Below are 49,479 nucleotides of genomic sequence, written 5' to 3'. Positions count from 1 at the left end.
AAGAATCTCCGAAGGAGGTTCGACAAAATCGTCTGGAACGATTTTGAACATGCGCAGCATGGCCCCGAAGGGGTGAAAGGCAGGATGCCTGGAATAATCCTTCCACACGCGCCATATTTAAAAACCGCTTTTAATAAAGCGGTTTTTTTATGTCTGAAGGTTAAAATAAATATTTATATATAATTACCAATTAGTAATATTAATCTAACCCTCACGATTGATATGATAACCTACCTTTGCATTAAAACTAGCCACATCAACCTCACTGACGTTTAATCATTTCTTTGTCGTCATTTTTATTGCTTGAGCAAATAAAATAATGACATTGATGGGTGGGTAAAAATTCATTATTTGTGAATAGTTACCCGAAAAGTGAGGGCCGTATTACGGTTTTTAGTTGAGTTTTCAATGCTTAAGTGATACTTATCTCTTTCATAACAATTAACAGTGTGAGCCATATGCAAACATCCATTTCTGAATTACTAGTTGAAGCTGCCAATTTGATGGTGGTGGGTATGGTCGTGGTATTTGTATTCCTTACGTTGCTGATTGGCGCGGTAAATTTAATTGCTGCAGTTAATCGAAGGTTTCCCGAAGAAGTGATTTCAGCACCAAGCGCTAGATCACCTAGAAACACGGTTAAAGAAAATACAAATTCATCTGTTCCAGTTGCTGCCATTACCGCGGCAGTTCATCAATATCGTAAGAATAGAAAATCATAATAAATCGATCTTTTAGGAGTTTCCATGAGTAATCCCCTCAAGATAACTGAATTGGTGTTGCGTGACGCCCACCAATCATTATTAGCTACCAGAATGCGTTTAGAAGATATGTTGCCTATCGCAGAAAAACTAGACAAAGTTGGTTACTGGTCAATGGAATCTTGGGGAGGGGCGACATTTGATTCTTGTATTCGTTACCTTGGTGAAGATCCTTGGGAGCGCATTCGTGAGTTGAAAAAAGCGATGCCAAATACGCCTCAGCAAATGTTACTTAGAGGCCAGAATTTACTTGGATATCGCCACTATGCTGACGACGTAGTTGAAAAGTTTATTGAACGCGCACATACCAATGGTGTTGATGTTTTCAGAATTTTTGACGCGATGAACGATACTCGCAATTTAGAGACTGCAATAAAATCAGTGGTTTCGGTCGGAGCGCACGCACAAGGCACAATTTCTTACACGGTAAGCCCAGTGCACACTCTGCAAGGTTGGCTTGATATGGCCAAAACGTTAGAAGATATGGGAATACATTCGTTATGTATTAAGGATATGGCTGGTTTGCTAAAACCTTATGAGTGTGAAGAGCTAATTACACGCTTAAAAGAAAGTATTAGTGTGCCCATTGGCATGCAATGTCATGCCACCACAGGGTTAAGCACAGCAACCTATCAAAAAGCTATTGATGCCGGTATCGATATGCTCGATTGTGCTGTTTCCTCTATGAGTATGACATATGGACATAGTGCTACTGAAACTATTATGTCGATAGTAGAAGGGACCGACAGAGATACCGGTTTAGATTTGCATTTACTCGCTGAAATCGCGAGTTACTTTAGAGAAGTCCGTAAAAAATACGCCAAGTTCGAAGGAAGCTTAAAAGGTGTTGATGCACGCATTCTCATCGCACAAGTTCCCGGCGGTATGTTGACCAATATGGAAAATCAACTACGAGAGCAAGGTGCTGAAGATAAAATGGATGAAGTTCTAAAAGAGATCCCCAAAGTGAGAGAGGATCTTGGCTTTATTCCGTTGGTTACGCCTACATCGCAAATTGTCGGCTCTCAATCGGTTTTGAATGTACTTACCGGTGAACGCTACAAAAGTATTACTAAAGAGACTGCAGGCGTACTTAAAGGCGAATATGGTGCTACTACTGCGCCTGTTAATACTCAGTTACAGGAACGTGTATTGGAAGGTAAAGAGCCCATTACCTGTCGTCCTGCGGATTTGATTGAACCTGAATTAAATACGCTGACCGCTGAGTTGACCGAAATTGCTACAGAGCAAAATATATCGTTGGCTGATGAGCAAGTCGATGATGTGCTTACCTACGCTCTATTTCCACAAATTGGTCTAAAGTTTCTGCAAAATAGAGGGAATCCTGACGCGTTTGAGCCTGCGCCTACGGCGAATTCCAGTGAAACCAAAGAAGCCTCAGCGACATCTGCACCGGCTTCAAAAGGTGGGGCAGAAAGTTATTCTGTGCGTGTTGATGGAAAGTCTTATGAAGTTGAAGTTGCACCCAGTGGGCAGCTCAGTTCAGTTAAGCGTGCTGAACAAGCTGATACACCTGCACCTAAGTCGTCGCAAGGTGATGCCGTTGATTTGAATGCTCCTTTAGCTGGTAACGTATTCAAAATACTCGTGCGTGAAGGTGATGAAGTCAACGAAGGTGATGTGGTCATTATTATGGAAGCTATGAAAATGGAAACCGAAATTCGCGCTACCGATAGTGGTGTTGTCACCGATGTCTTAGTGTCTGAAGGCGATTCGGTTCATTCAGGTCAAGCATTACTGAGTTTAGGATAATAAACCATGGAGAAGTTAGAGATCCTTTGGCAAAGCACCGCACTGGCACACTTTCAGATCGGTCAAATAATCATGATGTTTGTTGGTCTGTTGTTGCTGTATTTGGCCATCGTCAAAAAATTTGAGCCATTATTATTGTTGCCAATAGGGTTTGGTGCATTGTTAACTAACATCCCACTAGCTGGCTTCAGTGAATTGGGTGGATTGCTTCATTATATTTACGCAGTTGGCATTGATACAGGCGTATTCCCATTGCTTATTTTTATGGGCGTTGGTGCAATGACTGACTTTAGTGCGTTAATCGCTAATCCTCGCATGCTGCTTTTAGGAGCTGCTGCACAGTTTGGTATTTTCGCTACGCTTCTGGGGGCAATTTTACTTAACTATGTTCCTGGACTTGAGTTTACGCTGAAAGATGCCGCTGCCATCGCGATAATTGGTGGTGCGGATGGACCAACCGCGATTTTCTTAGCATCAAAATTAGCACCAGAATTATTGGGTACTATCGCAGTGGCGGCATATTCTTACATGGCATTGGTACCTATTATTCAACCGCCGATTATGAAGGCCTTAACAAATCCGCAAGAACGTAAGATTCAAATGGCGCAGCTACGTATCGTTTCAAAACGTGAAAAGATTATTTTTCCATTGGCAGTGCTGTTAATGACGATACTATTTCTACCAACTGCTACGCCGCTAGTAGGGATGTTTTGTTTAGGTAATTTAATGAAAGAGTGTGGTGTTGTAGATCGTTTAAGTAACACTGCTCAAAATGAATTAATTAACATAGTGACTATATTTTTAGGGTTAGCGGTTGGCTCGAAATTGTCGGCAGACAAATTTCTGAAAGCTGAAACCTTAGGAATTCTTGCCTTGGGCGCTGTTGCTTTTGCAATTGGTACGGCAACAGGTGTACTGATGGCAAAATTGATGAATAAATATAGCAAAGCCGACATCAATCCACTTATTGGAGCCGCAGGTGTATCTGCTGTACCAATGGCGGCAAGAGTCGTTAATAAAGTAGGGTTAGAAGCGAATCCACATAACTTTTTGCTGATGCATGCAATGGGACCTAATGTTGCGGGTGTACTCGGTTCAGCTGTCGCTGCTGGTATCTTGTTAGCGTTAGTCGGTTAGGGGCTAGTTCACATCAACCCCAGCGTACTATAGCTGGGGTTATCTTGGCGTGATGAGCGATTGATGTGACTTAATCAGTTTTTCAGTGTATTCACTTTTAGGCCAATTAAAAATCACATCTGTTTTACCCGTTTCTACTAAGTTTCCATCCTGCATGATCAATACCCTGTCACTGATATGTCTGATAATCCCCAAGTTGTGGGAAATGAAAATAAAACCTAGTCCTAAATCTTTTTGTAACTTCATTATCAGATTAATAGTTTGAGAACGGACAGATGGATCAAGCGCCGCAAAGGGCTCGTCAGCGACGATTACTTGAGGATCTAGGATAAGTGCTTTAGCTAACGCTAAACGCTGACGTTGACCGTCTGAGAGCATATGACGATAGAAGAACATATGGTCAGGCAGTAACCCTACTAATTTTAATGTATCCTCTATTTTCTTTTGTCGCTCAGACGCATTTAGTTTAGTGTTCAGAATTAACGGGTTTCCGAGTATTTTTGCCACATTGATACCAGGATTCAATGATTCGTTACTGTGTTGAAATACCATGCGAATATTGAGGCAGCGTTGTTTTAAATTGTATGGCGATAGCTTTTGACCATTTAAATAAATGTGGCCACCTGAGGGCACTTCTGCTCCCACTAACAGTTTGCCCAGTAATGATTTACCTGAACCATTTTCACCTAAAATTGCGAGCGTTTCACCTGCATTAAGTTCAAAACTTACTTTACTAAGGGTAAATTTAGACTGCTTTTTAAAAAAGCCTCTTTTGGGTTTCTGTTTAAACTCTAGGTCTTCAACCCGTAATAACGTTGTCATTCTTTTTCTCGTATTAAAGGGAAATGGCAACTGTAAAAGTGATCTTGCACGTGCCTTAGCTCAGGGACTTTAACACACTCTTTTTGCGCGCGTGGACAACGTGGCCCCAAACGACATCCAATTGGAAGATGTTGTAGTGTTGGAATTGTGCCATCTAAAGTTGTCAACGGAGATTTTGGTGGTAAATCTTTTCTAAAACTTGGCGCGCTATCTAATAGCGCTTTTGTGTAGGGATGCAATGGACGTTTACGTAATTGAACCATTTTCCCATCTTCAACTGTTTGACCACAATATAAAACGGTCATTTTATTTGCCATACTAGAAATGGCCAACAAATCATGGCTGACAAACAATATACTTAAATTACGTGTTTTATTAAGCTGAGAGAGAAGCTTTAGCACTTGAATCTTAGTGGTTATCTCCATGCCTCTGGTTGGGTCATCAGCTATCAATAGTTGCGGGGAAGATACTAAAGCACAAGCTATCAAAAATTTTTGCGCAATATCGTCCGCAATTTGATGTGGATAAGCATGTAAATATTTTTGATGATCTTTAATACCCACCTTGTGTAACAGCTTAATGGCTATCTGTAATCTTTTTTTACGTCTTTGCCAAAACCATGTGTCGGCTACTATTTGGCGGGGAATACTCTCCATTAATTGCTCGCCTAAAGTGGCAGACGGGTCTAATGAAGACACAGGGTTTTGAAAAATGACTGCGATCTCACTGCGCATTATTTTTCGTCGCTCGGAACGACTGATGGTTAGTAAGTCTCTTCCCCTCCAGGTTAACCTGTCGGCAGTTATCCGCCAGTTATCCGGAATAGCGCCAACGATGGCCCTTACGATTAGGCTCTTACCTGAACCTGACTCACCTACCAGTGCACGTATTTCACCTTCTTCAATTCGTAGGTTGACTTTATCCAGCGCTTTCATCCAGCCTGTTGAGCCGCTAATCTCTAAGGTTAGGTTTTTAATATCTAAAAGTGCCATTAGCGTTGTAACCTATTACGCAGCGCAGAACGTAGGCCATCACCTACAACATTGACTGAAAGTACCATCAAAAATATTGCACTTCCCGGTAACGCAATACTCCAAGGGGATTTATAGGCGACACGCAAACCTTCGGATAACATTGTGCCTAACTCGGGGGCAGGGGCCTGCGCACCTAATCCTAGAAAGCCTAGTGCACTGATATCAAGGATCGCAATTGACAATGCCATTGTGCCTTGAACGACCAGCATTTCGTACATATTCGGTAATATACTGTAAAAAAATAAATGCGTGTTTTTCGCACCGTCCAGTTTGGCGGCCAACACATATTCCTTGGCCATTTCAGTTCTAACTACTTCCCGAGTGTTGTGCACAAATTGTGGAATCAGCGCTAAACTAATCGCCCACATGCTGTTAACCAAACCAACACCAAGAATACCAACAATGACGATTGCAATCAGTAAGGTTGGTATGGCTAAAATGGAGTCTAACAAATGATTTAAAACACTCGAACGAACCCCTTGTGTAAGACCAGCAACAGCTCCTAAAGCTACGCCAACCAACATGGCTAAAACGACCAACAGTAGACTGATCCCCAAGGTTAGTCGACAACCGTAAATGAGTCGTGAAAGCAAATCTCGGCCAATACTATCCGTTCCAAATAAATGGCGTATGGAACCACTGACATCCCACGAAGGTTTTACCAAAAATGCATTGGGGTTTTGCAATAATGGATCGAAGGGCGCGATTAAAGGGCCAAAAATAACCAAAAATACAAAAAAGGCAAAAATCCATAAACCCAATACTGCAATGTGACTTTTGCGAAATTCCCACCAAGTATGCATCAGTGGCGAAGGGTGAATTTCTTCCTGATAGATATTAAATTTGGGCACGACGATCTCCCGACAAGGCTGGGTTTATTAAGTTCGCTAATAAGTCGGTGCACACGGTTAATATAATGACTAAGGTTGATACTGCCAACATGCCCGCTCGAATCGCAGGATAATCACGTTGGAATATGGCCTGGATTAACCAATTGCCAATTCCGGGCCAGGAAAATATGACCTCAACGATCATTGCATTTGTTAGCAACACTGCGAACTGCATCCCAAATAATGGAATTATTGGCAGCAACGCATTTCTTACCCCATGACGCATTACAACCTGCAATCCGCTTAAACCTCGAGTGTACGCCGTTTGGATATATTGGCTGGACATCACATCAATGACCGAGCGTCTAGTGAGTCGAAAAATAATAGAGGCAGTTACAATAGTCAGAGATAACGTAGGCAATATTAAGTGTTGCACAGCGCTTTTAGCCGCATCATTTTTAAATTCGACATCACTCAAAAAGATATCGATGAAAATAAAGCCTGTTTGATGCGGGATATCGTACAATAAGCTCAATCTGCCCGATAGGGGAAACCATCCTAACTGCAATGAAAACACGAGAATTAGAATCAGAGATAGCCAAAAAACTGGGATCGAGTAACCGACTACACTGGCGGTAAGTAAACTGTAATCAGACAACTTGTAATGTTGAAATCCTGCGATAAAACCAAAAGGTACGCCAATTAACAAAGAGAATAAAAGCGCATAAGCACTCAGTTCCATACTTGCTGGCAGTGTTTGCATTATTTCCCGCCACAGTGGATTGCCTGAGCTAAAGCTAAATCCCCATTCTCCTTCTAACAAGTTTGTTAAATACAGCCAGTATTGATAAAAATACGAGTGATCGAACCCGTGGATTTCTGCTAGCTTCTGATGTGCCTCTGGAGATAAGTTTTCAAGTCCGGTTAAGTTTACGAGTGGGTCACCAGGAAATAAATAAACCAACAGAAACGACAAAATGCTCAGTACAAATAAGGTCAGAATCAGCAAATTAAATTTTCGAATGATTTGCGTCAGCATCATAGTTTTTTAACGTCCCCAAATCGAACTGCACCAAATGGGTTGATAACTAAGCCGCTCAGGTCACTTCTATGGGCACGATATCGATATGCATGTGCTAACGGAACTAAAGGCACTTGCTCTGCTAATATTTGATTTGCTAAGCGGTAATACTTGATACGCTGCTCGTTTTCGGAATATTGAAGCGCTTGATTTATGAGTGCGTCGTATTCAGGGTTACACCACATAGCACGGTTGGTTCCCGATTCAATTGCTGAGCAATTAAGTAGTGGTCGGTAAAAGTTGTCAGGATCACCATTATCAGCAGACCAACCAATTAACACGGAATCGTGCAATCCCTTCTTCAATCGTTCTCGAAATGTCGTCCATTCGTAACTGACAATATTAACTTGTACCCCTACTTGACTAAGATAATTTTGCATCAGTTCGGCCATTTTACGCGCGTTTGGATTATAAGCGCGTTCTACCGGCATTGCCCAAATAGTCATGGTAAAACCATCTTCAATGCCGCTTTCACGCAAGAGTTTACGAGCCATAACGGGGTTGTAATTGGTTTCGCTTATATCAGCCTGATATGCCCAAGAAGATTCTGGTAATAAACTTTTGGCTCTAACCGCACTGCCATAATACACAGCTTCTAGCAGGGTGTTTTTGTCGATTGCCATCGCCAGAGCCCGTCTTACTTTAGGGTTGTCAAATGGATATTTTGAGGTATTGAATGCCCAAAAACCGACATTAAGTCCTGGACGTCCATCCAAAGTTAAATCGACTCTATCGCGAATGGTGTCCAATTCGCTATGGGAAGGAAACGCGATGGCATCACATTCACCCGTCATAAGTTTGGCTAACCGCAATGAACTAGACGGGGTAATATCGAAAATTAACATTTCTGGTGCTAGCTGGTGCTCCCAATAATCGTCATTCTTGCTATATCGAATGTAGTGGTCTTTTTTATATTCCTTAAACTGGAAAGGTCCGGTACCTATGGGATAAATATCAATAAACTCTTTTTGCTCACGTTGTGCCAACACTTGCGCATATTCCGCCGATAAAATCACTGCAAAATCAGTGGCTAGATTGGCTAAAAAAGAACTGTTTGGGCGGGTTAAGGTGATTTCTATTCGATAGCCATTTATGCGTTTTACGTCTGAGATTAAGTCATTTAAACCAATACTTGTAAAATATGGGTAATGACCTCCAGATACATGATGGTAAGGATGTGAAGCGACGCGCCATCGATCAATGCTAAAAATCACATCATCTGCATTAAATGAACGAGATGGTGAAAAATACCCCGTAGTATGAAATTTTACACTTCTCCTCAACTGAAAGGTGTAGGTCAATCCGTCTTGGCTAATTAGCCAACTACTGGCCAGTGCCGGTACTATTTTTCCGGTTTCCGGATCGAAATCGAGCAATCGGTCATATATTTGATGGGAAGATGCGTCTGATGTGGTGCTGGAAGTATCTAATTGCGGATTAAAGCTGATAGGATTGCCTTCCGAGCAATAAATCACACCTTTAACTGGCGAGTTTTGTTCGGTAGCGTCAAAACATGCACTAACACAAAACACAGCCCAAATTACCAAGGTAAATCGAACGAGTTGGCTGGAATTACTCAATTTCATTACCTTACTCTTCCATATCCTCTGGGGAACTATCTAGCAGATTATACTTTTTTAAATATCCACGTAACTGATGATAGGTCAAAGAAAGTTTCTCTGCGGTCTTTTTTTGATTGAATTGACTGTCAGATAAAGCTTGTTTGATTAAATCAACTTCAAACTCTTGCGATAATGTTTTTAAATCAACCGGGAATTGAAAAACTTTTTCGGTGGGTTTTGATTTGCTGTCAATATTTTCAGAACTCTCGACTACTACTTCTTTGACGACAGGTGCAACAGGAGCGGCTACGGAAATTCTGTCTTGGGTTTTAATTCTTCCTGTAGGTCGAAAAACCGATTCAAACGGATCAAGAATAATTTGATGCACAGGGATGTTAGGGTTATTGCTTCGATATACTGCACGCTCGACCACATTTTTAAGTTCACGAATGTTTCCTGGCCATTCATAGTCAAGTAGCGTACGTTTGGCTTTTTCAGTAAATCCACTGAATAGCTCCATATCCAATTCACGCGCCATATTTATCGCAAAGTGTTCAGCCAACATCATAATATCTTCTTGGCGTTCACGTAACGGCGGTAAAGTAATTACGTCAAATGCCAACCTATCGAGTAAATCAGGTCTAAACTCTCCAGAGTCAGCTAATGATGGTAAGTCTTCGTTGGTAGCAGCGACAATTCGAACATCGACTTTTACCGAGCGAGACCCGCCTACACGTTCAAATTCACCATATTCGATAACCCGCAACAGTTTTTCTTGTATAAGCCCAGAAGTATTGGCAAGTTCATCTAAAAATAATGTCCCGTTGTTGGCAACCTCAAATCGACCTTCTCGGCGTTTTTGAGCACCGGTAAAAGCGCCCGCCTCATAACCAAATAATTCTGTTTCTAATAAGCTTTCGCTTAACGCCGCACAATTAAGCTTCAGATAGTTTTGTTCCCAGCGTTTAGACAGGTAGTGCAATCGGGCTGCAACTAATTCCTTCCCTGTACCTCTTTCACCGATAATCAATACAGGTTTGTTCAGTGGCGCAATTTGTGAAATTTGTTCTAATACTTCAAGGAAGCTATTCGATTGTCCTAGCAGATTGTCTTGTTGACGAAATCGGCTCATTGACACATTCCTCTATTTTGAAAGTTGTAGGGTTAGACGATTTATATCAACAACTGGCATGTGTGCAAACGATGGGTAAACTCGCATGTTTTCACAGCTTGAAATGCTGGTTGATACAAAAAGTGGTCTAATTCACTAATATGTGGTTGATAATCATAATACGCTAAATTCGTAAAGTTAAGGAATAAAATTGTTTTTATTTATAAATCATAAAGTTAAACTTGATAAATGAGTTGGCCCGTATATTGAATAATCAGTTACAGCAAATGCCAAAAGCATTTATTTATTCGATAACTTGAAGTAGAGGAAAAGATTATGGGTATCTTCTCGCGTTTTACAGACATCGTGAACTCAAATATTAATTCATTGCTTGATAAGGCTGAAGATCCAGAAAAAATGGTTCGCCTAATTATTCAAGAAATGGAAGATACGTTGGTTGAAGTGCGTTCAGCTTCAGCAAAAACGTTAGCTAATAAAAAAGATATTAGTTCACAAATTACTAAACTAGATAGTGAAGCTCAAGACTGGCAAGCTAAAGCTGAATTGGCTATTAGCAAGGATCGTGAAGATCTGGCTCGAGCTGCACTGCAAGAAAAGAAAAAGTGTGTCGAGCATAGTGAGTCTTTAACAAAAGAATTGTCGCTTATCGACGAGCAAATTAGTAAGTTGCAAGGTGAAATAGGTCAATTGCAAGAAAAGCTTGCTGATGCCAAAGCGCGTCAAAAAACGATAATTATGCGTCAAAAGACAGTTAGCTCTCGTCTTGAGGTGAAACGAACTTTAGATAGCAGTAAAGTAGATGCTGCTATGGGGCGTTTTGAACAATACGAACGCAAAATTGATGATTTAGAATCACAGGTTGATGCCTATGACTTAGGTAAGAAAACCCTAGCTGATGAATTTGCCGAGTTGGCAACAGATGATGTGATTGATGATGAATTGGCTGCATTGAAGAAAAAAGTACAGACAAAAAATACAAAAGCTAAAAAGTAACAGTAGCAGCCAGGAAGGAGTAACACTGTGGAAGATATATTAATTGTGACTATAGGCGTACCAACTATTATTTTCATGATAATTGTCGCGCCAATATGGCTGATTCTGCACTATAAAAGTAAGAAGCAAGTCAGCCAAGGGTTATCCGAAGATGAATATATGTCATTGCAGGAATTATCAAATAAGGCTGAAAAGATGGCTGACCGCATTCAAACACTGGAAGCTATTTTGGATGCAGAATCACCGGATTGGAGGAATAAAGCATGATACCTCGTAAGCAATTACAGCGCGATTCGCAAAACGGAAAAATCGCCGGGGTCTGTGCAGGTATTGCTAACTATTTTGGAATAGAAACTTGGTTGGTTCGTATTGCTACAGTCGCAGCTATGTTGTTGTTAGCCGGACCATTTATTCCAGTATTTTACATTGCAGCCTGGTTTATTTTAGATAAAAAGCAACCTGAGCCAAGACATTCAGTGCACGCTCAACAGCAACTTCATGGAAAGCCGGGTGTTAAAGGCTGGCACAATGATATTGATGAAGCAGATAAAAAAGTAGCAGTCAAAGCTAAGGTTTGGCAGGCTGGTGAGCCACCCAAGCAGGCTTTCTATGATATTAAACAACAGTTTATGCGCACGGAGGCGCGATTAAGAAAAGTTGAAACCTACGTAACTTCGTCTGAATTTCAGTTGAATCGGGAAATCAACAAGCTATAACCAATCCATTAGCGTGGAGGGCTTAAATAAGACCGTACTTTAGTTGCTTGTTGACTTGGTACGGACTTATTTACTGTCTAGTCTTACATTTGTGTATCAAAACTAAACCCATGTAATATGACTTAAATTGTTTTTACTGATACCAGTAGATTTGCTTTATCGTGGTTGCAACATCAGGAGTCATTTGATTGTTATCTAAAATTAGCCAACATTCTTCAGTACAGCGATTTCAAGATCAGGCAAAAGTGTTAGGTCACCGGCTTATTGATCATCATGTAAGCTTAGCTGTCACTGGGTTGAGTAAAAGTGGCAAAACCGCGTTTATAACGTCGCTCATTAACCAGTTACTCAATGCTCGGGAGTCTGCAGATTTACCTTTCTTTTCGGTGGTATCAGAAAAAAGGTTAGTGGGGGTCAAACGAGATGTGCAGCCAGATGTGACGGTAGCGCGGTTTGCCTATGAACAGGGTATAGAATCGCTTAATAGCGAACCTCCATGCTGGCCGCAATCGACCAATGGCGTGTCACAAGTTAGGTTATTGATAAAGTATCGGAATCAGTCGCGACTACGCAGATTAGTGTCAGAATACAGCACCTTAACTTTGGATATTACCGATTATCCGGGGGAATGGCTGCTCGATTTACCTTTGTTGGAACTAGATTACTTACAGTGGTGCCAAAACTTCTGGGATAATTTACATGATACCGCAAAAAGCACATTGGCCGAATCTTATAAAATCGCACTAGAAGGCTTGGATTTGAGTGCTAATGTAGACGAAATGCAAATCCAGCAAATTTCAGAAGTATTTACTCAGTTTTTGCATAATTGCAAAGCAAAGGGATACCAACTAATTCAACCTGGACGATTTGTTTTACCTGGTGAGTTAGCAGGTGCGCCAGTGTTACAATTTTTCCCGCTAACTCCAAATCAACTAAAATCAATAGCGGAAAATAACGTTAAAGGTGAAAATTCTGCGCTGCTTGATCTATTAAACAGCCGGTTTGAACAATATCAAAAGAAAGTAATACGGCCTTTTTATCGTAAGCATTTTAAACGCTTTGACCGCCAAATCATTTTGGTAGATTGTCTATCTGCATTGAATAACGGAGCACATAGCTTTAATGATTTACGTAAAGCAATCAATTGGCTGTTAGGAAGTTTTCACTATGGTACTAGCAATATCTTAAAGCGGATTTTTTCTCCCAACATAGACAAATTAATGTTTGCTGCGAGTAAATCGGATCATATTACTCCAGAGCAACAACCCAATTTAGTGATGTTGCTCGAGTCAATGATTCACGAAGCTAGACAACATATTCAATATGAAGGTGTTGAAACAGAATCAACCGCATTTAGTGCTATTCGTGCCTCTCAAGTTGGCACAAGTACCTTCAATGGCGAACCGATTCAAGTTCTAAAAGGTACTACTACAGAGGGTAAAAGTATCACCTTGTACCCGGGAGAAGTACCGCAAAAATGCCCGGAACAGGGGTTTTGGCAACACCAAGGATTTGCATTTCCAAGTTTTCTACCTGTGCCACAACAGCATAAAACCAGCGCATTTCCACATATTCGAATAGATCATGTTCTGCAATTTGTTTTAGGTGACAAACTGGAGTGATGTTATGAATCAAATTAGCAAAGAAAAAATTCAATCAAGTTTGGTTTTCGGCCCTGATGAAAGTGATTCACAAGAAAGTGATGATGACAAAGCTACAAAACAAATTAAGCCTGCAGCGGTTTTTGAGGCTGATGTGGTGTGGGACGAGAATAAATGTGTTGAGCAAGATCAAGCTGAACAGCCTGTTTCAGTTGAATCGGCAAAAAGTTCAAAGCTGTTTTGGTTGTTTTTATTGATCATAGGGTTAGGCAGTGTAGAGCTTGGCTTTTTCATTCGAGAAACCTATTTGACTGCCGATTGGCTATCCGCAATTTGGCTGGTTCTGTTTGCAAGTATTTTATTCATCGCGGGGAAAGAAGTTTTTTCGCAATGGCGGGGCTTAGCTCATTTAAAACGTCATGATGAATTTAAGCAACAAGCACAACAATTGATAGCGGGCCCAACAATAGGTCAGTCTGAACAGTTTTGTGAAAAATTAATCGCTAATTTACCGGCTAAAGAATATGAGCAAGAAATTAATCAGTGGAAAAAAACGATTCAAGCTCACCATGTAGATAGTGAAGTGTTGCAACTATTTGAACAACAGGTGTTGCATAAAGTTGATCAAAAAGCGTTAGCTTGTGTTACTAAACATGCGTCCGCTTCAGCGGCTATGATTGCAGTCAGTCCATTTGCACTTTTGGATATGGCCGTTGTTTTATGGCGCAATCTAGTCATGCTCAAACAAGTCAGTCAGTGTTATGGAATCCAATTAGGTTATTGGGGCAGGGTCAGTTTAGTTAAACGTGTGTTTAAAACTATGTTGATTGCCGGGGCGACTGAAATTATAAGTGATGCTGGCAACTATGCAGTTGGTGCAGGTGTTACCGGAAAATTATCTTCTAGAATGGCACAAGGATTAGGCGCAGGCGTTTTGACAACACGTATAGGTATTAAAGCGATGCATGCTTGTAGACCTTTACCCTGGATGGCAAGCAAACCACCAGGCTTGTCTAAACTAGCTCAACAATTACTTGCTGATCTTAAAAAAGTTGCAACTTAAATCATTGATAATTATGTATAAAGTTTAAACTTTGTAAATCTAATGTTACATTTTTATTAATCATCTATATTCCTCTAAATCTGTTCTATTGGCGTCAATTAAGTAGACTTAACAGCATAGTGTTAATACAAATTGAATGCTTTTTATCAACTGTTATTGATAAAAAACCAATAGATAAAATTAGACTTTCACAGAGTCGAAAGTCGAGGAATACAAATGTCAAAAGAGACAAAATACTTCTCTCGAAGTATGAACGAAGATGGGATTGTTGATTGGTCAGATGAAGACAATCAAGTTTGGCAAGATTTGTATGAAAGGCAGATAGCAATAATACAAGATCGCGCTTGTGATGAGTTTATGCATGGCCTTGAATTATTAAACTTACCAACTGATCGCGTTCCACAATTATTCGAGGTTAATCAGGTCCTTGCAGAGACGAGTGGGTGGCAGGTAGAGCAAGTACCATCATTAATTAATTTTGATGCTTTCTTTAACTTGTTAGCTAATAAAAAGTTCCCAGTGGCCACGTTTATTCGGAGTCGCGAAGATTTTGATTACCTACAAGAGCCTGACATTTTCCATGAGATATTCGGCCATTGTCCGTTATTGACGAACCCTGCTTTTGCTCACTTCACCCATACCTATGGTAAATTAGGTTTGGCTGCGAGTAAGCAAGATAGGGCGTTTTTAGCGCGATTATATTGGTTTACAGTGGAATTTGGGTTATTGCACACAGCAGAGGGAACGCGTATTTACGGAGGTGGGATTTTGTCTTCTCCGGGGGAAACAATATATGCGCTTGAGAGTGATCAACCGAAAAGACAAGCTATGAATCCGCTCGAAGCACTGCGTACGCCATATCGCATCGATATAATGCAGCCAGTATATTTTACCCTAAACAATTTCGAACAATTATTTGAACTCGCAAATCTCGATATTATGGCATTGGTTAATACAGCCAAAAAACTTGGATTACGAGCACCGCTATTTTCACAAAAAGATAAGATAGCCAGTTAATCTGCTAAACTAATAGTCACGTCCGACTTATAAAGCGCATACATCCGGTTATGCGCTTTTTACCTTCTGTCTCAAAATTAGGTTATCTGTCTCACCTAATTTGAAGACATCCTTTAAAATTTGTAATAATATCTTTACACCTTACTAAATGGATCGTGAATACATGCGATTGGAAATTATATGTCAGGACAGATTGGGTATAGCCCAAGACGTTTTAGACATTTTAGTTAATTATGAAATCGATTTACGCGGAATCGAAATTGATATCGCGGGTAAAATATTCTTAAATTTCCCAAATATTAAATTTGAGGATTTTCAGCAGTTTATGCCCGAAATTCGTCGAATTAAAGGCATCGACGATGTAAAAACTACGCCCTTTATGCCGATTGAACGTGAGCAAAATCAACTTAGGGCTTTGCTACAAACTTTGCCTGATCCTATTTTTTCGTTGGATACGAAAGGCCGTATTTTGTTGGTTAACGAAGCGGTAACTGCGACCGTTGAGCAAAGCGCGGATAGTTTACTTGGCGAAGAAATTGGTGAATACCTAAGAGGATTCACATTTCAAAAGTGGTTAGAAGGTAACCCGCTGGCAGCACAAACTCAGAAAGTCAGCTTTTTAGAGCAGGATTTTCTCGCTGATATTTTACCTGTGATGATCCCAGATGCTGGTGGAGAGTCAATTCTAGCCGGTGCTTTAATTATGTTGAAGTCTGAATTTAGATTAGAGCAACAATTAACCGTCTTCCATCAAATTAGTAATGACAGTTTTGCGTCGGTACAAGCAAACAGTAATGTTATGAAAAAAGTGGTTAAAGAAGCGACGCGAATGGCCGAGCTTGATGGCCCTATATTGATTTTTGGGGAAACCGGTACTGGTAAAGAAATGCTTGCTCGTGCTTGTCACGAGGCCAGTCGTCGCGCCAGCGGTCAATTTCTACCTTTAAACTGCGCTTCTTTACCGGACAGCGTCGCTGAAACGGAATTATTTGGCTATGCACCAGGTGAATTTGGACAAAAAGAAGGAAAGGCTGGCATTTTAGAACAGGCCAAAGGCGGTACACTTTTCCTTGATGAAGTAGGGGATATGTCACACCAATTGCAGTCGAAGTTACTACGTGTGCTGCAAAACGGTACGTTTCGTCGAGTCGGTGACAGTAACGAAGTCACCGTTGATGTCCGCATTGTATGCACGACACAAAAAGATCTACCTAAATTAGTTGAAGACGGTGAGTTTAGAGAAGATCTATATTATCGCCTTAACGTGTTGAGTCTCACTGTACCTTCATTGCGTGAGCGTAAGTCAGACATTATTCCTTTAGCGGACAGATTTATTAAACAGCATTGCATGAAGCTAGGCCGACGAGCGCCTAAATTAAGTAAATCTTGTATTGATTATTTACAATCTTATTCGTGGCCAGGCAATGTGAGACAACTTGAAAATGCATTGTATCGTGCATTGTCTTTATTGGAAGGCAACGAAATGTGTAAAGAGCATATTCAACTGCCAAGCAGTGCGACGAATGTAAACTTTATCCCAGAGGAATTTGAAGGGTCTCTGGAAGAAGAGGTTAAACGTTACGAAAAGAGCTTGTTAAGACGTCTTTATCCGTTCTATCCAAGTACCCGTCAGTTGGCCAAAAAGCTGGGACTGAGTCATACCGCGATAGCAAATAAATTACGTGAGTATGGGATTAACAAAAAGACCGTAAAGCTTTAATTACAGATATTTTTAGTCTGTCTACTTTTGTTGACACATATAGCCGCTTTTTAGCGGCTTTTTAATGGCTAAAATTGAATGTAAAAATAACGTTACAATTTTGCTGGGTTAGCGAGTCAAACTATCGTATGTCAGACACTATTCTTCTTGCAGATTATAGGCTTAAGTAGATCCATGTACTCGTTAACCTTTTGTGAGAAATAACATGACAACAGACATTAATTTTAACCCCTTAAATTGTGACGGCTTCGAATTTGTGGAATATACCGCGGCCGATGAAAAAGGTATTCAAGACCTTAAAGACTTATTTTTATCGTTAGGTTTTGCCGAAGTTGCTCAACACAGATCGAAACGCGTCTGGTTGTTTAAGCAAGGGGACATTAATTTTATTGTCAACGCTGAGCCAGCTTCGCAAGCGGAAGAGTTTGCGCGATTAAGAGGACCAAGTGTATGTGGCATGGCATTTCGAGTAAAAGATGCCGGTAAAGCTCTGCAACACGCGGTTAAAAACGGCGCAAAACAATTCGTCGGTAACTTAGGTGCAATGGAATTAAATATTCCAGCTGTTTATGGCATCGGAGAAAGCACGTTGTACTTTGTTGATCGTTACGGTGATGAGTCTATCTACGATATAGATTTTAAATTTTACCCTGATTGGCAACAATTGATGGCAAAAGCCGATGCAGGTTTGGCTGTACTTGATCACCTTACTCATAATGTAAAACGTGGAAACATGGCGGTTTGGGCCAATTTTTACGAACGAATTGGTAACTTTAGAGAAATTCGTTACTTTGATATTGAAGGTAAGCTCACTGGTCTAGTTAGCAAAGCCATGACGTCACCTTGTGGAAAAATTCGTATTCCAATAAACGAATCCTCAGACGATAAGTCTCAAATCGAAGAATTTATTCGCGAATACAATGGTGAAGGCATTCAGCATATTGCGTTGTCGACAGAAGATATTTATGAAACTGTGCGGACGTTAAAAGCGCGCGGCCTGAAATTTATGGATACACCAGATACCTATTATGAAAATGTAGATAGCCGAGTAGAGGGCCACGGTGAAGATTTAGCCGTGTTACATGAATTGAAAGTACTGATTGACGGTGCGCCAATGAAAGATGGTATTTTACTGCAAATCTTTACAGACACAGTGATTGGTCCCGTATTTTTTGAGATTATTCAACGAAAAGGTAATGAAGGTTTCGGAGAAGGTAACTTCAAAGCATTGTTTGAATCGATTGAACAAGATCAAATCAGACGTGGTGTAATCGAAAATAATGGTGAAAAATCCGATGCGTAAATGGATTCAGTTCCCGCGTCAACAGGGGACATCTTCGCGACAAGCGCATGCAGATTTTCCTGAGCAAGCTATTTTTGAGCGGGAAATTGGTCGTAGCGGGTTTTTTGGTCCAGCGACACATTTACATCATACTCATGCACCCACTGGCTGGAGTGATTGGCAGGGGCCGTTGCGCCCCAGAGCATTTGACTTAAATCTACTACCAGAAAAGAACATTTCCATAGATGGGAATTCGCCTTGGTCAGCCGCGGAGATTTTATTTAATTCACATTGTCGCTACCGCATGTGGCACTGCGTTACCGCTATGCAGAAATTAGCCCGTAATGCGGATGGCGATGAATTATTGTTTATCCATCAAGGCGGCGGTCAATTGTTTTGTGATTATGGTCATTTGACCCTAAAGCAAGGCGATTATGTGGTGATCCCACGTTCAACCATGTGGCGCATTGAGCCTGATTCCGCAATGCAAATTCTGATGATTGAAGCGACCAATGATAGCTATCAGTTACCGGAAAAAGGCTTGGTTGGTCCGCATGCTATTTTTGATTCAGGTATGTTGGACACACCAACGATTAATGATGAATTCAAAGCACAATATTCTGAGCAAATGTGGCAAGTTGAAATAAAACGCCATAATCAGATTTCGCAAGTTACCTATCCGTTTAATCCACTCGATGCGATTGGATGGCATGGTGATCTTAGTGTGGTCAGGATTAACTGGCGAGATATTCGCCCTTTGATGAGTCATCGCTATCACTTGCCACCGTCGGCTCATACTACATTTGTAGCCAGTCGATTCGTTATTTGTACGTTTGTTCCCAGGCCCATCGAAAGTGATCCAGGCGCATTGAAAGTGCCTTTTTATCACAACAACGACGATTATGATGAAGTCTTATTTTATCACGAGGGTGACTTTTTCTCGCGCGACAATATCGAGAAAGGAATGGTGACATTTCATCCTGCGGGTTTCACACATGGACCACATCCTAAAGCGTTTGCGGCTGGAAGGGCGCATAAAAAGACCTTTACAGATGAAGTTGCTGTGATGTTAGACACCCGAGATGCCTTAACAGTAAGCGATGTGTCTTCTTTAGTTGAAAATGCTGATTATGTGAATAGTTGGAAAGAGAAATAAGGTTTTGTATGAAATTAGCAAGTTATAAAAATGGCTCACGCGATGGTCAGTTAGTCGTGGTCAATACAAATTTAACCCAATGTGTTGCGGTTGATGACATTGCCGCTACTTTGCAACAAGCTCTGGATAATTGGGCTGAAATTAGTCCAAAACTTGAGTCTGTTTATCAGCAGTTGAATGCGGGAACTGCTGAACGAGCAATACCGTTTGATAGCTCGCAATGTGAATCGCCTTTGCCAAGAGCGTATCAATGGGCGGATGGCAGTGCTTATGTCAATCATGTTGAGCTAGTTCGAAAAGCGCGTGGTGCTGAGATTCCTGAGAGTTTTTGGACTGATCCATTAATGTATCAAGGTGGTTCTGATGACTTTATTGGTCCCACGGATAACGTTGCTTTACCCAGCGATAAATGGGGAATCGATTTTGAAGCCGAAGTGGCTATCATTACTGATGATGTTCCCATGGGAGTTTTGCCTGAAAATGCCGGTAAACATATTAAACTACTGATGTTAGTGAATGATGTTTCGTTAAGAGGGCTAATTCCAGGAGAGCTTGCCAAAGGATTTGGGTTCTTCCAATCTAAGCCTTCGTCTGCCTTTTCCCCTGTCGCTGTCACTCCAGATGAATTACAGGACAAATGGATGGATAACAAAGTCCATTTGCCGCTAATTTCACATTACAATCATTCACTTTTTGGGCGTCCTCAAGCGGGTACTGATATGACCTTCGACTTTGCACAATTGGTTGCCCATGCGGCCAAATCTCGCAATCTAGGAGCAGGTACTATTATTGGATCAGGTACAGTGTCTAATAAGCAAGGTACTGAATATGGTACTAGTATTGCTGAAGGTGGAGTGGGTTACTCCTGTATTGCAGAAGTGCGCATGATAGAAACAATTCGTGATGGTAAGCCCACTACTGATTTCATGCAATTTGGTGATCATATAAAAATTGAAATGCTGGATGAGCAAGGAAATAATATTTTTGGCAGTATTGATCAAAATGTGGTGCAAGCCGCTAAACCTTAAAAGTTCAGTTAAAGTGGTATGAATACTTGTTTGTGAAAAGGGGAATGACGTGAGTTTATATTTATATGGTTATTGGCGTTCATCAGCTACTTACCGAGCCAGAATTGCACTTAATTTGAAGCAATTAGAATATACCTATGTGCCGGTTAATTTAGCCAAAGATGGTGGCATGCAATTTAGTCAAGATTATACTGCTTTAAACCCTTCTCAATTGGTGCCAACATTTGTGGATGATGATGAAGATATCTTCCTCAATCAATCAATGGCTATTGTTGAATATATTGATGAGCGTTATGAGGAACCAGTTAAACTGGTTCCTACTCATCGATTAGATAGAGCCAGAGTACGTGCATTAGCTCAAGACATAGGATGTGATATTCAACCCATTACCAATTTGCGAATTCTTCGACACTTAAAATCGACGTTTCAAAACAGTGATGAAGATAATGTAAAGTGGAACAAGCATTGGATCGAAACGGGTTTTAAGAGCATTGAAAAAAGGCTAACCAATACAGTCGCCGATTATTGTTTTGGTTTTGATGTAACTATGGCCGATGTGTTTTTAATTCCGCAAGTATACAACGCTCAACGATTTGGCGTTGACATGGGGCAATTTCCATTGATTCAGCGTGTGCATGACAACTGCAATCAAATAGAGGCGTTTATAGCGGCGAAACCTGAAAACCAAGCAGACGCAACATAAAACAACGTTGCCCTCAATCAGCTGAAAACCGCATTGTTAAATATTTTTTATAGGTAATTCAGTGGTGTTTTTAACCTGCTTGAGGGCAAATGTAGAACTCAGATGATCAACAAGTGGTAGGTTAGTCAATTTACTTTTAAGTAGATGTTCGTACTCTTCTATACTTTCTACTATCACTTTTAACAAATAATCTTTGTCACCACTGGTAGTGTGGCATTCAACAATTTCATCAATGCTTTGCACTGATGCTTCAAAATCGTTAAGCGACTCACCATCGTGATTTTTCAACGTAACGTATATAAAAACAGAGACACCTAGATTGAGTTTTTTATTATCTAGTATGGTGACTTTTTGTTTGATAATACCTTCTGCTTCCATGCGTTTCACTCGCCGCCAACAAGGGGTATGTGACAAACCTACTTTTTGGCTTAATTCAGCCATAGATACAGTGGCATCTTTTTGCAGCACACGCAGGATTTCGCGGTCAAACTTATCAAACTTCATATTTTATTCTTGTTAAAAGTGAATTAATTAATCTAATTGTGGAGCATGCGCAAAATCTTTATCTTTTTCAAGCTCCGTTCCTAGGATAATTATCCTAAATGTTGGAATTCAATCGTTACACAATTGCGTGTTAATCCTCAGCTTAAAAATCTTAGCAAAGCATATCCTCTCTGCTATGCGCTAATATGTCTTAAAAATATCATACAACTTATTAAGGTTTAGCGATGTCAGTGTTTGATCACGTCGAGTTTGATGGGCATGAGCAAGTAGCTTTTTTCAAAGATAAAAAAACCGGTTTGCAGGCGATCATTGCAGTGCATAACACGAATTTAGGTCCATCTTTGGGTGGATGCAGAATGTGGCCATATGCAAACAGTGCTGATGCGCTTAATGATGTTCTGCGCTTGTCAAAAGGCATGACTTATAAAGCGGCAATGGCGCAACTTAAATTAGGCGGCGGCAAGGCGGTAATTATAGGAGATCCTAGAAAACATAAAAGTCCTGAACTAATGGCTGCAATGGGGCGTTTTGTTGAGCAAATGGGAGGACGTTATATTACTGCTGAAGATTCTGGTATTGCGGTAAGTGATATTCAACTGATGGCTGCCAATACAAAGCATGTGTCGGGTATTCAGGCAAAGTATCGCTTTGATGGCGGTAAGGCGGATGGAAATCCAGCGCCATCTACTGCTTACGGTGTATTTAAAGGATTAGAAGCTTCGGTAAAGTATGCGCTAGGGACAGATTTACAAGGGGTTAAGGTCGCTGTTCAAGGTATGGGACATGTTGGCTATCGTTTGGCCGATCATCTTCATCAACAGGGCGCGCAATTATATGTAACTGATATTTACCCTGACAATGTGAATGAGGCCGTGGAAAAGTTTGGTGCGATTGCGGTAGAGCCAGATGAAATATTCGACCTGGATGTGGATGTTTATGCGCCTTGTGCAATGGGCGCTTCGGTAAATCAGCAAACGTTAGAGCGTTTAAAGGTCAAAGTTATTGCAGGTGCAGCAAACAATCAATTGGCGCAAGAATCGATAGGTGAACTTGTACGTAAAAAAGGAATTTTGTATGCACCTGATTATGTGATAAATGCCGGTGGTGTTATCGACATATATCATCAGCGCATGCTCAGTACAGCAGAAGCGATGCGTAGTCATATAGAAGGCATAGCGGATACTTTGACTGAGATTTATCAACGTTCAGACTCTGAACAGCAGCCCACAAATGTGATCTCTAATCAAATAGCCGAAGAACGTTTTTTAACAAAATAATCAAACCACACCCTTGCGATGGAGTGATGTTTTTTGATTGAAAATCAGGCAAAGCGTTATTAGGCGCGAATTCAACCTTGCATATTAATAATGCTTTGGTCATAATGCGCGCCGATTCAATATCTCATATTAAACGTATGAGCGATTGAATGAGAGTTTCAATGGTGACCTTTTGGTCCTTCCGCAATGATACTCTGTGAAACCGGTCAGGCCCGGAAGGGAGCAGCCGCAGCAGACGACTCATGTGCCGGAATGTGGCTGGAAGGTTGCCACCCTCTTCTTCCCAAAGGTTCTATGTGTAAATTAAGCCATGTTTGGTTTCAAACAACGGAATAATTTATTTATCTCGTAGATATTACTTCTAATTCGAATTTTCAGATTTTGATTCATCTAGAAACTTGATTGCTTTTGAAACAGCATTCGCAACATTCATTTCCATTTGTTGACGTTCGCCCTGAGGTAAATAAAAAGACATATCGACTTCATAACGAATATAGCGAGGGGGAACTTGATTAAGCGCCAAACAACATAGGTCGGCAATGTAATCCGCGCTCTTAACTTTACTCAATTGCAATGACTCAATTCGCTCTAAAATAAGATGCTCATAATAGTTATGGATATCATCATCTAGTTTCATGTTTATTTGCTCTTAATTCCAATTACTCGCAAAACACTACCTGATAATCGTAAAAATTAATACCAAGCATGTGATGTTAGTTTTTATTTTTTGGTCGATTTATAAGCAAGATTGACAACGATTTAGGTTTAAGTAAAGACACAAGTGAAAATAAATTATAATTACGCCCAACTCCTATTTAACAAGGTGTTAACAAGTAATGCCTAGCCTAGCCTAGTATCGTCGAAGTTTTGTTTTATAAACGGAGTCTGTTGCTTTAAACGTTTGGTCACTTATTCAGTGAGTTTGCCTTCAGTTATTCTCATTCAACCAATGTTTCTATTTTATTTCAGTATCTTAAGCCTTAAATGATAGGCCTTTTTTAGATTGAAATAACGAATTTCCAATTTATACAAAGCTTCATTTATTAAACAATACCTGTACATAAACGTGGGTAAACTTTACGCAACTAAGCTATACATAAATTGCGCGCAAATAAAATCGTAAACTTTTAGTTACTTATTACTTTACGAAATATATTGAACTTTTATGGAATAGGGCATTACAACGAGTTGACCACAGCACTATGTTGTGTTTATTATTCACTGCGAGGTTCACTACCTTACTAATAAAAAGTCGCACAAGCGACAAAACTAACACTATTAAATAGTGGTCCAGGGAGACATACATGTATACAAATTCAAAGTTAGCGAAGTCAATTCGCATGGCTCTAGCTGTCGGTGCTGCTTCAACAGCAGTATTGGCTCCTGCAACAGCTGTTGCTCAAGATTCAGCTGGCGTAGAGAAAATCTCTGTAACAGGTTCACGTATTCAACGTACCGACCTTGAAGGTGCTACACCTGTAATTTCAATCAGCGCTGCTGACATCAAGATGGAAGGTGACTTCTCAGTTGCTGATGCACTTCGTAGCAGCTCATTGAACTCTTTCGGTTCTTTCTCAGAACGTTCTGGTAGCTCTGCTCAATCACAAGCTACTATTAACCTTCGTGGTGCTGGTTCTCAACGTACACTAGTTCTATTGAACGGTCGTCGTTTCCCAGGTTCACCTACGCTAGGTGGCGCTTCTGCTAACCTTAACGCTATTCCTTTCGCAGCTGTTGAGCGTATCGATATCATGACTGAAGGTGGTTCTTCTGTTTATGGTTCTGACGCAATGGCTGGTGTTGTTAACGTTATCCTTAAAGACAACTACGAAGGTTTGACGTTCTCTGGTGGTTTAGGTCACCGTGACAACGACGAAGGTACTACTTCTAAAGAATTCTCTATCGTGGGCGGTGTGTCTAACGATAAAGGTAACATCACGTTTGCATTCGATCACCAAGAGCGTAAAGGTATCTCTGACGGTGCTCGTGACTATACTAAAGCTAGCATGACTGATTTCAACGGTGACGGCGAAATTCAGGCTTATACTGAAACTTCTGGTTGGTCTATTTACGGTGCAACAATTGCTAACGCTGACTTCTCTATGACTCAAGCATCACCTCTTTGTGGTGATTTGATTTCACAGTACGGCGCGGACACTTTTGCTAACGTAGCTGCTGATGATGATTGGAGCGAAGGTTCTACTTACTGTATGTATGCATTCGCAAACGTTTCTTATAACACTGCATCAGTTGACCGTAACACACTATATGTAAACGCTAATTATGAAATTGCCGAAGATGTAGAATGGTTCGGTCAGGCTATGTTCGTTCAAAATAGCTCGTTCGGTCGTTATGCACCTCCTGCTGCTCCATGGGATGGTATTCCTGCAGACAATGCTCATAACCCATTTGACGTAGAAAGTCCTCGTGGTTATTTCCGTTGGGTTGGTATCGGTACTCGTGACGGTAACGTTGATGATTACAACCAAGATTACACAACTGGTCTTCGTGGTAACCTAGACTGGAATGACGCTGCGTGGGAAGTTTACTACCACACTAACATCGCTGATAACAAATCGATTGGTGAGTACTATTTGAGCTACGGTGGTTTAGCATATAACGATGCTAATGATATCGACCTTGGTTCTGAAGAAGGTATAGCTAACATGAAAGCTACTACACTTCAAAACTCTAGTTCTACTCTAGACCAATACTTCGCTGGTATCGGTTTCGATATGTTTGAGCTTGGTGGTGGCATGGTATCTCATTACTTCGGTGCTGAGTACTTCGAGCAAACTTACGCAGATATTTATGACGGTCAGTCTGAAACTGGTCTAATCGGTGGTTCTGCTGGTAACAGTGCTGAAGGTATGCGTGATGTTACTGCATTCTTCTTCGAATCAAGACTGCCGTTTACTGATGACTTAGAAGTTAACATCGCAGTTCGTTACGATGATTACTCTGATTTCGGTGATAACGTTTCTCCAGCTGTTAAAGCGCGTTGGGAAGTGGCTGACGGAGTTGTACTTCGTGCATCTTACTCTGAATCATTCCGTGCACCTGGTCTAGATGAACTAAATGCTGCAACCACTTTCTCTGCTGAAGGTGCGATTGACTATGCAACTGGTGCTACGAGCGAGAAGCAGTATGATACTTACTACAAATCTAACACTAACTTAGGTGCAGAATCTTCTGATTACACTAACTTTGGTGTGGTTTGGGATGTGACTGATGAGTTTGGCGTGAAATTAGATTACTTCAAACTTTCTATCGATAACGTAATTCAAACTAAAACGGTTCAAGCTTTATTGTCTGACGAAGCGGCTGGTGTAATTACTGCTGTAGCACCTGGTACTGATGTTTCTAACGAAACTTTCTACCTAATCCGTTCAACTGCTGGCACATTACTAGAAGCTGGTACTGGTTACTTTAACGGTCAAGGTTTCGAAATCGAAGGTATCGATTTAAGCTTTAACGCTATGTTCGAAACAGAATTCGGTGACTTCCGTCTAGCTAACACTAATAGCTTCGTTTTATCTTATGATGAAGAAGTTGGTGGTGTGATTGTTGATACGGCTAGTTGGTCAGGTCAACCTGAGTTTAAATCTGTTGCAACTTTATCTTGGGCACTTGCTGACCATTCAGTTGCTTGGAACCTGACTTATACTGACAGCACGTCTGAAAATGAAATATTTACTAACGGCGCATGGGTACAATCAGGTAAGCTTGATGACTGGTTAATCCACAACGTAACATACACGTATAATGCTGGTAAATACGGTGCGGTAACTCTTACAGTTAACAACCTTACTGACGAAGATCCTGTATTGAACTCAGCAGGCCAGTGGACAGACCAAGACTTGTATAACAACTTTGGTCGTGACTACCGTGTAAACTATACAATTAGTTTCTAATACGTTAGTTAATAAACGTTAAAAATTAAAAGGCCGATTATTATCGGCCTTTTTTATTGAATTTAGAAAGTGGAGTAAGACTTGAGTAGTTATTGGAGCCAATATTGGCAACAAGGGCATTTGACATCCTTCGGTGACGACTTTTCTGGCAATTATACTGGTGTTCTTAAGGCGCTGTGGGAAGAACTTTTCCAACAAATTCCTAATGGTCAGAAAGTATTAGATATAGGTACGGGTAATGGTTCTTTGATCGCTTTGGGTCAGGATGTCAACGCTCACTTAGTTTACACTGGACTCGACAGTGCAAAGCTATCTATCCCAGATTCACTGTCAAATTTAACTAATATGACTTTTATTGAAGAAGCCCAAGCCGAAAAAATGCCGGTCAGCGATAGTGCGTTTGACTATGTGATTTCTCAGTTTGGAATTGAATACTCGTCTCTATCTGATAGTGTTCCTGAGGTATGTCGAATTCTTAAAACAGGCGGTCATTTTCAATTTATTTTACATGATTGTGAGTCGGCAATTGTAAAACCTAACTTAGCTATTCTTAATGCGGCTAAAGCTTTGATCGCCAGTGGACTAATTGAAACGATAAGGAAACTTATTAATGCTTTAGCTAAGTACGGTCAGAAGTCATCTATATGTGAACAATTGCGACATCAGTTAAACGCAGAAATTGGAAACATCGCTAATAAACATGCTTCTGCTTTAGCTGGTACTGGTTTTCCAGCTTTTTTAAAGCATGTTATGCAGCCTAATTTAGCGCTCAAACAAAAGAAACAAGATCTAAAACTTTTCTTAACTGAACTGGAAGGTCAAATTGTGCGCCTTTCAGATTTAGTGAGTGCCGCATTAACAGACGAAAAGTATGATCAATTGAAAACGTTGTTAACGGAAAATCAATTAGACATAGTTAGTGATGAATCTATATTTGAAGAAAATAAACTGATCGGACGCCGTATAAGTGGAATTAAAGCAAGCAACTAAGCTTATTGAGCCTGTCATTATTTTGTCAGCGCCAAGAGCGGGGAGCACGTTATTATTCGAAACTCTCGCTAGGCACCCAGAAATATGGACAATCGGCGGAGAAAGTCACCAATTGATTGAGCATGTGCCATCCTTGAGTACGGTAGCCAGAGGACTTGTTTCTAATGCATTAGGAGCGGAAGATGCAGATGCAGCGACAATCGATTTACTGAGAACTCGGTTTTTACAAGCAGCAAGAACACGAGAAGGGCGAATCAATGACGGCTTTCAGGGCGGGATAAGGCTACTAGAAAAAACTCCAAAAAATGCGCTTCGAATTCCTTTTTTGTTGTCGGTATTTCCTGATGCTAAGTTTATTTATTTAGTCAGGGATCCAAGGGAAAATATTAGTAGTATCATGGAAGGTTGGAAGTCTGGTCGATTTACCACGTACCCGCATATTGATGCTGCAGGCACTAAATGGTCGTTTTTATTGCCTGATGGTTGGCGAGACTTAACTTCTGCCAGTTTAGCGGACATTGCACGTTTTCAATGGCAAGCCGCTAACGATGCAATCATTGCTTGTTTAAAACAACTTCCTGAACAACAATTTCAAATTGTTTCTTATCAAGAATTGGTGGAAAAGACGCCAGAAGTCTTAGCGCAAATAGCCCAATTTGCTAACTTAACTGAATTTTCTGAAGAAGAAACTACAAAACTGCCTTTATCGCGATACACGTTGACACCTCCTTGCAAGGATAAATGGAAAGAAAATCAAACCGAAGTAGAGAAACAACTTCGACATATTCAGAGCACGCAAGCAGATATTAATCACATGCTTGTGCAGCGCGGACTGACTAAATTGGATGTGGCTGAATTGAACAATGAAGAAACACCTCTACCGCCAAAAACGTCTGACTCTTCAACAAGTGAAGCTCGAGTTCAACGTGTTTCTCGTAATACCATTTGTCCTTGTGGTTCCGGTAAAAAGTACAAACATTGCCACGGCATTATTGTAAAATAAGGTGTTTATAAAGCACCAATCACCTATTTGAAGTGGATTGTTAATATTGAAACTTGCACACGAATTTATTCAACTTCCCGTTTGCTTTGATGAAAAGCGGTTACAACAGGAAATACAACAATTGAATCAAGCCTTGTGGGTTCCTCACCATGAGGGGTTTAAAGGGAATCTTTCTATTCCCTTGGTGTCGTTAAATGGTCAGTTTAATAACCTATTTAAGGGGCCAATGGCGGCGACTTCTGTATTACAAGATACACCCTATTTAAAGCAGGTTATTGCAAGTTTTGGGGAAGTTATAGGTCGTTCCCGCCTTATGGGGTTAGAAAGTGGCTTCGAAGTTCCACTCCATTCTGATATTAATTATCACTGGTACAAACGCGTACGTATCCACATTCCTATCGTAACCGATCCAAATGTTATATTTCATTGCGGTGATAAAAATGTGCACATGAAAGCGGGTGAAGCTTGGATTTTCGATTCTTGGAAATATCATCGAGTCACCAATCAAAGTGAATTATTTAGAGTGCACTTAGTCATCGATTTATGCGGCTCTGCAAAGTTTTGGAAAATGGCTGAGTCGGGTCACGTGCCTTGGCTAAATACGCCTTTTTGTGCGGATCAGATTCGGCATGTCGCGTTTAATCAACACGAAAATCACGAATTTAAAACCGAGCAATTTAATACTCCTTTAGTTCTTTCTCCAGGAGAGATGGACGGATTGGCAAATGACTTGATATCTGATTTAAAGCGCGTAGACACCAATCCTGTAGAAGCGCAGCGAGAGATGATTAAAAAGGTAGAAAGTTTTTGTCATCAATGGCGAGAACTATGGAGTTTATTTGGTTTGACGGAGCAAGGCTGGCCTGAATACCACAAACTTCGCCAGCAAGCCTACGAACAAGTCATGCATTTAGATACTGTGCTTAAGCTAACCAACGGTACCCAAGCAACACGTATGTTTTTGCATTGTATGATTGACCCTGCACTGAATGTAGAGGTGAAAGATAGCTATGCAAATTTATCGCCCCAGCCGTTAACCAAAAATGACACTCCCCAGTCGCCAAAGCCTGTTGTACAAAATTCAATTAGAAAAACAGAAAGAAACGTTGACCAACCAAGGCCAAGCTCTGAACAACACAAACTATCGAGAAACGACATTTGTCATTGTGGTTCAGGACTGAAGTTTAAACACTGTCATGGCAAGCTTGCGTAACCTGCAATAGCAAGTTGCCATTTAAAATAGATGTCTGTACGTTAACTAAAGGCATCCAACATGCGATGTTTTAAACCATCCATATGTTGTTTAAATTCGGGTAGATATTCAGCATAAACCCCCGCACTTCCTAATGATTTTGCATGGATTGGTTGTCTCACTTGACTCGCACTAGGGGTTAGCACAGGTTTATCTGAATTAAAAAATTCGAAACACTGGCGCTCGATAGATAAACCGCAAAATTCAATAAGCTGAGAAATACTCTTCTCAGGGCTAGATACTAATTTCTCATAGTGCAGGTGATAAACATTTTCAGGGAACAGCTTTGTCCAATGCTGCATTATCGAAATATAGCCTGAGACATAGTGTTTAATCGAATTTAAATCATAACTAAAGTCGTTGCCCTGACTAAAGTGCTGCTTGTAAACACTAATTGCATTGTCAAAGGGATCCCGTACTAAGTTGATAATCTTAGCATGGGGAAATAATTTGATTATCAACCCTAGGTGTAAAAAATTGGTTGGGTTTTTATCAATTAAAAAAGGCGTTTTTTGGTCTAAGTAAGCCGACGCTTGAGATAAATAAAACTTGATGTATCCAGCACGCTGGGCGCTGGTCATTTCACTCAAGCCTTGTGCATAGCCGCGTTTTCTACCCATTTGCATCGCAATTCTTTCAATAAACGGAAGTTCATCAGTAGCGGCGATTTTAGAATGGCTAGCTAATATTTGTTCAGTCAATGTAGTACCGGAACGGGGCATACCAACGATAAAAATCGGGGTTAAAGTTTCATCTACAGTAAAATCTGGATTAATCGTGTTGTCACAATAATTTTGTAACTCATTGATCAACTGCATATAGCCTTGCTGCCTAAAAGGGCGCAATTTAGATAGTCCATTATTCGCGATGGTGATGTGTTCTAATGCTTGCTGATAGGATTTCTGCTGAGATTTCGCGTGACCCAATGCAAAGTGAATCAACTCAGCTTGGTTTTCCGTTTTCCCTAAATTAACGTCCCTTAGCTTGTTTTCCATTTCTTCGATTTCTGTTTGACTAAATAGATAGTGTTTTAGATCGGCTAAACCCCAGTATCCGAAACCGCTGTTTTCAGGACATTTTGTTATGTATTTTTGATAATATTCAGCCGCCTTATCCGTATTCCCAAATGCTTTGTAATTGTGTCCAATATTCAGAAATAACAATGGATTTTCATAGTCGTTTTTTTCGCAAATCAAAGCGAGTTCAAGAGAAGTTTGGATTTGCCCAATTTTACTTAGACACAAACTTTGCTGGAATTTTAAATGGTTATCTTCTGGGGAAAATACAATCAGTTTGTGTATCACTTTATGGAGCAAAAAGTACAATTCTAATTTGTTCAAATGCGCAGCTAACCTGAGCAGTTGCGCTTGCGTCAAGTCATGTTTATCAACCAACTGTGTTAACTGGTCAAAGGCGGCATCGTATGCCCCTTCGGCAGCTTCAATTTGATATTTAATTAGCAGTGCATCAGTGTGTTCGGGTTCTTTACGTAAGATCTTGTTTAGTGCTAATCGGCTGGATGTATACTTGCCGCTCGATAATAAGTGTTGTGCATCGTTTAGCAATAGTTGGTTTCGTTGTGACAAAATAGACTCTGGATTTAATCTTGGGTTGATTTTCATTAAATGGTATCTTAACTCGATTGGCAACTTGGTTTATACCACTAGCAACCTGATTTTATTTTCTTCTATGCAAAATCCTAATTTAAGTGTGCAACAAAGACTCAATCTCGCGATGCAGCTATTGCATGCTGGTCAATTTGAGCAAGCTCTCTCGCATTTTTTAATTTTAAAAAAGCTAGGCTTGACGGATTTTCGCTTATCTAGAGCGATAGGATCTGCCTATGAGAGGTTGTTAAAAGACAATGACGCGAAGCACTATTTTGCTGAATCATTAGCGTTAAATCCTAAACAACCTGACCTGCATTTTGCCTTGGCAAATATTGCTCTTAGAGCAGGTGAATTTTCGAATGCGATAAAGCAATATAAACAATGTTTGGCATTTGATAATCAAAATATTCGTGTGTGGTTAAAACTGGGACAGACTTATTTACAAACGGAACAATTAGATTTGGCGGCGCAAGCATTTACTCGTTGTGAAGCTATTCAACCTGGTGATGTAGATGCTAGGCTCGGGCAATCTCGCGTTTTGCAAAAACGTAAACTGTTTGAGCAAGCTGAAAAAATTCTCACTGATCTTGCGAAGCAACAACCCCAAAATACAAAGATATTGTCGGAGCTTGCTTGGCTTGAAAAATTAGTTGGGAATTATACCCGAGCCGTCACCTTGTTTCAGAAACGTCTCAATATTGATGCAAATAATCCGGAATGCTATGAAGATTTGGCGCTAGCTAATTTAGATGTGGGTAATACAAACGATGCGCTAGATATTTTAAAAGTAGGTATTCAAAAAGCGCCAGAACATCGTAATTTAAATAAATTACTCAGTTCGTTAAAGTTCGAAATGAACGAAGAAGATCATTTGGCTCACTATCGTCAAAAGCCTGTAGAAGAGATGACTAATGAGCTACTTGCTGATTATATTTCAGGCTTGATTAAAAACGATCAAACTGAGCTGGCTGAAACGCTTGTAGATAGGTTGAATAGTTTTTCAACTAAACGGCACGTTGCAGAACAGATGCAGTTGGCTTTATGGGAAAAAAGCAAAAAATACGAGCCCATCGTGGGCTATTTTCAGAATCTACATAGACAAAATATTCATATTTCTGCACCGCAAAATGAACGTCTAATTAAGGCTTATTTAGCTACAGGAAATTATCAATTAGCGAATCAATTAATTGACAGGATGTTGCAAGACTCACCCAATGATCAATTTTTATGGGCTTTGAAATCAACTACTTTGAGATTATTAAACAACCCAGAGTATGAGAGTTTATGTGATTATCAAAGCATGGTATTTTCTCAACAGATATTGTTGCCAAGCAATCATCAAAGTTTAGAACAATTTAATCATCAGCTACGTGAAACGCTAGTGAAAATTCATACAAGTAGAAGGAATCCGTTAGAGCAGTCGTTGCGCAATGGTACTCAAACGACAGGCAATTTATTTAGTCGCCAACTACCTATTATCCAAGAGTTAAAGTCGGCACTAAAAAATACCATAGACGCAATGCTAACTGGACTACCTAAAAATACCTCTCATCCATTCTACAAACATGCAGGCAAAGATTTTGACTTTTCAGCTAACTGGTCCGTTAGATTAACAAATCAGGGGTTCCATATTTCTCATGTCCACCCTAAAGGATGGTTGAGTAGCGCATACTATGTACAATTGCCCGACTCAATTAGTGATGATGATAAAAAAGGTTGGTTGCATTTTGGTAAACCAGGAATTGATTTACCCATGCAACTAAATGCGCAAAAGTGGGTCAAACCAGAGGTAGGAAAGTTAGTTCTTTTTCCTTCTTACTTTTGGCATGGAACAGAGCCTTTTACTGATTCCAAAGAGAGGATGTCAGTCGCATTTGATTTACTGCCAACAAAACAATAAAAATGAATGGTGCACTTAAGGAAAAACTAACCTAAACTGAAAGAGAGATATGTAGTAAATGGTCAAACCAGCTCTTCGTCGCTAATTTTATTTAAATTGTCGTAAAGACATGATTTTGGCGAATAAAATAGTTGCATTTGTTGGTGGAAATGTATTAAGAGAAAAGAGTTAAAGGTTGTATAAACAGCGGTTAACAGGCTTTTATTGTCCCGTTTGATTATAAAAACTACCGTTAATCACTAATTGCCCAGCAGTGGCGTACGATATCTTGACAACTCGATAACATCCGTGTGACCATTCAAGGGCAATAGCGGAAATCTGAACCGATTTACCGCTAGACTCCTTAAAAAAAATAATTAGCCCCTTGCCAAGGATTTTTTCACATTGGCCGGGATTCATAACAAGAAAATTGGTTGGGAACTATGTCCAAAATGAGCAAGAGAACCCTTATTGCCTCTACCGTTATGGGTGCGTTTGTACTTGGTAGTAGTGCAGTCTCTGCAGACACGTTGAATGATCTTCACAAAGAAGAAGCGAAAATCCACGTAGCTGCAGCTAAATCTCAAGAGAAAATTGATAATCTCTTTCAACAATCACAAGAACTTTTAGTCGAATATCGTGCAGTTGTTGACGAAACTGAAAATCTAAAAGTTTATAATGACTATGTTGCAACTCTAGTTGCTGACCAACAGCGTGGTATCGATTCTCTTCAAAGACAAATCGATCAAATTGATGAAACTAAGCGTGGAATCGTTCCTTTGTTATTCAGAATGATCGACAGTCTTGAAAAATTCATCGACGCAGATGTACCAATTAAACTTGCAGAGCGTAAAGCTCGTGTTGAGCGCCTACGTGATGTTATGGGTAATTCAAACGTAACTGTTTCTGAGCGTTTCCGCCAAGTTATTGAAGCTTATCAAATTGAGCTTGATTATGGTTCTAAGATCTCTGCTTACCAAGGCAATATGAATTATGAAGGTACCGACATTACAGTTGACTTCTTTAACCTTGGTCGTACTGCACTAATTGCATTGTCTCTAGATCAGAAAAATGCGTGGATGTGGGACACTGCAAATCGCACTTGGGTAGAACTAGGTAGTGAGTACTTGGAATCAAGTATTGCTGCAGTTCGTATGGCAAGAAAACAATTGCCAGTTAACCTAGTTAAATTACCAATTCCAGCTGCGGAGTAATAAGAAATGAAATTAACATTTAAATCCGTATTCGCTGCAACAGCAGTCACACTTTTAGCTTCAGGTGCGTCCGCGCAATCTACCCTTGATCAGCTATTAGAAGAAGTAAAACAGAATCGTGTTTCTGAAGCTAAATTAGATAAACAACGCGAAGCTGAATTTCAATCCGCACGAGCAGATAAACAAGCTTTGCTTAGAACTGCACAAGCTAATTTGAAAGCAGAAGAAGAGCGTGGTGATCGTTTAGCTAAGCAATTCGCTGATAACGAAGTTAAATTAACCGAAAAAAGCACAGAGTTAGATTTGGCGACTGGTGACTTGGGTGAAATGTTTGGTGTTGTTCGCCAAGCAGCTTCTGAATCTTATGGACGTATTGCTACTTCAATCGTAAGTGCGCAATTCCCAGGACGTGCAGCATTCTTGAAAAGAATGTCAGAAGAGTCTGAAGGTCTTCCAAATATCCGTGAGTTAGAAGATATGTGGATAGCACTTCAAACTGAAATGACTGAATCAGGTAAAATTGCTCGATTCAACACTGAAGTTATTAACCTTGAAGGTGGTTCTTCACAACAAGAAGTTGTGCGCGTTGGTGCATTTAACTTAGTGGGTGAAGTAGGTTACTTGGTATATGACGACCAAGAAGAAAAAGTACAACCTCTAGGCCGTCAACCTGATGAGTTTCAAGCAGAAACAGCGCGTGATTTATATGCGTCTACTTCAGGTGTAATCCCTACTTTTGTTGACCCTTCAAGTGGCGCAATTCTTGGCCTGTTGAAACAGAAAGCAACATGGGAAGAGCGTTATCATGCAGGTGGACCTGTTGGTTACACGATTACTGTAATGTTGATTATCGGTTTGTTGATTGGTTTGTATAAGATCATCACACTAACTATCATCAGTGGTAAAATGCGTTCACAGTTGAACAACCCTGGTAACCCTTCTTCGTCTAATCCACTTGGACGTGTACTGAAGGTTTACAATGAAAATAAAACGACTGATACCGAAAACCTTGAGTTGAAACTTGATGAAGCAATTCTGAAAGAATTACCTTCAGTAGAAAGTGGTATCAACATCATTAAGATATTCGCTGCTATCGCACCGCTACTTGGTCTACTAGGTACGGTACTAGGTATGATTGCAACCTTCCAACAAATTACATTGTTCGGTACAGGTGACCCTAGATTGATGGCTGGAAGTATTTCAATGGCATTGGTAACAACGGCACAAGGTATTATCGCAGCACTACCGCTGATCCTTATGCACAGTATTGTTGCTGGTCGTGCTAAATCAATCGTGCATATACTTGACGAACAAACTGCGGGCATAGTAGCTGCTCACGCAGAGTCGGAGAAAGCATAATATGACTGACCTGATTGGATTATGGGAATCTGTCAGGGAGTTTATCGCGACAGGAGGCGGGGTCTTGTACCTCGTCGCTCTAGCGCTCTTTCTCATGTGGGTATTAATGATAGAGCGTTTTTGGTTTTTAACTTCTGTGTATCCTAAGATGAGAAAGAATATCATCAAAGAATGGGATGCTAGAAGTGATACAACCTCCTGGTATGCGCATAGAATCCGTGATGCTTGGATTTCTCAAGCTTCAGACAAACTAGGCAGTAACATGTTACTGATCAAGACGTTGGTGGCGATGTGTCCGCTAATCGGTCTACTAGGAACAGTTTGGGGCATGATAAACGTATTTGAAACAATGGCGACACAGGGAACTGGTAATGCTCGATTAATGGCAGCCGGTATCTCAATGGCAACAATTCCTACTATGGCAGGTATGGTTGCAGCTTTGTCTGGCGTTTTCTTTAGCTCTCGCTTGGAATCAAAAGTTAAAATCGCCAAAGAGAAGCTGGTTGACAGCCTTCCTCACCATTAAGGGAGAAAGTTTATGGCTCGTAAAGAACGTGTACCAGAGGAAGATGCAGCAATTGATATGACACCGATGCTAGATATCGTGTTTATCATGCTTATCTTCTTCATTGTAACCACTGTTTTTGTTAAAGAAGCAGGGATACAGGTGAATAAACCCGGCGCTAGCCAAGCGTTTTTACCTAAAAACGCTAACATTTTCATTGCTGTTACGGAAGATGGTGTGATTTGGATGGATAAGCGCGAGATGAAAGTGGAAGCGATTCAAGCAAACCTTGAAAAGCTTTTAGCTGAACAGCCTTCTGACGTCGTTATTATTCAGGCGGACGAAAAAGCTGAACATGGCATCGTGGTAAAAGTGATGGACCAAATCAAAGCCGCGGGTATCGATCAGATATCAGTTGCAGCTAGAGGAGCATCATAATCATGCGTGTAATTATCTCTATATTGCTTGGTGCGGCGATTGCGTTTGCTCTATTTGTTGTAATGGCAAAATTAGTTGCAAACTCTTCGCAACCAGCGAGTGAAGTGCCTGAATCACCTGTTATCGATATCGTTATGTCTGACCCTGATGAGTCAACACAAACTCGTCAACGGGTTCCACCACCACCACCACCACCACCTCAGCAACCGCCTAAAATTCAGCCGGTTGAACCTGATGTAGAAGATGCAAATGCCGATGGCGTTAGCTTCAATATGCCAGCTGTAGACGTGGGCGGTGCATCGATTGATATTGGTGGTGTAGGTAATATGCAGCGTGACGGGGAAGCAACTCCGATCGTTCGAATAGAACCTAAGTACCCTGTGCAAGCAGCTCGAGACGGTAAAGAAGGATGGGTAATATTATCCTTTACTATCAACGAAGTTGGTGGAGTGGACGATGTAGACGTATTGGATGCAGATCCTAAACGTATCTTCGACCGTGAAGCTAAACGTGCACTACGTAAGTGGAAATACAAGCCTAAAATCGTTGATGGGAAACCTGAAAAACAGTTCAATATGAAAGTGCAATTGGACTTTAAATTGGATCAAGGCTAATGAAAAAGTTTGTATTAAATGTTACTGCGATAGCAACTTTAGGTGCCGCTACATTGCTATCAAACTCAGCAGCAGCTCAGTCGGCACCCGTTGCATGTCCGGATTACAAGCGTGGCACAACCAATATTGTTGGTGAGCGCGTTGGTAAGAAGATTCAAAAAGCGCTTGAGGAATACAATAACGATCTGATCGACGAAGCTTTGGCTATTTTGTACGAAGTTGAAGCGAAGGATGGTTACGATAGAGCGTTTACCAATAACTTTATTGGTAAAATGTTAGCTGGACAAGATGGAAATGGTGCAAAAGCCCTTGAATATCTTGAAGGCTCTGTAAATCCTAAAGCTCTTAATGATGCTGAGCATGCAGGTACGGTTAGATTAGTTGCAGACCTTAGTATGCAAGAAAAAGAGTATGCTAAAGCAATTAAGTACTACCAAGAGTGGATGACATTCACTTGTAAGGAAGATGCAGATGTTTATACTCGTATGGCGCAAGCTTATTACGAGTTAAAAGAACTTCCTAAAATGGTAGAACCAGCTGACAAGGCAATAGCTTTGTATGAAAAACCTAATAAAAACCCCTATGTTTTAAAGCTACAGTCTTTCTATGAACGTAAAATGTATCCAGAAACTGTAGCCGTTGCTGAAGAGTTAGTTCGCACTTTCCCTGAAAGCAAACAATGGTGGTCTCAATTAGGCTTCTTCTATATGTTGGTTGAAGACTATAAAAAAGCTTTGTCTACTTTTGAAATTGCATACAATCAAGGTTATTTAACCAAAAAGTCTGAAATTAAAGCTCTGTCACAGTTATATGCGACAAATGAAATTCCATATAAAGCTGCGGTAATATTGGAAAAACACATGAAGTCGGGTTTGATTGAAAAGGATGAGCAAACGCTATCTAGTTTAGCGAACTCATATCATCAAGCTAGAGAATATAAAACTGCGGCGAGTTATTACGCTCAGGCAGCGCAAATTAAAGAAGATGCAGACTACTATCGTAAGCAAGGTATTCTATTGCTAGCGGCAGAAGACTACAAAGGCTCTATTAATGCTTTACAAAAAGCGTTAGATAAGGGAGCTGAGCAAACTGGTCGTATTCATATTGCGATGATGGAAGCAAATATCTATACAGGTAATTTCCGTCAAGCAATGGTACATGTTCGTGAAGCGAAGAAAGATAAAAACGTTGAACGTACAGCTAGAGCTTGGGAACCTTATATCAAAGAGAAAGCTAAAAACCGTGGTATAAAGGTTTAGTTTTATTCTTTAATTAAAGATTCGCATATTCAAAAGGCTTCTGTTTAAGAAGCCTTTTTTAATGTATTTGATAAATTTTTAGTGAGTTTTATAAGCTAAATTTATGTAAGGTCGTGTATGTGAATTTACTTTTCTGACGGAAATAAGCGACTTAGATGCTCACGCATTGACTGTTCAATATGTTTCTTACCTGTCAGCGTGTATTTTTCTCGTAATACCGAATAATTCAACTTTTGAATTATTACGTCGTGTACAAAATCTAACGATATTGTTAATGCAGAACTCTTTGTAATTTCCGACTCATTTAAGGTTATTAAACACCTAAAAATTGCAAGCTCTACCGTGTGTAACGGTCTACGGGCAGCGATAAACTCATACATCAACCTTTCCCAGTATTGATTCATATCTGTTGTACTATTCGATGTTGGCCGCGTTTTTTCTTTTATTTTACTGAGTAGAAACTCAAACGTATCGATAGGTAGTTCAGAGAGCCTGTAGGTTTTATGAAAATCAATCTGTTGCTGACATATTGTAACGAGTTGGCTTACAACTTTTTCAGATTGAGAGGACATGGAACGCAACATTATCGCACTATATTCTCCACTAGAGGCGTCTCTTTTGATACCTAGCTTTACCAGCCTAAAATCATTACTAAACCAAAACCGAGCAAGCTCATTGGTTAGTCCAAAAGAACTACCTATAAAATCGACATGCAGATTTGTTGCTGCAGAGTACAAATAATTAATTAATTGACTACCGAACCCTTGCTGTCGGTACTCCCCACTAACGGCTATCCTCACAATACGCATGTAGCACATGAGAGCGTAATTCGGTTCATAGTGGTCAAACGCTAAACGTTGAGGAATTAAATGCCCAGGTATACGTCTTGTACCTTGGGATATTTCATTGACTAAAGGTTGAAGTACTTCACCGCCTTCCATATTGGTAAGTGCCACCGCGACAAGCACATTTTGTGCGTTGCTTACTATGTGTATATGTTGCCCAGCATCTAACATTCTGACCAAGTCATCCGGTGACGTTTGATAATGTGCGTCAACCATTAGTTCAAACACACTTTGTAGTAATTCAGGTTCTCTAATCAAAAGCTCACCGGTATAGGTTTGAAAGGTAAGCTTACTTAAAGATGTTGTGCTTACATCCAATGGTGCACATTTAACATTGTTTAATCTACTCGTGGTTCTAAATGCCATTACTTGATGCCAGAACGCTTCCAGAGGGTCATTTTCATACCAACGAATAGGAGAGTGCATTACAAACTCTTGATATTGCTTGAAGTGGTTTTTTAAGAAAGGTTTAAAGCGTAATTCAAACCCTCGGCCACTGCCTTCATAACCATGAATCGTCGTACTTAGTACAACTTTCGAATAACACTGAACCAATTTTTCTAATATTTCTGTTGGAAGAGAGGCAGCTTCGTCAATAAAGAGCCAATCTGCTTTAGGTAACGACTTAATTATTCGGTCAAACGGTAAGTAGGTTAATTGTTCGGAAACTGATTGGATTTCAAGATCATCTAGATTGGCTCGCTGAAAAACCTGCTTCGCCTGAGCGAATATTTGATTGGTCATCGACTTGTGTGCGGATGTGACTATAATTCTTGCGTGCGACTGCAATATAATTTGAGAAGCCGCTATACCCAAAGCAGAAGACTTTCCTCGACCTCGATCTGCCAATACAACAACTTGGCTATTTTCGGTGGATTGAGGCCGTGTTAAATATTCTACTAACTGAAATTGTTCAGGCGTTTTACAGTTGTCGTCCTTGAAACTTTGATTTTTACTTTCAACATGCGGTGCAAAGGTAAACGTTGACGTATCAGCTTGCCAGATAGATACGCCCTGCAAAGATTTAATATGTTGTACAAGCCACGTTGTAAAAGAAGACGGAACTTGATTAACGTGTTGTTCGTTCAATATGTCTTGTTGGGTGTGCGCTAAGTAAGGCCAATCTTTAAGTGTTGGGCACAGTAAGATCATCAGTCCACCTTTGCTCACACAGCCACTTAACGCCAGTAGCGCGTTTCCCCGAAGCTCATCAAATCCATCATAAATAACCCAATCAAATTCTTGACCGAGTACACTTTTATATTGATTGATGGCAATGTCTTTATCCGTCTCTGAATTACTTACCCATAGTTTTGAACTAGGAGGTTGAATAGTCAGTAATTCTCGAATCGCTGAATTAACCCAATTATTTGTGCCTGAAATCACCAGCAATTGCCGGTGATGACTGCTTTTTTCTCGCTGTAATAGCCAGGCTTTTACTTCGTTTGTCATATGCCTATTCAGTTCAATTCTTGATATAGTTCTCCCCTCTAGTGTATTGAATAAATTTAAGGAATACGAATGCGCTTTTTATCTCGAAGGTTAGTCATGCCTGGCGACTTAAACTATGCCGATGCATTATTTGGTGGGCGGGCTTTGGAATGGATTGATGAAGAAGCAGCAATTTACGCTATATGCCAATTGGAAACCAATGTGTTGGTTACAAAACATATCGGGGAAATTACCTTTGAGTCGCCAGCGTTAAAAGGAGATGTTGTCGAATTTGGACTTGCCACTAAAAAAGTAGGAAGAACGTCAATAACTGTCACTTGCATGGTCAGAAACAAAGCTACTAAGAAAACCATTTGTGTTGCTGATGACATAGTCTTTGTTAGCTTAGATCCAGAAACTCGAGAACCTGTTCCCCATGGGAAAACGTTAGAAGAATTAGAAAACCAAACACGACAAGAGCTTAGAACGTTGAATTTAGGTAATTAAATAAAGAATAGGGTGATAAAAAGCCGCTAATGTTAGCGGCTTTTCGATTATGTTTAGAAACTAGCGCTAACGATTTGTTTGACATCTTTTGGCGTAATATTCTGTCGTTCGCCTAATTTAGTCATACCAGCTTGTTCGAGTCGAGACGCTATTTTGTCTGCAACATCAGCTTCTATATTATGTTCTGAAAGTTTGGTTTTTATACCCATATCACGGAAGAACTGCTCAGTTTTTTCGATTGCTAAATCCATAGCACCTTCTTCATCGTAACGACTTAAACCCCATACCCGTTCAGCATATTGCAACAGCTTTTCGCGTTTATGTTCTTTTTGATATTGCATCACTCGTGGCAAAATGATCCCAAGTGTGACGGCATGGTCTAGGTTGTGTAATGCGGTTAATTCGTGCCCAATCATATGGGTGGACCAATCCTGTGGCACTCCAACACCAATTAAACCGCTCAAGGCTTGCGTTGCATTCCACATTAAGTTGGCACGCAAATCATAATCTTTAGATTCCAGAACAAGCGGACCAATCTCAATCAAATTGTTTAAAATCGCTTCAGCAAATCGATCTTGTACACTGGCATTTACTGGGTAGGTTAAATATTGCTCCATTACGTGTACGAAAGCGTCAACGATACCATTCGTCAGTTGTCTAGTGGGCAAAGAGTAAGTAGCTTGCGGATCGAGAATAGCAAACTGCGGTCTAACGTGATCAGACATAAAAGGTAATTTTAAGTTATATTCTCTGCGAGTAACGACTGAACTGGTGTTTGTCTCTGTTCCTGTGGCTGGAAGTGTTAGAATACAGCCAAGAGGTTTTGCGCTTTTAACTTTTGCGCCTTTTGCCAAAATATCCCATGCATCGCCCTCGAAATCTGTTGCGGCAGCTACAAACTTTGCGCCGTCAATGACTGAGCCACCACCTACAGCAAGGATATAATCGACGTTTTCATTTTTTACCATCGAAACAGCACGCATTAATGTTTCGTATTCAGGGTTTGCTTCGACGCCTGAAAACTCGCACCAACTATGACCTTCAAGCTGCTCTACAACTTGTTGATAAATACCGTTTTGCTTAATACTGCCCCCGCCATATATCAGTAGGATTTTAGCATTAGGTAAAACAGTAGACAGCTTTCCGATGCTGTCCTTACCAAATATGACTTTGGTTGGGTTGTGGTAAATAAAGTTCTGCATGTTTAAATCCAAATTTTTTAATTAAGCTCAGGTAAGATTATTAATATCTATATTGAGCCACAAACTGATAAATTCAAGCGCAGTATATTAATCCACAATCATTAATTGAGCTTATATAAATTATAGTGCAAACGGTTGTCGTTTCTGAGGTTATATAACATATCACGTTAAAAGCGAGATATTCATGGCGCTTCTGTTACAGCCTTGTTATTATCGCGCCGTTCAAGTTAGCGACTATCGTAAAGCGATAACTAACTTGTTTAACCAAGGGGTGCTCTAGCTGAGATCCATACTATTGGAAACCCTTACTACCTGATCCGGATAATACCGGCGTAGGAATGGTCATCAAGAACTTCTTAAAGCTCTCCATTTACTGCCGAAATACCGGATCTTTTCATTGATTAGAAGAGATCCAGATGAAATTTAAATTAACATTGTTATACGCAAGTTTATTTTGCACTCCTGCCGCTTTTGCACAATCCACGGAAAACGTTGAAGTTGTCACTGTAACTTCCGACTTTCGAGAAAATGATATTCAGAACGTAACAGCAAGTGTCACGGTTGTCTCTGCTGATGTCATTGAACAGCGTCAAGCTTTCCATTTAGAGGACATTTTGGGAGTAGGGGCAAATATCAATTTTAGTAGTGGTGCCTCGCGAGGGCGATTTATTCAGATTCGTGGTATTGGCGAGCGTAGTCAATATTCTGAACCTAATAATCCTTCTGTTGGTCTGCTGGTTGATGATTTTGATTTTTCAGGCATCGCTGGACTAGGGACCCTATTCGACGTTGAGCAAGTTGAAATATTGCGTGGTCCTCAGGCTACTGAGTTTGGAGCCGCTGGGATGGCGGGTACAATTAAAATAAAAACTGCTGAAGCCGATGAACAACAGCAAACTAAATTTTTAGCCACAGTCGCCCAACAAAACACGTGGAATATAGGTGCCGCTTATGGCAATAAAATTACCGATAAGCTTTTTTATCGAGTAGCTATTAACCAGTTTAAAAGTGATGGCTTTGTCTATAACCAATTTTTAGATGTAGAAGATACGGACAATTTAGATGAGTTAACTGCACGCCTAAAACTGAAATATCGCCCTTCAGATAACACCACTATCGACTTTAACTACCAGTATTTTGACATTGATAATGGTTATGACGCATTTTCACTGGATAACGATGGCATCTCACGTGCTGATGAACCTGGTGTTGACACCCAAGAAACACATGCCTTTGGTATTAAAGCATCGTTTGAATTAGAGCAACTATCAATAATAGGCTCACTGAATCACTCAACTTCTGATTCAGTATATGGCTATGACGAAGATTGGACGTTTGTCGGTTTTCATCCTTGGGAATATAGTTCAACCGACTATTACTTCCGTGAACGTGATTTAACTAGCATTGATTTGCGTATGCTGTCGAATCAAAATGGCCTGATTTTTGGTGATACAACCCAATGGTTAGTCGGTTTTTTTGCACGTGATATTGATGAAAATATGCGCCGTAATTACACTTATGCGGATCAGGACTTTACTAGTCAATATGCACCTCAAAATATTGGTGTGTATGCTCAGACGGATACTCAACTAACAGACAATTTAAGTTTGAGTCTAGGTTTACGAGCCGATCGTTTTAAAATGGATTATATCAACAATGAAGGTTATACCGAAGACCAAACCGATTCGATGCTTGGTGGAAAAGCGGTGCTTAAATATTCCATCAATAATGCATCAGTCTACACCAGTATTTCCAGAGGTTATAAAGCTGGCGGATTCAACCCTGACCAACGGGTGAATGCAGAGAGCCGATTATTTGATCCAGAATACAACTGGAATTATGAAATTGGCGTAAAAGGTCAAGCGTTAGAAAATCAATTATTTGTGCGTGTTGCGTTGTTCTATATGGATCGTGAAGACACACAAATCAGTGATTATGATGTGCAAATTAGAGAAGATGGTGTCCCTAGCTTTATCGATATTATTGGTAATGCTGATGTTGGCACAAACCAAGGTTTAGAAGTTGAGTTAGATTGGCAAGCTTCAGATAGACTAAATTTCACCCTTAATTATGGATATTTAGATGCATACTTTGAAAGTTACGTTCAAGCTAATGGCGATTTCATAGACAAGCAGTGGCAAGCTCAAGCGCCTAAACATTCGTTTAATGTAGCTGCCGTCGGGTATCTATCTGATAGCGTCAGCTTACGTTTAGAAGCTGACGGTAAAGATGAGTATCGCTTCTCTGATGGGCATGACGTAACGTCACCTTTTACCGTATTAATGAATGCACAATTGCGATTTGATTGGCAAGATTGGACTTTTTCTTTATGGGGAAAAAACATCCTAGATCGGGAGCATTATGTCAGAGGTTTCGGTGGATTTAGCAATGATCCAAGAGACGAGTACGCTACTCCTGAACCTTATTTACAATTGGGTGATGGACGACAATTTGGTTTGACCGCAAGTTTACATTATTAAGATATCGAGTATTTATTATGAAGTCAGTCGTTGAAATTTCGTTATATCCACTTAATCAACAATATATTGCGCCTATTCAGGGGTTTATTGATAGATTAAATAGTTATCCGCAACTCACTATCTCAACGAGTGAGACTAGCACCATCGTACGCGGAGATATGACCGAAGTAATGGAAATATTAAACACTGAAATGCAAAAGACTTACGAACAAGTCGGTCAGGCAATTTTTGTTTGTAAATTCCTAAATGGTGATGCAATGGGTGAGTCTAAGTAATGGACAACCTATTTGCTGAGCTGTTTGAACAAGCACTTCAATCAAGTTGGTTGGAAGTGGTAGCAGTGTTATTTTCACTACTATATCCTTGGTTAGCAGCCCGGCAAAATATCTTGTGTTGGCCAGCAGCGCTGGTCAGCACAGGGCTTTATACCGTCATTTTTTGGGAAGTAAGCTTACCTTTTAATAGTTTCCTTAATTTTTACTATTTAATGATGGCAGTCTATGGCTGGATTAAATGGCATAAAGGCAGCGACGATAAAGAGCTAGAAGTGACAGTTGTACCATTAATTTTCCATGTGTTTGCCATATCTGCTTTAATCATTTCTGGAATTGCGTTGCCACATTTGGTCACTTTGTCATGGCAGGGTAGCGATTTATATTTGGATGCGTTAGTCACCGTATTTAGTGTCTATACCACCTATTTAATGGCAAACAAAGTTTTGGAAAATTGGTTATTTTGGATCGTGATAAATTCATTTGCAGCCTATCTTTACTTTAGTAATGGGTTGTTTCTTACTGGTGTGATGTTCCTCTGGTATTTTGGTTTAGCAATTTATGGGTATCTTAAATGGTATAAGGATTATACAAATTCCCAGTCTAAAATAGCTTAAACAGGTAATATACCCAGACTATGCTAAATTAATTTAGGTAAAGGAGTCAGGATGAAACAAACTCGGATCATCGACGAACTACTCGCCAGTGAGTTATTTGGACAGCAATTAGATCTCGAGCCCGTCAAAGGTGGAGCCGTAAATAAGAGCTATCGCTTAACTACGCAATCTCAGCACTATTTTTTAAAGACATTTGAGCTAAACCATATAACACCTACAGATCGGCAAGCCCTTTTTTTTCAGCAACAACAACTTTTTGACTTAGGGATCTCACCAAAGCCTATCTATTTGTCTCATGCGCATGATTTTCAAGTTGAATCATGGGTAGAACATGTTTCTTTACGCAATGCGACAAAGTCCAATAGTGAAAAAATTCAATTGTTAGCTAAGGTTTTGAGCGATATTCATAATTTACCTACGCTCGCTTCTTCTATCGATCTCCCTAAAGACTGGCTGTTATACCTCAACGCTGCGAATGTGTCTGAGCAAGAATATTGGCAAAATCGTATTGAAAAATGCAAACCGGATTGGATTGACACTCATAAAGTGGATCAGGTCTTGTGTCACAATGATCTAGCCCTGGAACATGTCGCGTTAACTAACCCAGTAGTTGTATTCGACTGGGAGTACGCGTCTTTAGGTAATCGATATTTTGACTTAGCTTCTTGTGCTTTAATTAATAAGATGGATTATCATGACATTTCTATGTTGCAACATTATTATGCTGAATTTAGTAATTTGAGTGAGCACGAAGTGTTTGAACATTGCCAGACACAGTTTCCTATTGTTCAGCTTACTTATGATCTTTGGCAAGCTGCGGCTGCCACTGTAACACACGATTCAGTGAGTAGTTAATTTGTGGTGTCAGCAAAAGTGTTAATTTCAGGTGCAAATTACTTTACCTTTTTTTGTCCATGAGTATAATGCTGCTTCTTCTGCAGGGGTGTAGTTCCAATTGGTAGAACAGCGGTCTCCAAAACCGATGGTTGGGGGTTCGAATCCCTCCACCCCTGCCAAATTTTCTGATAGTCTATATCAATGACCGAAACTACCAGCAAAACATTAAGCAAATACCAAAAAGCCATGCTTACCCATATGGGGATAATTCCTTGGCAATTAAAAAGCGAAAGTTGCAGTGAGTACATTGATGACACGCAGCAACGACCAGAGCAGACCGGTATTTGTGATGCGCCCTCTCAACCACCCACTCAAGAACAAAAACAAGCGGGTTTGGATAGACTCAAACAAAATATAACCGCGAAACCTAAATCGTTAAATGGTGGTGTGCTTTTATCTATGTCAGAAAAAACCGCAGGCAATCAGCTGATTCAGGATTTGTTGTTGTTTTTAGATATTGCTTCAACTGATGTTATTGTAGAAGAAAATAGTAAACCTAAAGAATACTGTGACTATCTACTCGCTTGGCAGATCGGAGAGCAAATTGCACTCAATGATCGGTTATTAACGACCCTTTCTCCAGAAAATATGAACTCCTCTCAAGCAAAGCGGAAATTGTGGCAAGCTATTCAACATATTCGTTAAGTTGTAAATGATGAGTTTATTTCAACCGGTTAGTAAAACTAACTATTTAGCGGCATTTCAGATTCAACAATCTTGTCATTTAGTACCTTGGTCTGAATCGGTTTTTATGGATAGTTTGAGCAATCCTTATTTTGCATTTCAACTTGCAGTCGATGAACTGGTTGTGGGCTATTATGTCGGTCTCAATGTTGTGGGGGAGGCTACCTTGATGGATCTAGGTGTAAGCGAAAAACAAAGAGGGCAGGGGTTAGGTCAACAACTATTAAGTCATTTTATCGAACAGTGTAAACAGCAAAATTGTGAGGAAATTTGGCTTGAAGTGAGAGAGTCGAACAAAAGCGCGGTAAGGCTATATCAAAAAAATGGATTTAATTCTGTTGAAGTTAGAAAAGACTATTACCCAACTAAATCAGGCCGTGAAAACGGCCTGATAATGAAAGCATGTTTAGTTTGATAAAATTGATGATAATTATCGAACCGCAGCGCTCTCTAAATTCATTTGTTGGCTTGCATCTGAACGATCCATTGCCATTTGCACAATTGCCGAAGAGTTAAATTGACACCCTGTGCACATTGCGATGAATTGATTCATGCTCGGGCTACCAATATTCTTTTCCCAATTTTCATATGTTTTTCTGGTTTTTACATCGGCTAATTTAGCCATTTGCACAGTTGTTAAACCTGCTTCTAAACGCATTTTACGTAAATCACTACCTGTTATATACATAAGGTTCCTACTCCAATTATTATTATATATCTAGCAGGTTTCAATAGAATTGGCGTTTATATCATTGTTACCTGCCTAAATTTCAATCATAGTGTAATTTAAGTTTTGTGGATTGAATTCCACATGGTGTAAAAAATCATCCTAAATTTATAACTGCTTGTTTTATAAAGGTAAATATTTTACCGAGCATAGGGGAATGACTTTCAGGAGAAGAAAGTGTTGTGGAAAAGGGCCTAAATAGGCTATTCGACTTTTATTTACGCAGCCATTTATTCAGAAAACCTTGCGGTTAACTGAGAATATTTTCAATAGGTTGCTAAACGAATATCACAAATTCGTATAGGCCAAAAAAACTTTGCGCCTTAGCAGAAAGTTTTGAAACTGAGTATGGTCTACATTTTCAGAAAGACATTAGCTTATTCCGAAAAAATCCAAAACAGCAGCGTACCAAACGATTGCTTGATCTGTTACAACAACAGGGGGCTTTTGCTTAGAACCGGCGTATACGTGTGTTGCAGTGACTGATGTGGTTAACACTAAAGTGAGTATTGTAGCTTTGATTAAGTTTTTAGTTTTCATTTTTATTCCTCCAATCGTTAAGGTTGATTAATATTTATTAATTAAAGG

At 40.1% G+C, this 49,479-nt stretch carries 47 protein-coding genes, 1 tRNA gene, 1 other RNA gene and 1 riboswitch; of the genes, 36 read left to right on the top strand and 13 right to left on the bottom strand.

Features of this window, described 5'->3' with window-relative positions:
- The 4 genes from GLIP_RS22280 to GLIP_RS07065 form a co-directional block, all read left to right on the top strand.
- On the top strand, positions 1 to 183 hold a 183-nt coding region (locus GLIP_RS22280), incomplete at its 5' end, for a hypothetical protein (protein ID WP_040522254.1).
- 275 nt (positions 184 to 458) lie between these two features.
- Positions 459 to 722 (top strand): OadG family protein, encoded by a 264-nt coding sequence (locus tag GLIP_RS07075; protein ID WP_008843915.1) that lies wholly within the window; start codon positions 459 to 461, stop codon positions 720 to 722.
- Positions 723 to 746: 24 nt separating this feature from the next.
- Positions 747 to 2,534: a sodium-extruding oxaloacetate decarboxylase subunit alpha gene (gene oadA / locus GLIP_RS07070; protein WP_008843914.1), complete on the top strand. Its 1,788-nt coding sequence runs from the start codon at positions 747 to 749 to the stop codon at positions 2,532 to 2,534.
- A gap of 6 nt (positions 2,535 to 2,540) precedes the next feature.
- A complete protein-coding gene (locus tag GLIP_RS07065) occupies positions 2,541 to 3,671 on the top strand; it encodes a sodium ion-translocating decarboxylase subunit beta (RefSeq protein WP_008843913.1) in 1,131 nt (376 codons plus the stop codon).
- 39 nt (positions 3,672 to 3,710) lie between these two features.
- On the opposite strand, the gene GLIP_RS07060 is transcribed toward GLIP_RS07065, so the two are convergent.
- The 6 genes from GLIP_RS07060 to pspF are packed head-to-tail and all read right to left on the bottom strand — an operon-like array spanning position 3,711 to position 10,132.
- Positions 3,711 to 4,493, bottom strand: coding sequence for an ATP-binding cassette domain-containing protein (locus GLIP_RS07060; protein ID WP_008843912.1), 783 nt, complete (start codon positions 4,491 to 4,493; stop codon positions 3,711 to 3,713).
- Positions 4,490 to 5,485: an oligopeptide/dipeptide ABC transporter ATP-binding protein gene (locus tag GLIP_RS07055; RefSeq protein ID WP_008843911.1), complete on the bottom strand. Its 996-nt coding sequence runs from the start codon at positions 5,483 to 5,485 to the stop codon at positions 4,490 to 4,492. Before GLIP_RS07055 ends, GLIP_RS07060 begins: the two co-directional genes overlap by 4 nt.
- Complete coding sequence (locus tag GLIP_RS07050) at positions 5,485 to 6,378, bottom strand: ABC transporter permease subunit (RefSeq protein WP_008843910.1); 894 nt, start codon at positions 6,376 to 6,378, stop codon at positions 5,485 to 5,487. Before GLIP_RS07050 ends, GLIP_RS07055 begins: the two co-directional genes overlap by 1 nt.
- Positions 6,365 to 7,396 carry an ABC transporter permease gene (locus GLIP_RS07045; RefSeq protein WP_040522257.1) on the bottom strand — a complete coding sequence of 344 codons (1,032 nt, stop codon included), beginning with the start codon at positions 7,394 to 7,396 and terminating at the stop codon, positions 6,365 to 6,367. Before GLIP_RS07045 ends, GLIP_RS07050 begins: the two co-directional genes overlap by 14 nt.
- The gene (gene sapA, locus GLIP_RS07040; protein WP_040522252.1) at positions 7,396 to 9,024 is read right to left on the bottom strand and encodes an ABC transporter substrate-binding protein SapA; all 1,629 of its coding nucleotides are present in this window, start codon (positions 9,022 to 9,024) and stop codon (positions 7,396 to 7,398) included. The genes GLIP_RS07045 and sapA overlap by 1 nt, the downstream gene beginning before the upstream one ends.
- Positions 9,025 to 9,028: 4 nt before the next feature.
- The gene (gene pspF / locus GLIP_RS07035; RefSeq protein WP_008843907.1) at positions 9,029 to 10,132 is read right to left on the bottom strand and encodes a phage shock protein operon transcriptional activator; all 1,104 of its coding nucleotides are present in this window, start codon (positions 10,130 to 10,132) and stop codon (positions 9,029 to 9,031) included.
- Between the two features lie 315 nt (positions 10,133 to 10,447).
- Between pspF and pspA the strand changes: the two genes are divergently transcribed.
- From pspA to maiA, 11 genes are all read left to right on the top strand, one after another.
- Positions 10,448 to 11,125, top strand: coding sequence for a phage shock protein PspA (pspA, locus tag GLIP_RS07030; RefSeq protein ID WP_008843906.1), 678 nt, complete (start codon positions 10,448 to 10,450; stop codon positions 11,123 to 11,125).
- A 27-nt stretch (positions 11,126 to 11,152) separates the two neighbouring features.
- Positions 11,153 to 11,392 carry an envelope stress response membrane protein PspB gene (gene pspB, locus GLIP_RS07025; RefSeq protein WP_008843905.1) on the top strand — a complete coding sequence of 80 codons (240 nt, stop codon included), beginning with the start codon at positions 11,153 to 11,155 and terminating at the stop codon, positions 11,390 to 11,392.
- Complete coding sequence (pspC, locus tag GLIP_RS07020; RefSeq protein ID WP_008843904.1) at positions 11,389 to 11,841, top strand: envelope stress response membrane protein PspC; 453 nt, start codon at positions 11,389 to 11,391, stop codon at positions 11,839 to 11,841. The genes pspB and pspC overlap by 4 nt, the downstream gene beginning before the upstream one ends.
- 188 nt (positions 11,842 to 12,029) lie before the next feature.
- Entirely contained in the window at positions 12,030 to 13,463 is a 1,434-nt protein-coding gene (locus GLIP_RS07015) for a YcjX family GTP-binding protein (RefSeq protein WP_008843903.1), read from the top strand.
- A gap of 4 nt (positions 13,464 to 13,467) precedes the next feature.
- The gene (locus GLIP_RS07010) at positions 13,468 to 14,505 is read left to right on the top strand and encodes a YcjF family protein (protein WP_008843902.1); all 1,038 of its coding nucleotides are present in this window, start codon (positions 13,468 to 13,470) and stop codon (positions 14,503 to 14,505) included.
- Positions 14,506 to 14,721: 216 nt separating this feature from the next.
- Positions 14,722 to 15,522 carry a phenylalanine 4-monooxygenase gene (phhA, locus tag GLIP_RS07005; protein WP_008843901.1) on the top strand — a complete coding sequence of 267 codons (801 nt, stop codon included), beginning with the start codon at positions 14,722 to 14,724 and terminating at the stop codon, positions 15,520 to 15,522.
- A 163-nt stretch (positions 15,523 to 15,685) separates the two neighbouring features.
- Complete coding sequence (gene tyrR / locus GLIP_RS07000; protein ID WP_008843900.1) at positions 15,686 to 17,242, top strand: transcriptional regulator TyrR; 1,557 nt, start codon at positions 15,686 to 15,688, stop codon at positions 17,240 to 17,242.
- A 205-nt stretch (positions 17,243 to 17,447) separates the two neighbouring features.
- Entirely contained in the window at positions 17,448 to 18,545 is a 1,098-nt protein-coding gene (gene hppD, locus GLIP_RS06995; RefSeq protein ID WP_008843899.1) for a 4-hydroxyphenylpyruvate dioxygenase, read from the top strand.
- The gene (locus GLIP_RS06990) at positions 18,538 to 19,680 is read left to right on the top strand and encodes a homogentisate 1,2-dioxygenase (RefSeq protein WP_008843898.1); all 1,143 of its coding nucleotides are present in this window, start codon (positions 18,538 to 18,540) and stop codon (positions 19,678 to 19,680) included. The genes hppD and GLIP_RS06990 overlap by 8 nt, the downstream gene beginning before the upstream one ends.
- Before the next feature lie 8 nt (positions 19,681 to 19,688).
- The gene (locus GLIP_RS06985; protein ID WP_008843897.1) at positions 19,689 to 20,708 is read left to right on the top strand and encodes a fumarylacetoacetate hydrolase family protein; all 1,020 of its coding nucleotides are present in this window, start codon (positions 19,689 to 19,691) and stop codon (positions 20,706 to 20,708) included.
- Positions 20,709 to 20,757: 49 nt separating this feature from the next.
- Positions 20,758 to 21,411 (top strand): maleylacetoacetate isomerase, encoded by a 654-nt coding sequence (gene maiA / locus GLIP_RS06980; protein WP_008843896.1) that lies wholly within the window; start codon positions 20,758 to 20,760, stop codon positions 21,409 to 21,411.
- A 36-nt stretch (positions 21,412 to 21,447) separates the two neighbouring features.
- Here maiA and GLIP_RS06975 read toward each other — a convergent pair whose 3' ends face one another.
- Complete coding sequence (locus GLIP_RS06975; RefSeq protein WP_008843895.1) at positions 21,448 to 21,915, bottom strand: Lrp/AsnC family transcriptional regulator; 468 nt, start codon at positions 21,913 to 21,915, stop codon at positions 21,448 to 21,450.
- A 224-nt stretch (positions 21,916 to 22,139) separates the two neighbouring features.
- On the opposite strand from GLIP_RS06975, the gene GLIP_RS06970 reads away from it, so the two are divergent.
- Both GLIP_RS06970 and ffs read left to right on the top strand, forming a co-directional pair.
- The gene (locus GLIP_RS06970) at positions 22,140 to 23,192 is read left to right on the top strand and encodes a Glu/Leu/Phe/Val dehydrogenase dimerization domain-containing protein (protein ID WP_008843894.1); all 1,053 of its coding nucleotides are present in this window, start codon (positions 22,140 to 22,142) and stop codon (positions 23,190 to 23,192) included.
- Positions 23,193 to 23,362: 170 nt separating this feature from the next.
- Positions 23,363 to 23,459: signal recognition particle sRNA small type (gene ffs, locus GLIP_RS21655), an RNA gene on the top strand.
- Between the two features lie 94 nt (positions 23,460 to 23,553).
- Here the strand turns inward: ffs and GLIP_RS06965 are convergent.
- Positions 23,554 to 23,829: a late competence development ComFB family protein gene (locus GLIP_RS06965; protein WP_008843892.1), complete on the bottom strand. Its 276-nt coding sequence runs from the start codon at positions 23,827 to 23,829 to the stop codon at positions 23,554 to 23,556.
- Positions 23,830 to 24,496: 667 nt separating this feature from the next.
- Here GLIP_RS06965 and GLIP_RS06960 point away from each other — a divergent pair.
- From GLIP_RS06960 to GLIP_RS06945, 4 genes are all read left to right on the top strand, one after another.
- The gene (locus GLIP_RS06960; RefSeq protein WP_008843891.1) at positions 24,497 to 27,106 is read left to right on the top strand and encodes a TonB-dependent receptor domain-containing protein; all 2,610 of its coding nucleotides are present in this window, start codon (positions 24,497 to 24,499) and stop codon (positions 27,104 to 27,106) included.
- Positions 27,107 to 27,187: 81 nt separating this feature from the next.
- Entirely contained in the window at positions 27,188 to 28,096 is a 909-nt protein-coding gene (locus GLIP_RS06955; protein WP_008843890.1) for a class I SAM-dependent methyltransferase, read from the top strand.
- Positions 28,074 to 29,099 (top strand): sulfotransferase family protein, encoded by a 1,026-nt coding sequence (locus GLIP_RS06950; RefSeq protein WP_008843889.1) that lies wholly within the window; start codon positions 28,074 to 28,076, stop codon positions 29,097 to 29,099. The genes GLIP_RS06955 and GLIP_RS06950 overlap by 23 nt, the downstream gene beginning before the upstream one ends.
- A 46-nt stretch (positions 29,100 to 29,145) precedes the next feature.
- A complete protein-coding gene (locus tag GLIP_RS06945) occupies positions 29,146 to 30,312 on the top strand; it encodes an aspartyl/asparaginyl beta-hydroxylase domain-containing protein (protein WP_008843888.1) in 1,167 nt (388 codons plus the stop codon).
- 41 nt (positions 30,313 to 30,353) lie between these two features.
- Here GLIP_RS06945 and GLIP_RS06940 read toward each other — a convergent pair whose 3' ends face one another.
- Positions 30,354 to 31,973 carry a sulfotransferase gene (locus tag GLIP_RS06940; RefSeq protein ID WP_008843887.1) on the bottom strand — a complete coding sequence of 540 codons (1,620 nt, stop codon included), beginning with the start codon at positions 31,971 to 31,973 and terminating at the stop codon, positions 30,354 to 30,356.
- Between GLIP_RS06940 and GLIP_RS06935 the strand changes: the two genes are divergently transcribed.
- The 7 genes from GLIP_RS06935 (at position 31,963) to GLIP_RS06900 (ending at position 39,229) form a co-directional block, all read left to right on the top strand.
- Positions 31,963 to 33,861: a tetratricopeptide repeat protein gene (locus GLIP_RS06935; RefSeq protein WP_040522247.1), complete on the top strand. Its 1,899-nt coding sequence runs from the start codon at positions 31,963 to 31,965 to the stop codon at positions 33,859 to 33,861. The two genes, GLIP_RS06940 and GLIP_RS06935, sit on opposite strands and share 11 nt — an antisense overlap.
- Before the next feature lie 431 nt (positions 33,862 to 34,292).
- Positions 34,293 to 35,054: a DUF3450 domain-containing protein gene (locus GLIP_RS06925; RefSeq protein ID WP_008843885.1), complete on the top strand. Its 762-nt coding sequence runs from the start codon at positions 34,293 to 34,295 to the stop codon at positions 35,052 to 35,054.
- A 6-nt stretch (positions 35,055 to 35,060) separates the two neighbouring features.
- Positions 35,061 to 36,413 carry a MotA/TolQ/ExbB proton channel family protein gene (locus tag GLIP_RS06920; protein ID WP_008843884.1) on the top strand — a complete coding sequence of 451 codons (1,353 nt, stop codon included), beginning with the start codon at positions 35,061 to 35,063 and terminating at the stop codon, positions 36,411 to 36,413.
- A 1-nt stretch (position 36,414) separates the two neighbouring features.
- Positions 36,415 to 36,939 carry a MotA/TolQ/ExbB proton channel family protein gene (locus GLIP_RS06915; protein ID WP_040522243.1) on the top strand — a complete coding sequence of 175 codons (525 nt, stop codon included), beginning with the start codon at positions 36,415 to 36,417 and terminating at the stop codon, positions 36,937 to 36,939.
- Between the two features lie 12 nt (positions 36,940 to 36,951).
- Positions 36,952 to 37,356 carry an ExbD/TolR family protein gene (locus tag GLIP_RS06910; protein ID WP_008843882.1) on the top strand — a complete coding sequence of 135 codons (405 nt, stop codon included), beginning with the start codon at positions 36,952 to 36,954 and terminating at the stop codon, positions 37,354 to 37,356.
- Positions 37,356 to 37,970, top strand: a complete 615-nt coding sequence (locus GLIP_RS06905) for an energy transducer TonB (RefSeq protein ID WP_040522240.1) — start codon at positions 37,356 to 37,358, stop codon at positions 37,968 to 37,970. The genes GLIP_RS06910 and GLIP_RS06905 overlap by 1 nt, the downstream gene beginning before the upstream one ends.
- Positions 37,970 to 39,229 (top strand): tetratricopeptide repeat protein, encoded by a 1,260-nt coding sequence (locus GLIP_RS06900; RefSeq protein ID WP_008843880.1) that lies wholly within the window; start codon positions 37,970 to 37,972, stop codon positions 39,227 to 39,229. The genes GLIP_RS06905 and GLIP_RS06900 overlap by 1 nt, the downstream gene beginning before the upstream one ends.
- Positions 39,230 to 39,354: 125 nt before the next feature.
- Here GLIP_RS06900 and GLIP_RS06895 read toward each other — a convergent pair whose 3' ends face one another.
- Entirely contained in the window at positions 39,355 to 41,526 is a 2,172-nt protein-coding gene (locus GLIP_RS06895; RefSeq protein WP_008843879.1) for a tRNA(Met) cytidine acetyltransferase TmcA, read from the bottom strand.
- Positions 41,527 to 41,595: 69 nt separating this feature from the next.
- Here GLIP_RS06895 and GLIP_RS06890 point away from each other — a divergent pair, with 69 nt between their 5' ends.
- Positions 41,596 to 42,012 (top strand): acyl-CoA thioesterase, encoded by a 417-nt coding sequence (locus GLIP_RS06890; RefSeq protein ID WP_008843878.1) that lies wholly within the window; start codon positions 41,596 to 41,598, stop codon positions 42,010 to 42,012.
- A gap of 53 nt (positions 42,013 to 42,065) precedes the next feature.
- Here the strand turns inward: GLIP_RS06890 and GLIP_RS06885 are convergent, their stop codons facing one another.
- The gene (locus tag GLIP_RS06885; protein ID WP_008843877.1) at positions 42,066 to 43,214 is read right to left on the bottom strand and encodes an iron-containing alcohol dehydrogenase; all 1,149 of its coding nucleotides are present in this window, start codon (positions 43,212 to 43,214) and stop codon (positions 42,066 to 42,068) included.
- A gap of 257 nt (positions 43,215 to 43,471) precedes the next feature.
- Positions 43,472 to 43,570: riboswitch (TPP riboswitch) on the top strand.
- Between the two features lie 60 nt (positions 43,571 to 43,630).
- Here GLIP_RS06885 and GLIP_RS06880 point away from each other — a divergent pair.
- From GLIP_RS06880 to rimI, 7 genes are all read left to right on the top strand, one after another.
- On the top strand, positions 43,631 to 45,694 hold the full coding sequence (locus tag GLIP_RS06880) for a TonB-dependent receptor (protein WP_008843876.1): 2,064 nt from the start codon (positions 43,631 to 43,633) through the stop codon (positions 45,692 to 45,694).
- Between the two features lie 17 nt (positions 45,695 to 45,711).
- Positions 45,712 to 45,969, top strand: coding sequence for a YkoF family thiamine/hydroxymethylpyrimidine-binding protein (locus GLIP_RS06875; RefSeq protein ID WP_008843875.1), 258 nt, complete (start codon positions 45,712 to 45,714; stop codon positions 45,967 to 45,969).
- Positions 45,969 to 46,583 (top strand): nicotinamide riboside transporter PnuC, encoded by a 615-nt coding sequence (pnuC, locus tag GLIP_RS06870; RefSeq protein WP_008843874.1) that lies wholly within the window; start codon positions 45,969 to 45,971, stop codon positions 46,581 to 46,583. The genes GLIP_RS06875 and pnuC overlap by 1 nt, the downstream gene beginning before the upstream one ends.
- Before the next feature lie 51 nt (positions 46,584 to 46,634).
- Positions 46,635 to 47,438 carry a phosphotransferase gene (locus tag GLIP_RS06865; RefSeq protein ID WP_008843873.1) on the top strand — a complete coding sequence of 268 codons (804 nt, stop codon included), beginning with the start codon at positions 46,635 to 46,637 and terminating at the stop codon, positions 47,436 to 47,438.
- 84 nt (positions 47,439 to 47,522) lie between these two features.
- A tRNA-Trp gene (locus GLIP_RS06860) sits at positions 47,523 to 47,599 on the top strand.
- 22 nt (positions 47,600 to 47,621) lie between these two features.
- The gene (locus tag GLIP_RS06855) at positions 47,622 to 48,125 is read left to right on the top strand and encodes a hypothetical protein (protein ID WP_008843872.1); all 504 of its coding nucleotides are present in this window, start codon (positions 47,622 to 47,624) and stop codon (positions 48,123 to 48,125) included.
- A 7-nt stretch (positions 48,126 to 48,132) separates the two neighbouring features.
- Entirely contained in the window at positions 48,133 to 48,579 is a 447-nt protein-coding gene (gene rimI / locus GLIP_RS06850) for a ribosomal protein S18-alanine N-acetyltransferase (protein ID WP_008843871.1), read from the top strand.
- A gap of 15 nt (positions 48,580 to 48,594) precedes the next feature.
- Here the strand turns inward: rimI and GLIP_RS06845 are convergent, their stop codons facing one another.
- Both GLIP_RS06845 and GLIP_RS22125 read right to left on the bottom strand, forming a co-directional pair.
- Positions 48,595 to 48,852, bottom strand: coding sequence for a helix-turn-helix transcriptional regulator (locus GLIP_RS06845; protein WP_008843870.1), 258 nt, complete (start codon positions 48,850 to 48,852; stop codon positions 48,595 to 48,597).
- A 411-nt stretch (positions 48,853 to 49,263) separates the two neighbouring features.
- On the bottom strand, positions 49,264 to 49,431 hold the full coding sequence (locus tag GLIP_RS22125; RefSeq protein ID WP_008843869.1) for a hypothetical protein: 168 nt from the start codon (positions 49,429 to 49,431) through the stop codon (positions 49,264 to 49,266).
- Between the last annotated feature and the right edge of the window lie 48 nt (positions 49,432 to 49,479).

Origin of the sequence: Aliiglaciecola lipolytica E3, from assembly GCF_000314975.1 — a bacterium.
In the GTDB taxonomy this organism is placed as follows: Bacteria; Pseudomonadota; Gammaproteobacteria; order Enterobacterales; family Alteromonadaceae; genus Aliiglaciecola; species Aliiglaciecola lipolytica.
Note: the sequence above shows the minus strand (reverse complement) of the source record. Positions and strands in the feature narration are given on the sequence as shown.

Bases quoted from the DNA above. Each gene is read 5' to 3' on its own strand.
- GLIP_RS07075 (WP_008843915.1), top strand. From the start codon at position 459: ATGCAAACATCCATTTCTGAATTACTAGTTGAAGCTGCCAATTTGATG.
- oadA (WP_008843914.1), top strand. From the start codon at position 747: ATGAGTAATCCCCTCAAGATAACTGAATTGGTGTTGCGTGACGCCCAC.
- GLIP_RS07065 (WP_008843913.1), top strand. From the start codon at position 2,541: ATGGAGAAGTTAGAGATCCTTTGGCAAAGCACCGCACTGGCACACTTT.
- GLIP_RS07060 (WP_008843912.1), bottom strand. From the start codon at position 4,493: ATGACAACGTTATTACGGGTTGAAGACCTAGAGTTTAAACAGAAACCC.
- GLIP_RS07055 (WP_008843911.1), bottom strand. From the start codon at position 5,485: ATGGCACTTTTAGATATTAAAAACCTAACCTTAGAGATTAGCGGCTCA.
- GLIP_RS07045 (WP_040522257.1), bottom strand. From the start codon at position 7,396: ATGCTGACGCAAATCATTCGAAAATTTAATTTGCTGATTCTGACCTTA.
- sapA (WP_040522252.1), bottom strand. From the start codon at position 9,024: ATGAAATTGAGTAATTCCAGCCAACTCGTTCGATTTACCTTGGTAATT.
- pspF (WP_008843907.1), bottom strand. From the start codon at position 10,132: ATGAGCCGATTTCGTCAACAAGACAATCTGCTAGGACAATCGAATAGC.
- pspA (WP_008843906.1), top strand. From the start codon at position 10,448: ATGGGTATCTTCTCGCGTTTTACAGACATCGTGAACTCAAATATTAAT.
- pspC (WP_008843904.1), top strand. From the start codon at position 11,389: ATGATACCTCGTAAGCAATTACAGCGCGATTCGCAAAACGGAAAAATC.
- GLIP_RS07010 (WP_008843902.1), top strand. From the start codon at position 13,468: ATGAATCAAATTAGCAAAGAAAAAATTCAATCAAGTTTGGTTTTCGGC.
- phhA (WP_008843901.1), top strand. From the start codon at position 14,722: ATGTCAAAAGAGACAAAATACTTCTCTCGAAGTATGAACGAAGATGGG.
- tyrR (WP_008843900.1), top strand. From the start codon at position 15,686: ATGCGATTGGAAATTATATGTCAGGACAGATTGGGTATAGCCCAAGAC.
- hppD (WP_008843899.1), top strand. From the start codon at position 17,448: ATGACAACAGACATTAATTTTAACCCCTTAAATTGTGACGGCTTCGAA.
- GLIP_RS06990 (WP_008843898.1), top strand. From the start codon at position 18,538: ATGCGTAAATGGATTCAGTTCCCGCGTCAACAGGGGACATCTTCGCGA.
- GLIP_RS06985 (WP_008843897.1), top strand. From the start codon at position 19,689: ATGAAATTAGCAAGTTATAAAAATGGCTCACGCGATGGTCAGTTAGTC.
- GLIP_RS06975 (WP_008843895.1), bottom strand. From the start codon at position 21,915: ATGAAGTTTGATAAGTTTGACCGCGAAATCCTGCGTGTGCTGCAAAAA.
- GLIP_RS06970 (WP_008843894.1), top strand. From the start codon at position 22,140: ATGTCAGTGTTTGATCACGTCGAGTTTGATGGGCATGAGCAAGTAGCT.
- GLIP_RS06965 (WP_008843892.1), bottom strand. From the start codon at position 23,829: ATGAAACTAGATGATGATATCCATAACTATTATGAGCATCTTATTTTA.
- GLIP_RS06960 (WP_008843891.1), top strand. From the start codon at position 24,497: ATGTATACAAATTCAAAGTTAGCGAAGTCAATTCGCATGGCTCTAGCT.
- GLIP_RS06940 (WP_008843887.1), bottom strand. From the start codon at position 31,973: ATGAAAATCAACCCAAGATTAAATCCAGAGTCTATTTTGTCACAACGA.
- GLIP_RS06925 (WP_008843885.1), top strand. From the start codon at position 34,293: ATGAGCAAGAGAACCCTTATTGCCTCTACCGTTATGGGTGCGTTTGTA.
- GLIP_RS06920 (WP_008843884.1), top strand. From the start codon at position 35,061: ATGAAATTAACATTTAAATCCGTATTCGCTGCAACAGCAGTCACACTT.
- GLIP_RS06915 (WP_040522243.1), top strand. From the start codon at position 36,415: ATGACTGACCTGATTGGATTATGGGAATCTGTCAGGGAGTTTATCGCG.
- GLIP_RS06910 (WP_008843882.1), top strand. From the start codon at position 36,952: ATGGCTCGTAAAGAACGTGTACCAGAGGAAGATGCAGCAATTGATATG.
- GLIP_RS06900 (WP_008843880.1), top strand. From the start codon at position 37,970: ATGAAAAAGTTTGTATTAAATGTTACTGCGATAGCAACTTTAGGTGCC.
- GLIP_RS06895 (WP_008843879.1), bottom strand. From the start codon at position 41,526: ATGACAAACGAAGTAAAAGCCTGGCTATTACAGCGAGAAAAAAGCAGT.
- GLIP_RS06890 (WP_008843878.1), top strand. From the start codon at position 41,596: ATGCGCTTTTTATCTCGAAGGTTAGTCATGCCTGGCGACTTAAACTAT.
- GLIP_RS06885 (WP_008843877.1), bottom strand. From the start codon at position 43,214: ATGCAGAACTTTATTTACCACAACCCAACCAAAGTCATATTTGGTAAG.
- GLIP_RS06880 (WP_008843876.1), top strand. From the start codon at position 43,631: ATGAAATTTAAATTAACATTGTTATACGCAAGTTTATTTTGCACTCCT.
- GLIP_RS06875 (WP_008843875.1), top strand. From the start codon at position 45,712: ATGAAGTCAGTCGTTGAAATTTCGTTATATCCACTTAATCAACAATAT.
- pnuC (WP_008843874.1), top strand. From the start codon at position 45,969: ATGGACAACCTATTTGCTGAGCTGTTTGAACAAGCACTTCAATCAAGT.
- GLIP_RS06865 (WP_008843873.1), top strand. From the start codon at position 46,635: ATGAAACAAACTCGGATCATCGACGAACTACTCGCCAGTGAGTTATTT.
- GLIP_RS06855 (WP_008843872.1), top strand. From the start codon at position 47,622: ATGACCGAAACTACCAGCAAAACATTAAGCAAATACCAAAAAGCCATG.
- rimI (WP_008843871.1), top strand. From the start codon at position 48,133: ATGATGAGTTTATTTCAACCGGTTAGTAAAACTAACTATTTAGCGGCA.
- GLIP_RS06845 (WP_008843870.1), bottom strand. From the start codon at position 48,852: ATGTATATAACAGGTAGTGATTTACGTAAAATGCGTTTAGAAGCAGGT.
- GLIP_RS22125 (WP_008843869.1), bottom strand. From the start codon at position 49,431: ATGAAAACTAAAAACTTAATCAAAGCTACAATACTCACTTTAGTGTTA.